At 71.7% G+C, this 55,442-nt stretch carries 55 protein-coding genes (2 of these 55 running past the window's edge); 21 read left to right on the forward strand and 34 right to left on the reverse strand.

Annotation, left to right across the window (positions count from 1 at the left end):
- Nucleotides 1-823 carry the final stretch of a Calx-beta domain-containing protein gene (locus HZF07_RS03930; protein ID WP_157347088.1) on the forward strand. 7,916 nt of this gene lie to the left of the window's left edge, so the window shows 823 of its 8,739 coding nt (coding positions 7,917-8,739); its start codon lies beyond the left edge, outside the window; it ends in the stop codon at nucleotides 821-823.
- 98 nt (nucleotides 824-921) lie between these two features.
- On the opposite strand, the gene HZF07_RS03935 is transcribed toward HZF07_RS03930, so the two are convergent.
- The 8 genes from HZF07_RS03935 to HZF07_RS03970 are packed head-to-tail and all read right to left on the reverse strand — an operon-like array spanning nucleotide 922 to nucleotide 7,345.
- Nucleotides 922-1,290, reverse strand: a complete 369-nt coding sequence (locus tag HZF07_RS03935; protein ID WP_157347090.1) for a metal-sulfur cluster assembly factor — start codon at nucleotides 1,288-1,290, stop codon at nucleotides 922-924.
- Complete coding sequence (gene sufU / locus HZF07_RS03940; protein WP_157347092.1) at nucleotides 1,283-1,735, reverse strand: Fe-S cluster assembly sulfur transfer protein SufU; 453 nt, start codon at nucleotides 1,733-1,735, stop codon at nucleotides 1,283-1,285. Before sufU ends, HZF07_RS03935 begins: the two co-directional genes overlap by 8 nt.
- A gap of 3 nt (nucleotides 1,736-1,738) precedes the next feature.
- Entirely contained in the window at nucleotides 1,739-2,989 is a 1,251-nt protein-coding gene (locus HZF07_RS03945) for a cysteine desulfurase (RefSeq protein WP_181644737.1), read from the reverse strand.
- A 1-nt stretch (nucleotide 2,990) separates the two neighbouring features.
- Nucleotides 2,991-3,752 carry a Fe-S cluster assembly ATPase SufC gene (gene sufC, locus HZF07_RS03950; protein WP_157347094.1) on the reverse strand — a complete coding sequence of 254 codons (762 nt, stop codon included), beginning with the start codon at nucleotides 3,750-3,752 and terminating at the stop codon, nucleotides 2,991-2,993.
- Nucleotides 3,749-4,084: a non-heme iron oxygenase ferredoxin subunit gene (locus HZF07_RS03955; RefSeq protein ID WP_157347096.1), complete on the reverse strand. Its 336-nt coding sequence runs from the start codon at nucleotides 4,082-4,084 to the stop codon at nucleotides 3,749-3,751. Before HZF07_RS03955 ends, sufC begins: the two co-directional genes overlap by 4 nt.
- Entirely contained in the window at nucleotides 4,084-5,226 is a 1,143-nt protein-coding gene (sufD, locus tag HZF07_RS03960; RefSeq protein WP_157347098.1) for a Fe-S cluster assembly protein SufD, read from the reverse strand. The genes HZF07_RS03955 and sufD overlap by 1 nt, the downstream gene beginning before the upstream one ends.
- Entirely contained in the window at nucleotides 5,226-6,644 is a 1,419-nt protein-coding gene (gene sufB, locus HZF07_RS03965) for a Fe-S cluster assembly protein SufB (protein WP_157347100.1), read from the reverse strand. The genes sufD and sufB overlap by 1 nt, the downstream gene beginning before the upstream one ends.
- Complete coding sequence (locus tag HZF07_RS03970) at nucleotides 6,641-7,345, reverse strand: helix-turn-helix transcriptional regulator (protein ID WP_181644738.1); 705 nt, start codon at nucleotides 7,343-7,345, stop codon at nucleotides 6,641-6,643. Before HZF07_RS03970 ends, sufB begins: the two co-directional genes overlap by 4 nt.
- Before the next feature lie 105 nt (nucleotides 7,346-7,450).
- On the opposite strand from HZF07_RS03970, the gene HZF07_RS03975 reads away from it, so the two are divergent.
- From HZF07_RS03975 to HZF07_RS03985, 3 genes are read left to right on the forward strand one after another with little or no spacing between them, the layout of a single operon-like run.
- Nucleotides 7,451-8,341 (forward strand): ABC transporter ATP-binding protein, encoded by an 891-nt coding sequence (locus HZF07_RS03975; RefSeq protein ID WP_434063458.1) that lies wholly within the window; start codon nucleotides 7,451-7,453, stop codon nucleotides 8,339-8,341.
- Entirely contained in the window at nucleotides 8,334-9,101 is a 768-nt protein-coding gene (locus HZF07_RS03980) for an ABC transporter permease (RefSeq protein ID WP_157347102.1), read from the forward strand. Before HZF07_RS03975 ends, HZF07_RS03980 begins: the two co-directional genes overlap by 8 nt.
- Entirely contained in the window at nucleotides 9,101-10,042 is a 942-nt protein-coding gene (locus tag HZF07_RS03985; protein ID WP_157347105.1) for a COX15/CtaA family protein, read from the forward strand. The genes HZF07_RS03980 and HZF07_RS03985 overlap by 1 nt, the downstream gene beginning before the upstream one ends.
- On the opposite strand, the gene HZF07_RS03990 is transcribed toward HZF07_RS03985, so the two are convergent.
- Together HZF07_RS03990 and HZF07_RS03995 are read right to left on the reverse strand one after the other, a co-directional pair.
- Nucleotides 10,017-11,750 (reverse strand): S8 family serine peptidase, encoded by a 1,734-nt coding sequence (locus HZF07_RS03990; protein ID WP_157347107.1) that lies wholly within the window; start codon nucleotides 11,748-11,750, stop codon nucleotides 10,017-10,019. The two genes, HZF07_RS03985 and HZF07_RS03990, sit on opposite strands and share 26 nt — an antisense overlap.
- 121 nt (nucleotides 11,751-11,871) lie before the next feature.
- Nucleotides 11,872-12,816, reverse strand: coding sequence for a heme o synthase (locus HZF07_RS03995; RefSeq protein ID WP_181644739.1), 945 nt, complete (start codon nucleotides 12,814-12,816; stop codon nucleotides 11,872-11,874).
- 181 nt (nucleotides 12,817-12,997) lie between these two features.
- Here HZF07_RS03995 and tkt point away from each other — a divergent pair, with 181 nt between their 5' ends.
- The 7 genes from tkt (at nucleotide 12,998) to HZF07_RS04030 (ending at nucleotide 22,098) form a co-directional block, all read left to right on the forward strand.
- On the forward strand, nucleotides 12,998-15,028 hold the full coding sequence (tkt, locus tag HZF07_RS04000) for a transketolase (protein WP_232523829.1): 2,031 nt from the start codon (nucleotides 12,998-13,000) through the stop codon (nucleotides 15,026-15,028).
- Nucleotides 15,029-15,060: 32 nt separating this feature from the next.
- A complete protein-coding gene (gene tal, locus HZF07_RS04005; protein WP_157347111.1) occupies nucleotides 15,061-16,170 on the forward strand; it encodes a transaldolase in 1,110 nt (369 codons plus the stop codon).
- A complete protein-coding gene (gene pgi, locus HZF07_RS04010; protein ID WP_157347113.1) occupies nucleotides 16,167-17,825 on the forward strand; it encodes a glucose-6-phosphate isomerase in 1,659 nt (552 codons plus the stop codon). The genes tal and pgi overlap by 4 nt, the downstream gene beginning before the upstream one ends.
- Nucleotides 17,826-17,832: 7 nt before the next feature.
- Nucleotides 17,833-19,371 (forward strand): glucose-6-phosphate dehydrogenase, encoded by a 1,539-nt coding sequence (zwf, locus tag HZF07_RS04015; RefSeq protein WP_157347115.1) that lies wholly within the window; start codon nucleotides 17,833-17,835, stop codon nucleotides 19,369-19,371.
- Nucleotides 19,371-20,285, forward strand: a complete 915-nt coding sequence (locus tag HZF07_RS04020) for a glucose-6-phosphate dehydrogenase assembly protein OpcA (RefSeq protein ID WP_157347117.1) — start codon at nucleotides 19,371-19,373, stop codon at nucleotides 20,283-20,285. Before zwf ends, HZF07_RS04020 begins: the two co-directional genes overlap by 1 nt.
- Nucleotides 20,282-21,001, forward strand: a complete 720-nt coding sequence (pgl, locus tag HZF07_RS04025; RefSeq protein WP_181644740.1) for a 6-phosphogluconolactonase — start codon at nucleotides 20,282-20,284, stop codon at nucleotides 20,999-21,001. The genes HZF07_RS04020 and pgl overlap by 4 nt, the downstream gene beginning before the upstream one ends.
- A 134-nt stretch (nucleotides 21,002-21,135) precedes the next feature.
- Nucleotides 21,136-22,098: a type IV toxin-antitoxin system AbiEi family antitoxin domain-containing protein gene (locus HZF07_RS04030; protein WP_157347119.1), complete on the forward strand. Its 963-nt coding sequence runs from the start codon at nucleotides 21,136-21,138 to the stop codon at nucleotides 22,096-22,098.
- A gap of 69 nt (nucleotides 22,099-22,167) precedes the next feature.
- Here HZF07_RS04030 and HZF07_RS04035 read toward each other — a convergent pair whose 3' ends face one another.
- The 9 genes from HZF07_RS04035 to uvrC all read right to left on the reverse strand — a co-directional run bounded on the left by HZF07_RS04035 (nucleotide 22,168) and on the right by uvrC (nucleotide 30,872).
- Nucleotides 22,168-22,527, reverse strand: coding sequence for an RNA polymerase-binding protein RbpA (locus HZF07_RS04035; RefSeq protein WP_181644741.1), 360 nt, complete (start codon nucleotides 22,525-22,527; stop codon nucleotides 22,168-22,170).
- Between the two features lie 46 nt (nucleotides 22,528-22,573).
- Complete coding sequence (gene secG, locus HZF07_RS04040; protein ID WP_181644742.1) at nucleotides 22,574-22,804, reverse strand: preprotein translocase subunit SecG; 231 nt, start codon at nucleotides 22,802-22,804, stop codon at nucleotides 22,574-22,576.
- A gap of 30 nt (nucleotides 22,805-22,834) precedes the next feature.
- Nucleotides 22,835-23,629 carry a triose-phosphate isomerase gene (tpiA, locus tag HZF07_RS04045; protein WP_157347123.1) on the reverse strand — a complete coding sequence of 265 codons (795 nt, stop codon included), beginning with the start codon at nucleotides 23,627-23,629 and terminating at the stop codon, nucleotides 22,835-22,837.
- Between the two features lie 4 nt (nucleotides 23,630-23,633).
- Nucleotides 23,634-24,833 carry a phosphoglycerate kinase gene (locus HZF07_RS04050; protein WP_181644743.1) on the reverse strand — a complete coding sequence of 400 codons (1,200 nt, stop codon included), beginning with the start codon at nucleotides 24,831-24,833 and terminating at the stop codon, nucleotides 23,634-23,636.
- A gap of 2 nt (nucleotides 24,834-24,835) precedes the next feature.
- Nucleotides 24,836-25,834 (reverse strand): type I glyceraldehyde-3-phosphate dehydrogenase, encoded by a 999-nt coding sequence (gene gap, locus HZF07_RS04055; protein ID WP_181644744.1) that lies wholly within the window; start codon nucleotides 25,832-25,834, stop codon nucleotides 24,836-24,838.
- Between the two features lie 133 nt (nucleotides 25,835-25,967).
- Nucleotides 25,968-26,954: a DNA-binding protein WhiA gene (whiA, locus tag HZF07_RS04060; protein WP_157347127.1), complete on the reverse strand. Its 987-nt coding sequence runs from the start codon at nucleotides 26,952-26,954 to the stop codon at nucleotides 25,968-25,970.
- A 62-nt stretch (nucleotides 26,955-27,016) separates the two neighbouring features.
- Nucleotides 27,017-28,000 carry a gluconeogenesis factor YvcK family protein gene (locus HZF07_RS04065; protein ID WP_157347129.1) on the reverse strand — a complete coding sequence of 328 codons (984 nt, stop codon included), beginning with the start codon at nucleotides 27,998-28,000 and terminating at the stop codon, nucleotides 27,017-27,019.
- A complete protein-coding gene (gene rapZ / locus HZF07_RS04070) occupies nucleotides 28,000-28,875 on the reverse strand; it encodes an RNase adapter RapZ (RefSeq protein ID WP_157347132.1) in 876 nt (291 codons plus the stop codon). Before rapZ ends, HZF07_RS04065 begins: the two co-directional genes overlap by 1 nt.
- Before the next feature lie 2 nt (nucleotides 28,876-28,877).
- A complete protein-coding gene (gene uvrC / locus HZF07_RS04075) occupies nucleotides 28,878-30,872 on the reverse strand; it encodes an excinuclease ABC subunit UvrC (RefSeq protein WP_181644745.1) in 1,995 nt (664 codons plus the stop codon).
- Between the two features lie 85 nt (nucleotides 30,873-30,957).
- On the opposite strand from uvrC, the gene HZF07_RS04080 reads away from it, so the two are divergent.
- Nucleotides 30,958-32,247, forward strand: a complete 1,290-nt coding sequence (locus HZF07_RS04080; protein WP_157347134.1) for a pyridine nucleotide-disulfide oxidoreductase — start codon at nucleotides 30,958-30,960, stop codon at nucleotides 32,245-32,247.
- A gap of 3 nt (nucleotides 32,248-32,250) precedes the next feature.
- On the opposite strand, the gene HZF07_RS04085 is transcribed toward HZF07_RS04080, so the two are convergent.
- From HZF07_RS04085 to uvrA, 3 genes are all read right to left on the reverse strand, one after another.
- Complete coding sequence (locus HZF07_RS04085; protein WP_309504424.1) at nucleotides 32,251-32,736, reverse strand: Rieske (2Fe-2S) protein; 486 nt, start codon at nucleotides 32,734-32,736, stop codon at nucleotides 32,251-32,253.
- 4 nt (nucleotides 32,737-32,740) lie between these two features.
- The gene (locus tag HZF07_RS04090; protein WP_181644746.1) at nucleotides 32,741-33,151 is read right to left on the reverse strand and encodes a Rieske (2Fe-2S) protein; all 411 of its coding nucleotides are present in this window, start codon (nucleotides 33,149-33,151) and stop codon (nucleotides 32,741-32,743) included.
- A 100-nt stretch (nucleotides 33,152-33,251) separates the two neighbouring features.
- Nucleotides 33,252-36,272: an excinuclease ABC subunit UvrA gene (gene uvrA, locus HZF07_RS04095; protein WP_181644747.1), complete on the reverse strand. Its 3,021-nt coding sequence runs from the start codon at nucleotides 36,270-36,272 to the stop codon at nucleotides 33,252-33,254.
- Nucleotides 36,273-36,417: 145 nt separating this feature from the next.
- On the opposite strand from uvrA, the gene HZF07_RS04100 reads away from it, so the two are divergent.
- Together HZF07_RS04100 and HZF07_RS04105 are read left to right on the forward strand one after the other, a co-directional pair.
- The gene (locus tag HZF07_RS04100; RefSeq protein WP_157347136.1) at nucleotides 36,418-37,122 is read left to right on the forward strand and encodes a maleylpyruvate isomerase family mycothiol-dependent enzyme; all 705 of its coding nucleotides are present in this window, start codon (nucleotides 36,418-36,420) and stop codon (nucleotides 37,120-37,122) included.
- 1 nt (nucleotide 37,123) lies between these two features.
- Complete coding sequence (locus tag HZF07_RS04105) at nucleotides 37,124-37,801, forward strand: MBL fold metallo-hydrolase (RefSeq protein WP_309504426.1); 678 nt, start codon at nucleotides 37,124-37,126, stop codon at nucleotides 37,799-37,801.
- A gap of 3 nt (nucleotides 37,802-37,804) precedes the next feature.
- Here the strand turns inward: HZF07_RS04105 and HZF07_RS04110 are convergent, their stop codons facing one another.
- From HZF07_RS04110 to HZF07_RS04135, 6 genes are read right to left on the reverse strand one after another with little or no spacing between them, the layout of a single operon-like run.
- A complete protein-coding gene (locus HZF07_RS04110; protein WP_157347139.1) occupies nucleotides 37,805-38,542 on the reverse strand; it encodes a peptidoglycan-binding domain-containing protein in 738 nt (245 codons plus the stop codon).
- Nucleotides 38,539-39,051, reverse strand: coding sequence for a hypothetical protein (locus HZF07_RS04115; RefSeq protein ID WP_157347141.1), 513 nt, complete (start codon nucleotides 39,049-39,051; stop codon nucleotides 38,539-38,541). Before HZF07_RS04115 ends, HZF07_RS04110 begins: the two co-directional genes overlap by 4 nt.
- The gene (locus HZF07_RS04120) at nucleotides 39,048-39,602 is read right to left on the reverse strand and encodes a DUF2589 domain-containing protein (RefSeq protein WP_157347143.1); all 555 of its coding nucleotides are present in this window, start codon (nucleotides 39,600-39,602) and stop codon (nucleotides 39,048-39,050) included. The genes HZF07_RS04115 and HZF07_RS04120 overlap by 4 nt, the downstream gene beginning before the upstream one ends.
- 5 nt (nucleotides 39,603-39,607) lie before the next feature.
- Nucleotides 39,608-40,267, reverse strand: coding sequence for a hypothetical protein (locus tag HZF07_RS04125; RefSeq protein ID WP_157347145.1), 660 nt, complete (start codon nucleotides 40,265-40,267; stop codon nucleotides 39,608-39,610).
- Nucleotides 40,268-40,300: 33 nt separating this feature from the next.
- Entirely contained in the window at nucleotides 40,301-40,927 is a 627-nt protein-coding gene (locus tag HZF07_RS04130) for a DUF2589 domain-containing protein (RefSeq protein ID WP_157347147.1), read from the reverse strand.
- 9 nt (nucleotides 40,928-40,936) lie between these two features.
- Nucleotides 40,937-41,176, reverse strand: coding sequence for a hypothetical protein (locus HZF07_RS04135; RefSeq protein WP_157347149.1), 240 nt, complete (start codon nucleotides 41,174-41,176; stop codon nucleotides 40,937-40,939).
- A 277-nt stretch (nucleotides 41,177-41,453) separates the two neighbouring features.
- Between HZF07_RS04135 and HZF07_RS04140 the strand changes: the two genes are divergently transcribed.
- The 3 genes from HZF07_RS04140 to HZF07_RS04150 are packed head-to-tail and all read left to right on the forward strand — an operon-like array spanning nucleotide 41,454 to nucleotide 45,052.
- A complete protein-coding gene (locus tag HZF07_RS04140) occupies nucleotides 41,454-43,547 on the forward strand; it encodes a GH25 family lysozyme (RefSeq protein ID WP_157347151.1) in 2,094 nt (697 codons plus the stop codon).
- A 6-nt stretch (nucleotides 43,548-43,553) separates the two neighbouring features.
- Complete coding sequence (locus HZF07_RS04145) at nucleotides 43,554-43,961, forward strand: hypothetical protein (RefSeq protein WP_157347153.1); 408 nt, start codon at nucleotides 43,554-43,556, stop codon at nucleotides 43,959-43,961.
- Entirely contained in the window at nucleotides 43,946-45,052 is a 1,107-nt protein-coding gene (locus tag HZF07_RS04150) for a hypothetical protein (protein ID WP_157347155.1), read from the forward strand. Before HZF07_RS04145 ends, HZF07_RS04150 begins: the two co-directional genes overlap by 16 nt.
- A gap of 6 nt (nucleotides 45,053-45,058) precedes the next feature.
- Here HZF07_RS04150 and HZF07_RS04155 read toward each other — a convergent pair whose 3' ends face one another.
- From HZF07_RS04155 to HZF07_RS04170, 4 genes are all read right to left on the reverse strand, one after another.
- A complete protein-coding gene (locus HZF07_RS04155; RefSeq protein WP_157347157.1) occupies nucleotides 45,059-45,742 on the reverse strand; it encodes a hypothetical protein in 684 nt (227 codons plus the stop codon).
- A 152-nt stretch (nucleotides 45,743-45,894) separates the two neighbouring features.
- Nucleotides 45,895-46,989, reverse strand: a complete 1,095-nt coding sequence (locus tag HZF07_RS04160) for a ferredoxin--NADP reductase (RefSeq protein WP_157347159.1) — start codon at nucleotides 46,987-46,989, stop codon at nucleotides 45,895-45,897.
- Between the two features lie 4 nt (nucleotides 46,990-46,993).
- Entirely contained in the window at nucleotides 46,994-47,287 is a 294-nt protein-coding gene (locus tag HZF07_RS04165) for a hypothetical protein (protein WP_157347161.1), read from the reverse strand.
- Nucleotides 47,287-48,465, reverse strand: coding sequence for a Rieske 2Fe-2S domain-containing protein (locus tag HZF07_RS04170; protein WP_157347163.1), 1,179 nt, complete (start codon nucleotides 48,463-48,465; stop codon nucleotides 47,287-47,289). The genes HZF07_RS04165 and HZF07_RS04170 overlap by 1 nt, the downstream gene beginning before the upstream one ends.
- 100 nt (nucleotides 48,466-48,565) lie before the next feature.
- Here HZF07_RS04170 and HZF07_RS04175 point away from each other — a divergent pair, with 100 nt between their 5' ends.
- The 4 genes from HZF07_RS04175 to HZF07_RS04190 all read left to right on the forward strand — a co-directional run bounded on the left by HZF07_RS04175 (nucleotide 48,566) and on the right by HZF07_RS04190 (nucleotide 54,330).
- A complete protein-coding gene (locus HZF07_RS04175) occupies nucleotides 48,566-49,756 on the forward strand; it encodes an acyl-CoA dehydrogenase family protein (protein WP_157347165.1) in 1,191 nt (396 codons plus the stop codon).
- Between the two features lie 5 nt (nucleotides 49,757-49,761).
- A complete protein-coding gene (locus HZF07_RS04180) occupies nucleotides 49,762-50,874 on the forward strand; it encodes an acyl-CoA dehydrogenase family protein (RefSeq protein WP_157347167.1) in 1,113 nt (370 codons plus the stop codon).
- Nucleotides 50,875-51,009: 135 nt separating this feature from the next.
- Nucleotides 51,010-52,572: an AMP-binding protein gene (locus tag HZF07_RS04185; protein WP_157347169.1), complete on the forward strand. Its 1,563-nt coding sequence runs from the start codon at nucleotides 51,010-51,012 to the stop codon at nucleotides 52,570-52,572.
- Nucleotides 52,573-52,746: 174 nt separating this feature from the next.
- Nucleotides 52,747-54,330 carry an MFS transporter gene (locus tag HZF07_RS04190; RefSeq protein WP_157347170.1) on the forward strand — a complete coding sequence of 528 codons (1,584 nt, stop codon included), beginning with the start codon at nucleotides 52,747-52,749 and terminating at the stop codon, nucleotides 54,328-54,330.
- A gap of 8 nt (nucleotides 54,331-54,338) precedes the next feature.
- Here HZF07_RS04190 and HZF07_RS04195 read toward each other — a convergent pair whose 3' ends face one another.
- Together HZF07_RS04195 and HZF07_RS04200 are read right to left on the reverse strand one after the other, a co-directional pair.
- A complete protein-coding gene (locus tag HZF07_RS04195; RefSeq protein ID WP_157347172.1) occupies nucleotides 54,339-55,289 on the reverse strand; it encodes a DUF389 domain-containing protein in 951 nt (316 codons plus the stop codon).
- A gap of 58 nt (nucleotides 55,290-55,347) precedes the next feature.
- Nucleotides 55,348-55,442, reverse strand: partial view of a DUF6069 family protein gene (locus HZF07_RS04200; RefSeq protein ID WP_198346529.1) — the end only. The gene runs 283 nt beyond the window's last position; only the last 95 of its 378 coding nucleotides appear in the window; its start codon lies off the right edge, out of view; it ends in the stop codon at nucleotides 55,348-55,350.

Consider the following 55,442-nt stretch of genomic DNA (forward strand, 5'->3'; position numbering starts at 1 on the left):
CGCGGTCGGCGAGGGCGACAACGTCCGGGCCGACGTCGAGCTCGGCGCGCCGGGCGGCGGGCCCGTCCTGCCCACGGTCAGCATCACCCCGGTGCAGGTCGCCGAGGGCGCTGCGGGCACCTCCACGCCCGCGACGTTCACGGTGCAGCTGAGCGGCCCGGCGGCCACGCCGGTCGTGGTTCCGTGGCACGTCGCGGGCGGCACGGCCACCCAGGACGCCGACTACACCGGCGCCACGGGGACCGTGACGATCCCGGCCGGCTCGACCAGCGGCAGCTTCACCGTGACCGTCCTGGGCGACGCCACCGACGAGGTCGACGAGACCACCGAGGTCACCGTCGACGGTCCCACCAACACGGCGTCGGCCACGCTGACGATCGTCGACGACGACGACGTCGTGGTCACGCCGCCGCCCGGCCCTGGCCCGGGTCCGGCGCCGGGTCCTGCGCCGGGTCCGGCTCCTGGCCCGACGCCGACGCCCGTCGTCAAGCCGACCGTGAGCATCAGCTCGGCGGCGGTCACGGAGGGCCACAGCGGCCAGCGCGCCATGGTCTTCAAGGTGACGCTGTCGCGGGCGACCACGGTGCCGGTGTCGGTGACGGTGGCCACGGCCGACGGCACCGCGAAGGCGGGCAAGGACTACGTCAGGACGGTCAGGACGCTCACCTTCGCGCCCGGGACCACCTCGCTGACCTTCCAGGTGAAGGTCAACGGCGACCGGGCCAAGGAGAAGAACGAGACGTTCCGGGTCACCCTGGGCAACCTCGCGAACGCCTCGGCCGGGAAGGGAGGCACCGGGACGATCCGCAACGACGACCGCTGACCGTCGAATCGAGACTTCTCACGCTCGGATCGGGAGTTCTGACCATGCGACCTGGTCAGAACTCCCGATCCAACGAGCAGAGGTCTCGATTCGACGGCTCAGACGTTGAAGCCGAGCGCCCGCAGCTGCTCGCGGCCGTCCTCGGTGATCTTGTCCGGGCCCCACGGGGGCATCCAGACCCAGTTGATGAGGACGTCGTTGACCATGCCCTCGAGGGCACCGTTGGTCTGGTCCTGGATCACGTCGGTCAACGGGCAGGCCGCGGAGGTGAGCGTCATGTCGAGGACGACGTTGGTGTCCTCGTCGATGTGCACCCCGTAGACCAGGCCGAGGTCGACGACGTTGATGCCGAGCTCGGGGTCGACGACGTCCTTCATCGCCTCGGTGACGTCGTCGACGGTCACCGTCGAGGTGCCGACACCGCCGCTGGCCTCGGGGACGTCGGGCAGGTCGCTGTGGTCAGTCATCGGAGTCCTCCTGGGCTCGGACGAGGGCATCCTGGAAAGCCATCCAGGACAGGAGTGCGCACTTGATGCGCGCGGTCAGCTTGGCGGCGCCGGCGAAGGCGATCGCGTCCTCGAGGACGTCCTCGTCGGGCTCGACCTGGCCCTTGCCGCGCATCATCTCGAGGAACGCGTCGCGGACCGGCTCGGTCTCGGCCACGGTCTTGCCGATCAGCAGCTCGGTCATCACCGAGGCCGACGCGGACGAGATCGAGCAGCCCTGGTTGTCGTAGGAGATGTCGCGCACGACGTCGCCGTCGAGGTGCAGCCGCAGCGTGACCTCGTCACCGCACGTCGGGTTCACGTGGTGGACCTCGGCCTCGAACGGCTCGCGCAGCCCGGCGTTCAGCCGGCGCTTCGCGTGGTCGAGGATGATGTCCTGGTAGAGGGAGTCGAGTTCCTGGCTCATCGATCAACCCAACTTGAAGTACGAGCGGGTGTATTCCAGGCCCTCGACGAGCGCGTCGATCTCGGCCGGGGTCGTGTAGAGGTAGGACGACATCCGGGTCGAGCTCTGCACGCCGAAGCGGGCGTGCGCCGGCTTCGCGCAGTGGTGGCCGGCCCGCACGGCGACGCCGCGCGAGTCGAGCACCTGGGCGACGTCGTGCGGGTGCACGCCGTCGATCTCGAAGGAGATGGCTCCCCCGCGCTCCGCGGCGTCCAGCGGGCCGAGCACGGTGAGGCCGGGGACCGTCTGCAGGCCCTCGAGCGCGTACGCCGTGATCGCCTGCTCGTGGCGGTGGATCGCGTCCATGCCGACGTGGGAGAGGTACTCCACCGCGGCGCCGAGCCCGACCGCCTCGACGATCGGCGGGGTGCCGGCCTCGAAGCGGTGCGGCGCGGCGGCGTACGTCGAGCGGGCCATCGTCACCGTCTCGATCATCTCGCCGCCGCCGTGGAACGGCGGGAGCTCGTTGAGCAGCTCCTCCCGACCCCACAGCACGCCGATGCCCGTCGGGCCGACCACCTTGTGGCCCGTGAACACGAGGAAGTCGCAGCCCGTGGCCGCGACGTCGACGGGCAGCTGCGGGGCGGCCTGCGAGGCGTCGATGACCGAGTAGGCGCCGACGGCCGCGGCGCGGGCCGCGAGGTCGGCCACCGGGTTGATCGTGCCGAGCATGTTGGAGACCCAGGTGAAGGCGACCACCTTGGTGTGCTCGTCGACCAGCTGGTCGGCGTTGCTCAGGTCGAGCCGGCCGTCGTCGGTCAGCCCGAACCACCGCAGCTCGGCACCCGACCGCTCGCACGCGAGCTGCCAGGACACGATGTTGGAGTGGTGCTCCATCTCGGTGATCACGACGTTGTCGCCGGGGCCGAGGTCGATCGTGCGCGCCAGCAGGTTCAGCGCCTCGGTGGCGTTCTTGGTGAAGACCACCTCGTTGCGCGACGGAGCGTTGAGGAAGGCCGCGACCTTGTCGCGGGCCGCCTCGAACGCCTCGGTCGACTCCGCGCCCAGCGTGTGCATGGCCCGGGCGACGTTCGCGTTGTGCCGCTCGAGGTGGTCGACCATCGTGTCGATCACGACCTGCGGCTTCTGCGAGGTGTTGGCGCTGTCGAGGTAGACCAGCGGCCGGCCGCCCGCGACGGAGCGCCCGAGGATCGGGAAGTCGGCGCGGATCACCTCCAGCTCGGGGAGGAGGCCGGCCAGCTGGGTGGTGGTCACGTCAGACCGCCGCCTCGGTGAGGAAGCGCTCGTAGCCGTTGGCCTCCAGCTCCTCGGCGAGCTCGGGCCCGCCGGACTCGGCGACCCGGCCGTCGACGAACACGTGCACGCGGTCGGGCTGGATGTATCGCAGGATCCGGGTGTAGTGCGTGATCAGCAGGACGCCCTTGCCCTCCTGGGCACGGAACCGGTTGACACCCTCGGAGACGACCTTCAGCGCGTCGATGTCGAGGCCGGAGTCGGTCTCGTCGAGGACGGCGACCTTCGGGTTCAGCAGCTCGAGCTGGGCGATCTCGTGGCGCTTCTTCTCACCACCCGAGAAGCCCTCGTTGACCGAGCGGGTGCCGAACGACGGGTCCAGGTTGAGCTGCTTCAGGGCGGTGTTGACGTCCTTGACCCAGGTGCGCAGCTTGGGCGCCTCGCCGTCGATGGCGGTCTTGGCGGTCCGCAGGAAGTTCGACACCGACACGCCGGGCACCTCGACGGGGTACTGCATCGCGAGGAAGAGGCCGGCGCGGGCGCGCTCGTCGACCGACATCGCGAGGACGTCCTCGCCGTCGAGGGTCACCGAGCCGCCGGTGACGGTGTACTTCGGGTGGCCGGCGATGGAGTACGCGAGGGTGGACTTGCCCGACCCGTTCGGACCCATGATCGCGTGCGTCTCGCCGTCCTGGATGGTCAGCGTGACGCCCTTGAGGATCTCCTTGGGACCGTCCTCGGTCTCGACCGAGACCTGCAGGTCCTTGATCTCCAGCTTGCTCATGAGGGGGTGACTCCGTTCAGGGTGGTGGTGGTGTCCACGTAGATCTCGTCGCCGCGGACCTCCAGCGGGAAGGTCGCGACAGGTTCGGTGGCCGGCAGCCCGGTGGGCTTGCCGGTGCGCAGGTCGAAGCGGGAGCCGTGCAGCCAGCACTCGACCGTGCAGTCCTCGACCTCGCCCTCGCTCAGCGCGACGGCTGCATGGGAGCAGAGGTCCTGGACGGCGAAGTACTCGCCGTCGTGGCCGGCGACCGCGACGTCGTACGCGCCGATCGTGACGCCGAGCGCCTCGTCGGCGGGCACGTCCGCGATCGCGCAGGCACGCTCGAAAGCCATCAGTCGAGCTCCCTCAGCACGTTCTTGGCGAGCTCGGCCTCGACGGTGAGCGTGAGCTGCTCCTCGAGCTGCGGGACGCCGATCTTGCGGATCAGGTCGTTGAAGAAGCCGTGCACGACCAAGCGGCGCGCCTCCTTCTCCGAGACGCCGCGCGAGCGCAGGTAGAACAGCTGCTCGTCGTCGAACCGGGCGGTCGCGGACGCGTGTCCCGCGCCCTCGATCTCGCCGGTCTCGATCTCGAGGTTCGGCACCGAGTCGGCCTGGCAGCCGTCGGAGAGCACGAGGTTGCGGTTCTCCTCGTAGGTCTCGATGCCCTCGGCCTCCTTGCGGATCAGCACGTTGCCGATCCAGACCGTGTGCGCACCCTGGCCCTGCAGTGCGCCCTTGTAGACCACGTGGCTCTTGGTCTTCGGCTCGTTGTGGTCGGCGAAGAGCCGGTGCTCGATGTGCTGGCCCTCGTCGGCGAAGTAGAGGCCGAGCATCTCGATCTCGCCGCCGGTGCCGGAGTACGTCGCGGTCGCGTCGTGCCGGACCACGTCGCCACCGAAGGTGACGGCCACGTGCTTGAGGTTGGCGTCGCGCCCGACGACCGCCCGCTGGGTGCTGTGGTGGACGGCGTCGTCGGCCCAGTCCTGCACGGTGACGTAGGTCAGCTGCGCTCCGTCGCCGAGCACGATCTCGACGTTCTCGGCGAAGGTCGCGGAGCCGTGGAAGCGCAGCACGACGGTCGCGACTGCGTGCGCGCCGACCTTGACCAGGAGCTGGCCGGCGATGGCCTCGTCGAGCGAGTGGCCGGTGAAGGTCACGACGACCGGCTCGGTCAGCTCGGCCTCGGCCGGGACGTCGATCGTGAAGACCTTCGAGGTGGCCTCCCAGGCGCGGGCGCTCACCCGGTCGGTCGGCACGAAGCCGGACAGGCCGCGCTCGGAGGCAGCGACAACAACCGACTCGGCGCGGACGCCCTCGGGGGCCTCGACCTTGACGTCGAAGTCCTCGCCGGTGAGCGGCGCCGTGTCGTGCAGGCCGCGCAGCCGCTTGAGCGGGGTGAACCGCCACACCTCCTCGCGCCCGGTGGGCACGGGGTGGTCGGACAGGTCGAAGGATCCCACCGGGTGGAGGTGGGAGGAGATCTCGAGACCCATCAGCCGACGGCCCCTTCCATCTGAAGCTCGATGAGCCGGTTGAGCTCGAGTGCGTACTCCATGGGCAGCTCCTTGGCGATCGGCTCCACGAACCCGCGGACGATCATCGCCATCGCCTCGTCCTGCTCCATGCCTCGCGACATGAGGTAGAACAGCTGGTCGTCGGAGACCTTGGAGACGCTCGCCTCGTGGCCCATCGACACGTCGTCCTCGCGGATGTCGACGTAGGGATAGGTGTCCGAGCGCGAGATCTGGTCGACCAGCAGCGCGTCGCAGAGCACGTTGGACTTCGAGCCGTGGGCACCCTCGTTGATCTGGATCAGGCCGCGGTACGACGTGCGCCCGCCACCCCGCGCCACGGACTTGGACAGGATCGACGACGAGGTGTGCGGAGCCGCGTGCACCATCTTGGCGCCGGCGTCCTGGTGCTGGCCCTCGCCGGCGAACGCGATCGAGAGCGTCTCGCCCTTGGCGTGCTCGCCCATGAGGTAGACGGCGGGGTACTTCATCGTCACCTTGGAGCCGATGTTGCCGTCGACCCACTCCATCGTCGCGCCGGCCTCGCAGGTCGCGCGCTTGGTGACGAGGTTGTAGACGTTGTTGGACCAGTTCTGGATGGTCGTGTAGCGGCAGCGGCCGCCCTTCTTCACGATGATCTCGACGACCGCGGAGTGCAGCGAGTCGGAGCTGTAGATCGGCGCGGTGCAGCCCTCGACGTAGTGCACGTAGGCGTCCTCGTCGACGATGATCAGCGTCCGCTCGAACTGGCCCATGTTCTCGGTGTTGATCCGGAAGTAGGCCTGCAGCGGGATGTCGACGTGCACGCCCTTCGGGACGTAGATGAACGAGCCGCCCGACCACACCGCCGTGTTGAGCGCGGCGAACTTGTTGTCGCCGACCGGGATCACGGTGCCGAAGTACTCCTGGAAGAGCTCCGGCTGCTCCTTGAGCGCGGTGTCGGTGTCGAGGAAGAGGACGCCCTTCTCCTCGAGGTCCTCACGGATCGAGTGGTAGACGACCTCGGACTCGTACTGCGCGGCGACGCCCGCCACGAGGCGCTGCTTCTCCGCCTCCGGGATGCCGAGCTTGTCGTAGGTGTTCTTGATGTCCTCAGGGAGCTCCTCCCACGAGGTCGCCTGCTTCTCGCTGGAGCGCACGAAGTACTTGATGTTGTCGAAGTCGATCCCCGACAGGTCCGAGCCCCAGTTCGGCATCGGCTTGCGGCCGAAGAGCTTGAGGCCCTTCAGGCGCAGGTCGAGCATCCACTGCGGCTCGCTCTTCTTCGAGGAGATGTCGCGGACCACGTCCTCGTTCAGGCCGCGCTGCGCCGTCGCGCCCGCGACGTCGGTGTCGGCCCAGCCGAAGTCGTAGCGACCGATGCCCTTCAGCTCCGGGTTGAGTTCCTCGATGGAGGTCATGAGCGGACCCGCTCCTTCTTCTCGATGGGTGTGCTCGGGATGCATGTGGTGCAGACCCCGTCGCCGTGGGCGATGGTGGCCAGCCGCTGGACGTGGCGGCCGAGGACCCGGCTGATCGCCTCGGTCTCGGCCTCGCACAGCTGCGGGAACTCGTGGGCGACGTGGGAGACCGGGCAGTGCTGCTGGCACAGCTGCTCCCCCACGCTCTGCCCGTTGATCGGGAGCAGCTCCCGCACGGACGCGGCGTACCCCTCGTCGGTGAAGATCTTGGCGAGGATCTCGGCCGCGCCCAGCTCCGGGTGCTCCTGTCGGACGCCGTCGAACCGCTGCTCGATGAACGCCGCCCGCCGGTTGGCGAATTCCCGGACCGCCTCGTCGCCGCCGGTCTCCGCCAGGAAGCGGAGGGCCTGCGCCGCGAGATCGTCGTACTGCTGGACGAAGCGGTCGCGGCCGGCCTCGGTCAGGGCGAAGAGCTTCGCGGGACGACCCCGGCCACGGTGGGCCTGGCTGCGCGGCTCGCGGAGCTCGACGGCCCCCTCCTCGAGCAGCTGGTCGAGGTGGCGGCGCACGGCCGCCGGGGTGAGGTCGAGGCGCTCGGCGAGCGCCGCCGCGGTCGACGGGCCGTTGACGAGGATCGACCGGGCGACGCGCTCGCGCGTCGGCTGGTCGTGCCCCGGGACGGGTCCCTCGTCGAATTCCACAACACCAGTGTGCCTTTATTGCTCGAGGCCCTTCAAGGAAGGCGACCCTTACCTGACGCGGGGCGTGAGCCGGGCCACACGAGGCGCGTCCCTAGACTGACGGGCGTGCCCGACGCCTCCCCCGCCGTTGCCGTCGACGGCCTGGTGATGAGGTACGGCGAGAAGGTCGCCGTCGACCGCATGTCGCTGACCGTCGAGCGCGCGACGATCACCGCCGTGCTCGGCCCCAACGGCGCCGGCAAGACCACCACCCTGGAGACCTGCGAAGGCTACCGGCGCCCGCAGCAGGGGTCGGTCCGGGTCCTGGGGCTCGACCCGGTCCGGGACCGGCGCGCGCTGCTCCCCCGCATCGGGGTGATGCTGCAGGGCGGCGGCGCGTGGAGCGGGGTGCACGCGATGGAGATGCTCGACCACATCGCCCGGCTGCACGCGCACCCGCTCGACACCGGGCTGCTCGCCGAGCGGCTCGGCCTGGGCGAGTGCGGGCGGACGCCCTACCGCCGCCTCAGCGGTGGTCAGCAGCAGCGCCTTGGCCTGGCGATGGCGATCGTGGGGCGGCCCGAGATCGTCTTCGTCGACGAGCCGACGGCCGGCATGGACCCGCAGGCGCGGCGCACGACGTGGGAGCTGCTGCGCGAGCTGCGGGAGTCCGGCGTCACCGTCGTGCTCACGACCCACTACCTGGAGGAGGCCGAGCAGCTGGCCGACCAGGTCCACATCATCGACCACGGACAGCTGATCGCCTCGGGCACGCCCGAGGAGCTGACCCGCGGCTCCTCGGCGACCGTCCGGCTCGTCGTCGACAAGGAGCTGCCGGTGGCCGCGGAGGCCGCGCTGCGCGCGTCGATCGACCGGTGGAGCGGGGAGAACGGCGTGGGGGTGCGCTCGATCAGCTTCGGCTCCCGCACCCTCGAGGACGTCTTCCTCGAGCTCACCGGCCGGGACTTGGGCACGGCCATCGGCAGCGACATCGGCAGGGACGTCGACGATGACTGACCTCGACCTCTCACCCCGCCCGGGCGCCGCCCCCGCGCGCCAGCAGGTGCTCGCCCAGGCGCGCATGGAGGCGCGCCTGATGCTGCGCAACGGCGAGCAGCTGCTGCTCGCCGTGGTGATCCCGGTGATCGTGCTGATCGGCGGTGTCACCGGCGCCGACCGGATCGGCATCTCGCTCGAGCACGCCGCGATCGACGTCTTCACGCCGGGCGTGCTCGCGCTGGCCGTGATGTCGACGGCGTTCACCTCGCTGGCCATCGCGACCGGCTTCGAGCGGCGCTACGGGGTGATCAAGCGGCTCGGCTCCTCGCCGCTGCCGCGCTCCGGGCTGCTGGCCGGCAAGGTCCTCGCGCTGCTCCTGGTCGAGTGCCTGCAGGTCGTCGTGATCTCGGCCGTCGCCTTCGCGCTCGGCTGGGACCCCGACCCGCACGTGTTCGGCGCGGTGCTCGCGATCGTCGCCGGCACGGCGGCGTTCGCCTCGCTCGGCCTCTTCGTGGCCGGGGTGCTGCGCGCCGAGGCGACGCTGGCCGCCGCGAACCTCATCTACCTCCTGCTGCTCGCCGGCGGAGCGGTCGTGCTGCCGATCTCGGCGTACGGCGCGTTCGGCGACGTCGTCCGCTGGCTCCCGTCCGGCGCGCTCGGCAGCGCGATGCGGGCGTCCCTCATCGACGGCGCGGTCGCCTGGCGCGACCTCGGCGTCCTGCTCATCTGGACCGTGCTCGGCACGGCGCTCACGGCGAGGACCTTCAAGTGGGAGTGATGGCACGGCTGCGACGGCTCGACGAGTGGCTCGTCGGCTGGGCCTGGGCGTCGATCGTCGCCAACATCGGGATCGTCGTCACGGGCGGCGTCGTCCGGCTGACCGGGTCCGGTCTGGGCTGCCCCACCTGGCCGCGGTGCACCGAGGAGTCCTTCACCCCGCACGGCGCCTACTCGCTGCACTCGGCGATCGAGTTCGGCAACCGGATGCTCACCTACGTGCTCGTCGCGGTCGCGGTCGGCACGTTCGTCGCGGCGTGGCAGTCGGGCCGACGTGACCTCCGCACGCTGTCGGTCGTCATCGCGCTCGGCATCCCGGCACAGGCGGTCATCGGCGGCATCACCGTGCTCACCGACCTCAACCCGTGGATCGTCTCGCTGCACCTGATGGCGTCGATGGCGATCATCGGCGTCGCCGTGCTCTTCCTGCAGCGGGTACGCCGGCCCGCGCCCGCCGTACCGGCTCGGGGACCGCTCGTCGTGCTCGCCTGGGTCACCTTCGCCGCCGCGTGGGCGGTCCTCTACGTCGGCACGGTCGTCACCGGCGCCGGACCGCACGCGGGGGACGCGGACGCGCCCCGCAACGGCCTCGACCCGCTCCAGTGGAGCCAGGTGCACGCCGACCTGGTGTTCCTGCTCATCGGCCTCACCGTCGGCCTGCTCCTCGCCACGGTCGCGACCCGGCAGCCGACCCCGACCGTCCGCGCCGTGGTTGTGCTGCTGGTCGTCGAGCTCGCGCAGGGGCTGATCGGCTTCGTGCAGTACTTCACCGACCTGCCGATCGTGCTCGTCGGCTTCCACATGCTCGGCGCCGCGATCATCTCGGCCACCGTCACCTGGGCGCTCGTCCAGGTGCGCGAGCCGGTCGAGGCCCGAGCCTCGACCAGCCCCGCTGGGCGCCGCTTGCCCGGCGCCCCTACCGCACCACGCCGTACGCGTTGACGATGCCGCTGCCGTAGAACCCGTTGAACGACGGCGGGCCGACGCAGGTCGCGGTGAACTCGGCGGACCGGCCGACCGAGGTGTAGTCAACGGTGCCGCCGGGCGGGCAGGCGTGGTCGGTCGCGGTGCGGGCGAGGATCCCCGCCACGGCGTCCGGGTCGAGCCCGAACCCGTGCCGCGTGCCGTGACCGAACCGGCTCACCGCGAGGGCGGCGACACCGGCCACGTGCGGCGACGCCATCGACGTCCCCTGGAGGAACGCGTAGTAGCCACACGGGTCGGCACCGGGCACCGGGGTGCTCGTGCACTGCTTCTGGGTGCCGAGCGCGACACCGTCCGGCGTGATGTTGCCGGCGGCGTCGACCTGGCCCTCCTCCTGCAGCACGTGCAAGGGGTAGGTCGACAGGATCAGATTCCCGTTGGTCCGGTAGGTCGGCGTGCCGAGCCCGTCGCGGAAGTAGCCGCCCGGCGCCGAGATCTCGAGCTCGCCCGAGGTCAGGTCGGTCGTGTAGTTGGAGTAGTCGGCCTTCCCGCCGCTCGGACCGAGGGCGGAGACCCCGATGACGTGGCTGCCCTCGACGGGGAGGTCGAAGCAGGTGTCGTTGTCGATCGTCCGGTCGTGGACCGGCGCGCCGTAGTCAGGGCTGCTGATGTCGACGCGCGGGTTGGCGACGTCCTCGTGGTTGTTGCCGAGCGAGGCCACCAGGGTGACGCCGTGGCGGTGCGCGTAGTCGAGCGCCCGCGACATGGCCGCGATGATCGCGTCCTGCTCGGCCGCCTCGGCGGCGGAGTCCTCCGGGGCGCCGCCCCGGCAGTTGTAGAGCCACGGGTCCACGTAGAACGACATGTTGACCACGTCGATGCCGGCGTCGGCGGCGTAGGTCAGCGCGTCGATGGTCGGCTGGAGGAAGAAGTAGCCGCTGTCCTGGCCGGCGCGGATCTCGACGAGGTCGACCTTCGGCGCGACGCCGCTCACCCCGAGACCATTGAGCGACGCGGCGACGGTGCCGGCCACGTGGGTGCCGTGACCCCCGTCGTCGACACCCACCGGGTCCACGCACCCGGCGTACTCGCACGGGCCGTCGATGTCCGGCATGTCGGTGGTGAAGTTGCGGGACCGGTCCCAGTCGAAGTTCGGTGCGAGGTCGGGGCTGCTCGCGTCGACGCCCGTGTCGATGATGCCGACCCGCACGTTCTTGGCGCCGAGGTCGACACCGTGCGCCTTGTCCGCGCCGATCATCCGCATGCCCCACAGCTGGCTGTCGAGGGGGTCGGCCTTCGTCCTCTCCGGCTTGCCGGGCTTGCCGGGGTGAGCGCGCCGCTGCGCTGCCGACGACGTGGAGGCGTAGAGGTTCTCGCGCTCCACCCGGTCGGGCCGGGCCGCCGGCACCGAGCCGATCGACCGGTTGCGGGCCACGCCCTGGACCCCGGCGACGGCCGCGCCGTGCGTGCGGAAGTCGGGGTCCTTCGACGAGACGGTGACCATCCCGATCGCCCGGTTGACGCTCGTCACCCTGGCGCCCTGCGCCCGCAGCGCGGCCACCGCGGGAGCCACCCGCGCACCGTGGTCGAGCAGGACGACGTACGACTGGGCCTTGCCCGGCTTCGCCGCCGGACCCTGCGCCGCGCTCGGCCCGGTCAGGGCCGCCGTCCCGGCGGTCAGGAGGAGCGCAGCCGTGGCCGCCGCCCATACGCGCTTGTGGTGCATGGAGGATCCCTTCGATCGGGCGGCGTCCAAGAGCACGCGCCGCATCAATCCGGAACCTAGGACCAACGGTCCGGCCAGGGGATCCCCCAATTGGGGGTTGCGCGAGGCCGCGTTCGCACTCTCAGCGCGCGAGCAGCGGGTCGATCGCGACCGCGACGAAGAGCAGTGAGAGGTAGAGGTTCGAGGTGTGGAAGAGCCGCATCGGCTGGATGACCGACAGGTCCTCGGTGCCGCGGGTGCGCCGCCACATCCGGTGCGCCTCGACCAGGAACACCGCACCGAGCACGGACGCGGCGACCGGGTAGAAGAGGCTGGTGTCGGCGACCGGCCACAGCAGCAGCGAGGTCGCGACCATCACCCAGCTGTAGACGACGATCTGCTTGCCGACCTCGTGGGCCGGCTTCACGACCGGGAGCATGGGGACGTCGACGTTGGCGTAGTCCTCGCGGTAGCGCAGCGCCAGCGCCCAGGTGTGCGGTGGCGTCCAGAAGAACACCACCAGGAAGAGCACCACCGGCGTCCACGACAGCGAGCCGGTGACCGCGGTCCAGCCGATGAGGGCCGGGAAGCAGCCGGCGATGCCGCCCCAGACGATGTTCTGCGTCGTGCGCCGCTTGAGCAGCATCGTGTAGCCGAACACGTAGAACGCGTTGGCGAGCACCGACAGCAGCGCCGAGAGCGGGTTGACCCAGACGTAGAGGATCACGGTCGAGGCGATCGCCAGCACGAAGCCGAAGACCAGCGCCGCCCGCGCCGAGACGATGTGGCGCGGCAGCGCCCGGCGGCGGGTACGCCGCATCTGCTCGTCGATGTCGCGGTCGTAGACGCAGTTGAACACCGACGCCGACCCGGCCGAGAACGTGCCTCCCAGCACGGTCGCCACCACGAGCCCGAGGTCCGGGACCCCGCGAGCGGCGTAGAACATCACCGGCACGGTGGTCAGGAGCAGCAGCTCGATGACCCGCGGCTTCGTGAGCCCGACGTACGCCGCGGCGACGTCCTTGACCGTCGCCCGCTCCCCGGTGCCCTGCTGGGCAGCAGAGGCCGACTGGCCGACGTACGTCACGGGGAGTCCTCGAGCGAATGATGGGCACCGGAGGGGTGCTGGACGGCTGCGAGTCTATCGCCAGAGGTGAGTAGGCTCGGCATTGGCCGAACCCCCCGAAAGGAACCTTGTGAGCAACACCTCTGCACTCGACTGGACCGAACTCGACGACAAGGCGGTGGACACCGCCCGGGTCCTCGCCATGGACGCGGTGCAGAAGGTCGGCAACGGGCACCCCGGCACCGCCATGAGCCTCGCGCCCGCGGCGTACCTGCTCTTCCAGAAGGTGATGCGCCACGACCCGGCCGACCCGGAGTGGATCGCCCGCGACCGCTTCGTGCTCTCCTGCGGTCACTCGAGCATCACGCTCTACACGCAGCTCTACCTCGGCGGCTTCGGCCTGGAGATCGAGGACATCAAGGCGCTGCGCACCTGGGGCTCGAAGACCCCGGGCCACCCCGAGCTCGGGCACACCGCCGGCGTCGAGGTGACGACCGGCCCGCTCGGCCAGGGCGTCGCGAACGCCGTCGGCATGGCGATGTCCGCTCGCCGGATCCACGGCCTTCTCGACCCCGACGCCGCGCCCGGCAAGAGCCTCTTCGACCACCACGTCTACGTGCTCTGCTCCGACGGCGACCTCGAGGAGGGCGTGAGCGGCGAGGCCAGCTCGATCGCCGGCACCCAGGAGCTGGGCAACCTCACGATGATCTACGACCGCAACAAGATCTCGATCGAGGGCGACACCGACATCGCCTTCACCGAGGACGTCGCGGCCCGCTACGAGGCCTACGGCTGGCACGTCCAGACCGTCGACTGGACCAACAGCGGCAAGAAGTACGTCGAGGACGTGCCGGCCCTGCACGCCGCGATCGTCGCCGCCGGCAAGGTCACCGACAAGCCCTCCCTCATCGTGCTCGACACGATCATCGCCTGGCCCGCGCCCAACGCGCAGGGCACCGAGGCGGCCCACGGCAGCGCCCTCGGCGACGAGGAGGTCGCGGCCACCAAGAAGGTGCTCGGCTGGGACCCGGAGAAGAAGTTCGAGGTGCCCGAGGAGGTCCTCACCCACACCCGTGAGCTCCGCGAGCGCGGCGCTGCCTGGGGCAAGGCGTGGGACGAGCAGTACGCCGCCTGGGCGGCCGCGAACCCGAAGGCCGACGCGCTGCTGCACCGCCTCAAGGCGCGCGAGCTGCCCGAGGGGCTGGCCGGCGTCGTCCCGACGTTCGAGGCCAGCGAGAAGGGCGTCGCCACCCGGTCCGCGTCCGGCAAGGTCATCAACGCGCTGGCGCCGGTCATGCCGGAGCTCTGGGGCGGCTCGGCCGACCTCGCGGGCTCCAACAACACCACGATCACCTCGGCGCCGTCGTTCCTGCCGCTGAGCCGCGACACCGAGGAGTGGAAGGCCGACCCCTACCAGGGCCGCGTCCTGCACTTCGGCATCCGCGAGCACGGCATGGGCGCGATCATGAACGGCATCACCGCCGACCGCCTGACCCGCGTCTTCGGCGGCACGTTCCTCACGTTCTCCGACTACATGCGCGGCTCGGTCCGTGTCGCTGCCCTGAGCAAGCTGCCGGTCACCTACGTCTGGACCCACGACTCCATCGGTCTCGGCGAGGACGGCCCGACCCACCAGCCCATCGAGCACCTGGCGGCGCTCCGCGCGATGCCGGGCCTCGACGTCGTCCGCCCGGCCGACGCCAACGAGACCGTCGCGGCCTGGCTGGCGATCCTCAACCACACCGACCGCCCGGCGGCCCTGGCGCTGACCCGTCAGAACGTGCCGGTCTTCCCCCGCGGCGAGGACGGCTTCGCCGGCACCGACGAGGTGTCCAAGGGCGCCTACATCCTGCTCGAGGCCGAGGACGGCAGCCCCGACGTGATCCTGATGGCCACCGGCTCGGAGGTCCAGGTCGCGGTCAAGGCGCGCGAGCTGCTCGCCGCCGACGGCATCAAGGCCCGCGTGGTCTCGATGCCGTGCCTGGAGTGGTTCGAGGCGCAGGACCAGGCCTACCGCGACAAGGTCGTGCCGCCGATCGTGAAGGCTCGGGTCTCCGTCGAGGCCGGGGTCAAGCAGGGGTGGCGCGAGTACGTCGGCGACCACGGCCGGATCGTCTCGATCGACCAGTACGGCGCCTCGGCCGACTTCGCCCGGATCTACCAGGAGTACGGCATCACCGCGGAGGCCGTCGCCGCCGCTGCCCACGACAGCATCACCGCCGTCCGCGGCTGACCCCCCGAACGTTCGACGAGAGGAGCAGTCCCATGACTGACCGACTGAAGGCACTGTCCGACGCAGGCGTGTCGATCTGGCTCGACGACCTGTCCCGGGAGCGGATCGAGACCGGCGACCTGGCCGGCCTCGTCCAGGACAAGTCCGTGGTCGGCGTGACCACCAACCCGACGATCTTCGCCGCCGCGATCGCCAACGGCGAGCGCTACGACGAGCAGGTCGCCCAGCTCGTCGACAAGGGCGAGCCGGTCGACCGGGTGATCTTCGAGGTCACCACCGAGGACGTCCGCAACGCCTGCGACATCCTCGCGCCGGTGGCCGCGGCCACGGCGTACGACGGCCGCGTCTCGATCGAGGTCGAGCCGACCCTCGCCAACGACACCGAGGGCACGATCGCGTCCGCCCGGGCGCTCTGGCAGGCCGTCGACCGGCCCAACGTGCTCATCAAGATCCCGGCGACCAAGGAGGGCCTGCCGGCCATCACCGCCGCCATCGCCGAGGGCATCAGCGTCAACGTCACGCTGATCTTCGGCGAGCAGCGCTACCGCGAGGTCATGGACGCCTACCTCACCGGCCTCGAGCAGGCGCGCGACGCGGGGCTCGACCTCGGCCGGATCAACTCGGTCGCATCGTTCTTCGTCTCCCGGGTCGACACCGAGGTCGACGCGCGGCTCGAGGCGCTCGGCTCCGAGACCGCACTGGCGCTGCGCGGCAAGGCCGCGGTCGCCAACGCGCTCGTCGCGTACGCCGCGTTCGAGGAGGTCTTCGGCAGCGACCGCTGGCGGGTCCTCGAGGAGGCCGGCGCCAACCGCCAGCGTCCCCTGTGGGCGTCGACCGGCGTGAAGAACCCCGACTACGACGACACCATGTACGTGCGCGACCTCGTGGTGCCGGAGACGGTCAACACGATGCCGGAGAAGACGCTCGACGCCTTCGCCGACCACGGCGAGGTGCTGGGCGACGTCGTCACCGGCAAGGGCGGCGAGGGCCGGGCGATCCTGACCCGGCTCACCGAGCTCGGCGTCGACTGGGACGACGTCCTCGTGGTCCTCGAGACCGAGGGCGTGGACAAGTTCAAGAAGTCGTGGGACGAGCTGGTCGAGACCGTGCGGGGCCAGATGGACAAGGCCGCCTCGGCATGAGCCGGGCCGCCGGACCCGTCGATCCGACGACGACGTCGGCGTGGTCGGGGCTGGAGGCGATCACCGCCGAGTTCATCCCCGACCTGAGCCGCTGGTTCGCCGAGGACCCCGGCCGGGTCGACCGGTTCACCTTCGAGGCGGGCGACCTGCACGTCGACCTGTCCAAGGGTCTGGTCGACGACGAGGTGCTCGCGGCGCTCGTGGCTCTCGCCGACGAGGTCGGGCTCACCGAGCGACGCGACCAGATGCTCCGGGGCGACCGGATCAACGTCACCGAGGACCGCGCCGTGCTGCACACGGCGCTCCGGCTGCCGGCCGACGCCACGCTCGAGCTCGACGGCACCGACGTCGTGCCCGAGGTGCACGACGTGCTGAGACGGGTCTACGACTTCGCCGACCGGGTGCGCTCGGGCGCGTGGACCGGGGTGACCGGCGAGCGGATCCGCACGGTGGTCAACATCGGCATCGGCGGCTCCGACCTCGGCCCGGTGATGGCCTACGAGGCGCTCGCCGCCTACCGCCACGACCAGATCGAGTGCCGGTTCATCAGCAACATCGACCCGACCGACGCCGCCACCACGCTCTCCGGGCTCGACCCGGCCACAACGCTCTTCATCGTGTCCAGCAAGACCTTCGGGACGCTGGAGACGCTCACCAACGCCCGGCTGTGCAAGGCCTGGCTGCTCGACGGCCTGGCCGGGCACGACCAGGCCGAGGCGGTGGCCAAGCACTTCGTCGCCGTCTCGACGGCGCTCGACAAGGTCGCGGACTTCGGCATCGACCCGGACAACGCGTTCGGCTTCTGGGACTGGGTCGGCGGCCGCTACTCGATGGACTCTGCGATCGGCACGTCGTTGGTCGTCGCGATCGGCCCGGAGAGGTTCGCCGAGCTGCTGGCGGGCTTCCACACCATGGACGAGCACTTCCGCACGGCGCCGCTCACGGAGAACGTGCCGGTGCTGATGGGCCTGCTCAACGTCTGGTACACCAACTTCCTGGGCGCCGAGACCCACGCGGTCCTCCCCTACGCCCAGCTGCTGCACCGCTTCCCGGCGTACCTGCAGCAGCTGACGATGGAGTCCAACGGCAAGGGCGTCCGCTGGGACGGCGCGGCGGTCGCGTACGACACCGGGGAGGTGTTCTGGGGCGAGCCCGGCACCAACGGGCAGCACGCCTTCTACCAGCTCATCCACCAGGGCACCCGGCTCGTCCCGGCTGACTTCATCGCGTTCGCGACCCCGGCGTACCCGCTCAAGGACGGCGCGACCGACGTCCACGAGCTGTTCCTCGCGAACTTCTTCGCCCAGACCCGGGCGCTCGCCTTCGGCAAGACCGCCGACGAGGTGCGCGCCGAGGGGACCCGCGAGGAGATCGTGCCGTCGCGCGTCTTCACCGGCAACCGGCCCACGGCATCGATCATGGCGCCCGAGCTCTCACCCTCCGTGCTCGGCCAGCTGGTCGCGCTCTACGAGCACATCACCTTCACCCAGGGCGTGATCTGGGGCATCGACTCCTTCGACCAGTGGGGTGTCGAGCTCGGCAAGCAGCTCGCCCAGCAGATCAGCCCGGCCGTCGCGGGTGACGAGGCCGTCGCTGCCCAGCAGGACGCATCCACCCAGTCCCTCATCGCCTACTACCGGAGGCATCGCCAGTGATCAGCCGATGAACCAGGCCAACCCGCTGCGGGACCCCCGCGACCGCCGGCTCCCCCGCATCGCGGGACCGAGCGGGATGGTGCTCTTCGGGGTCACCGGAGACCTGTCCCGCAAGAAGATCATGCCGGCGATCTACGACCTCGCGAACCGGGGCCTGCTGCCCCCTGGCTTCAGCCTCACCGGCTTCGCCCGGCGCGACTGGGCCGACCAGGACTTCGCCCAGATCGTCCACGACTCGGTGAAGGCCCACGCCCGCACCGAGTTCCGCGAGGAGGTGTGGCGCCAGCTCGCCGAGGGCTTCCGGTTCGTGCCCGGCGACTTCGACGACGACGCCGCCTTCGACCAGCTCCGGCGCACCATCGAGGAGCTCGACCAGGCCCGGGGCACGGGCGGCAACCACGCCTTCTACCTCGCGATCCCGCCGGGCTTCTTCGGCAACGTCGTCGGCCAGCTCAAGGAGCACGGGCTGTCCACGCCGCGCGACGGGTCCTGGCGCCGGGTCGTCGTGGAGAAGCCGTTCGGGCACGACCTCGAGTCGGCTCGCGAGCTCAACCAGACCCTCGGCGAGGTCTTCCCCGCCGGCTCGGTCTTCCGGATCGACCACTACCTCGGCAAGGAGACCGTCCAGAACATCCTGGCGCTGCGCTTCGCCAACGAGATGTTCGAGCCGATCTGGAACAACACCTACGTCGACCACGTGCAGATCACGATGGCCGAGGACGTCGGCATCGGCGGCCGCGCCGGCTACTACGACGGCATCGGCGCCGCGCGCGACGTCATCCAGAACCACCTGCTGCAGCTGATGTGCCTGGTCGCCATGGAGGAGCCGGTCTCCTTCGACGCCGACAACGTGCGCATCGAGAAGGAGAAGGTCCTCCAGAGCGTGCAGCTGCCGAACCGGCTCGACCTGACCACGGCGCGCGGGCAGTACGCCGAGGGCTGGGCCGGCGGCGAGAAGGTCGGTGGCTTCCTCGACGAGGAGGGCATCAAGAAGTCCTCGACGACGGAGACCTACGCCGCGGTGACGCTCAACGTCGCGACCCGTCGCTGGGCCGGCGTCCCGTTCTACCTGCGCACCGGCAAGCGGCTCGGCCGCCGGGTCACCGAGGTCGCGCTGGTCTTCAAGCGCGCGCCGCACCTGCCCTTCGCCGCGGCCGCGGTCGAGGAGCTCACCCAGAACGCGCTCGTGATCCGGGTCCAGCCGGACGAGGGCGTGACCCTCCGCTTCGGCTCGAAGGTGCCGGGCACCCAGATGGAGATCCGCGACGTCAACATGGACTTCGTCTACGGCGGCTCGTTCACCGAGTCCTCGCCGGAGGCCTACGAGCGGCTGATCCTCGACGTGCTGCTCGGCGACCCGCCGCTCTTCCCCCGCCACGAGGAGGTCGAGCTGTCCTGGAAGATCCTCGACCCGATCCTCGCGCACTGGGCGAAGCAGGACGCCAACGGCAAGGGCAAGCCCGAGCCCTACCCCTCGGGGACGTGGGGGCCCGCCTCGGCGGACGCCATGCTCGCCCGCGACGGCCGGACCTGGAGGAGGCCCTGATGATCGAGCTCATCGACACCAACGCGTCGCAGATCGCGGCCGAGTTCACCCGGGCCCGCTCACGCGCCGGCTCCCCTGCCATGGGCATGGTGATGACCCTGATCATCGTCGTCGACGAGAGCGACGCCGAGGACGCCATGCGGGCGGCCCGGGCCGCCTCCCACGAGCACCCCGCGCGGGTGCTCGGCGTGATCCTCGGCGACGGCCGCGGCGCGGCCCAGATCAACGCCCAGGTCGGCACCGGCTCCGGATGGAGTGGCGAGACCGCACTCATCCGGCTGCGCGGCGAGGTCGTCAAGCACGCCGAGTCCGTGGTGCTGCCGCTGCTGCTGCCGGACTCCCCGGTCGCGATCTGGTGGCCCAACCACCCGCCCGAGGACCCGGCCGCCGACCCGCTGGGCAGGCTCGCCCAGCGACGGATCACCGACGCCGCCAGCGCGGTGCGTGGCAAGACCCAGGCGATCAGGCTCCAGTGCGAGGTCTACACGCCGGGCAACACCGACCTGGCCTGGACCCGGATCACCCCGTGGCGCGCCCTGCTCGCCGCGGTCCTCGACCAGCGCCCGGTGAAGGTGACCGGTGCGTCGGTGACCGCCGAGCGGATCAGCCCCAGCGCCGACCTCCTCGCCGCCTGGCTCGCGGACCGGTTGCGGATCAAGGTCGAGCGCAAGAGCTCGCGCGGCCCCGGCATCACCGAGGTCGTGCTGCACACCAACGAGGGTGACGCGCGCATCTCGCGCCCCGACGGCAAGCTCGCGATGTTCTCGGTGCCCGACAAGCCGGACCGACCGGTCGCGCTCAAGCGGCGCGCGCTGCCCGAGCTGCTCGCCGAGGAGCTGCGCCGGCTCGACGAGGACGAGGTCTACGCCGAGACCGCGAAGCGGCTCAGGAAGATGGAGGCTGGGAAGCAGTGAGCACCCCCCGCATCGAGGTCCACGACGACAGCGCCGCGCTCGCGACCACCGTCGCAGGGGAGCTGCTGCACCGGCTCGCCGACGCCCAGGCCGCCGGACACGTCCCCCAGATCGCCGTCACCGGCGGCACCATCGCCGAGGACATCCACGAGGAGATCGCCCGCCTCTCCCCGGAGTCCGGCGTCGACTGGACCAAGGTCGTGGTCTGGTTCGGCGACGAGCGGTTCGTCGCCCCCGACTCCCCCGACCGCAACTCCCGACACACCCGCGCCGCCTTCCTCGACGCCGTCGGTGCCACGCAGGTCCACGAGATGCCGTCGACGGCCGACGCCGAGGACGTCGACGCCGGCGCCACGGCGTACGCCGCGACGCTGCGGGAGCACGGCGGCGGCGAGTTCGACATCGTGATGCTGGGGGTCGGCCCCGACGGGCACATCGCCTCACTCTTCCCCGGGTTCCCGCAGCTCGACGTCGACGACGCGATCGCCGTCGGGGTCACCGGCTCCCCGAAGCCGCCGCCGGAGCGGATCACCCTGACCTTCTCCGCGCTCAACCGCGCCCGGTCGGTGTGGTTCCTGGTGAGCGGCTCGGGCAAGGCCGCCGCGGTCGCGGCCGCCCTCGGCGGGGCCGACGTCCACGAGATCCCGGCCGCCGGGGTCGCCGGGCGCGAGGAGACGACCTGGTTCCTCGACCGCGAGGCAGCCTCGGCGCTCTGACGGCCCCACCCGGAGGCGCGACTCGGCGCGTCTTGCCCGCTCAGGGGGCGCGAGTCGGCGCGTCTTGCTCGCGTTCTCCACAGCTCGCCGACGGGCTCTGGCGGGCGTCGGCCTCCGCGCCGAGGCTCGGACGCATGGATCTCGCCAACATGCTGTACGACGGCCGGCTGGACGCCTCGTTCCCGCTCGACCGTGACCTGCCCTTCACCCGTCAACAGGCGCTCGACGCCGGGGTGTCCCGACGCGCCCTCGACCGCCTCCTGACCGAGGGCCTGCTGCGGCGACCGGTCAAGGGCGTCTACATCGCGACCGACGTCCCCGACACGGTCGCCGTCCGCGCGGCGTGCCTCCGCTTGGTCGTGCCCGACGACTGCGTCGTCGTCGACAGGCACGCGGGCTGGCTGCACGGCGCGCAGATGATCCTCGCCCCTGGCGAGCACCTGGCGCTGCGGCCACTGTCCCTCTTCCGGCCGTCCGGCCATGGCCGGGTGCGCAACGACCTGAGCTCGAGCGGCGAGCGCAACCTCCGGCCGGACGACATCGTCGAGGTCCACGGCCTCCGCGTGTCGTCACCACTTCGGACCGCGTGGGACCTGGGTCGCGTCCGGTGGACCGACGAGGCGATCGCCGGGCTGGACGCGATGCTGCGCCTGCCCGCGGTGGACCGCGACGAGCTGGTCGCCGGCGTCGAGCGGTTCCGGGGCATGCGGTGGGTGACCGTGCTCCGGGCGATCGCGCCGCTCGCCGACGGCCGCAGCGAGTCACCCGGCGAGTCGGTGCTGCGCCTGCGGTGCATCGAGGCCAACGTCCGCGTCGTCCCCCAGGTGGAGGTCCGCCGGGGCGGACGTCTCGTCGCCCGGCTCGATCTCGCGGACGAGGAGTCGCGACTCGGCCTCGAGTACGACGGCCGCGAGTGGCACAGCAACGACGATCAGGTGGCGCACGACCGTCGACGCCGCGGCCTCCTGATCGAGGAGGGATGGACGATCCGCGCGCTGGTGGCCGAGGACGTCTTCGGGCGGGCGCGCCAGTGCGACCAGATCATCCGGCAGGCCGCGGCCAAGGCGCGCGGCGGCCGCCACCTGCGGCTGATCTGAGCGGGCAAGACGCGCCGACTCGCGGCCCCACGGCGGGCAAGACGCGCCGACTCGCGGCCCCTCGGCGGGCTAGAAGATGATGTCGCCGGACTTGCGGCGGGAGCGCAGCAGCTCGAGCGCCTCGTCGAGGATGTCCTCGGCCTCCTTGTCGGAGCGCCGCTCCTTCACGTAGGCGAGGTGCGTCTTGTACGGCTCGATCTTGGGCGCCGGGGGCGGGTTCTCGGAGTCGAGGCTCGCCGGCAGGCCGCACTTGGGGCAGTCCCAGGAGTCCGGGACCTGCGCCTCGATCGAGAACGTCACGACGGACCGGTGCTCGCGGGCGCAGAAGTAGGTCACCGCCTGGCGCGGCGCGGCCTCACCGCGCTCGGCCTCGCCCATCGGGCCAGCACCGACCCGACTCCCGCGAATCGCGTTTCCTCCACCAGCCACGGGGTCTCCTTCTCGAGTTCTCTCTCAGACGATCTGAACGCGTTGGTCAGTAGGCCAGCAGCAGCCCGAGGGCCACGACGCAGGCGAACCAGATGATGCCGATGCCGACCGTGAGCCGGTCCAGGTTGCGCTCGGCGACCGACGAGCCACCCAGCGAGCTCGACACGCCTCCGCCGAACATGTCCGAGAGGCCGCCACCGCGGCCCTTGTGCAGAAGCACCAGCAGGATCATGAGCCCGCTGGTGATCATGAGGATGATGGTGAAGATCGTTTCCACGCTGCGCAGCCTACGTCAGGTCGCGGACGATCACAGGACCGGCATGTCGTAGAAGCGGCAGATGCCGCCGAACTCGTCGGCCTGGAGGCTCGCTCCACCCACGAGACAGCCGTCCACGTCGGGCTGGGCCATGATGCCGGCGACGTTCGCGGCCTTGACCGACCCGCCGTAGAGGACGCGTACGCCGTCGGCCGCTGCGTCGCCGTGGACCTCGCGGATCCGCTCACGGATCGCGGCGCAGACCTCCTGGGCGTCCTCGGGAGTGGCCACCTCGCCGGTGCCGATCGCCCAGACGGGCTCGTAGGCGATGACCAGGTCGGCGACCTGCTCCGCGGAGAAGCCCGCGAGCGAGCCGTCGACCTGCGCGAGGCAGTGCGGGACGTGCTCGCCGGCCTGGCGGACCGAGAGGCCCTCGCCGACGCAGACGATCGGCGTCATGTCGGCCTTGTGCGCCTGGTGCGCCTTGCCGTTGACGACCTCATCGGTCTCGGCGTGGTACTCGCGGCGCTCGCTGTGCCCGACCACGACGTAGGCGCAGCCGAGCTTCGCGAGCATCGCCGCCGAGATCTCCCCGGTGTAGGCGCCCGAGTCGTGCAGCGACACGTCCTGCGCGCCGTACTTGAGCTGCAGCCGGTCGCCGTCGACGAGCGTCTGCACCGAGCGGAGGTCGGTGAACGGCGGGAGAACGACCACCTCGACCCGCCCGTAGTCGTGACGCTTGTCCGAGAGCGTCACCGCGAGCTTCTGCACCAGGACGATCGCCTCCTGGTGGTTGAGGTTCATCTTCCAGTTCCCCGCCATCAGCGGGGTGCGGGTCTTGCCCATGTGGTCAGTCCTCCAGGACCTTGATGCCGGGGAGCTCCTTGCCCTCGAGGAACTCGAGGCTCGCGCCGCCGCCGGTGGAGATGTGGCCGAACGCGCTCTCGTCGAACCCGAGGGTGCGCACCGCTGCTGCCGAGTCGCCGCCACCGACGACCGAGAGGCCGTCGATCTTCGTGAGCGCCTCGGCGACGGCGCGCGTGCCGCCGGCGAACTCGTCGGTCTCGAACACGCCCATCGGGCCGTTCCAGAAGACGGTGCGGGCATCCCTGAGCGCGTCCGCGAACGCCGCGCCGGACTCCGGGCCGATGTCGAGCCCGAGGGCGTCGGCGGGGATCTCCGTCGCGGCCACGACCCGCGGCTCGGGGGCCCGGTCGCCGGACGGGAACGCGGTGTCGACGACGACGTCGGTGGGCAGCACGATCTCGACGCCGCTCTGCTGGGCCCGCTCGAGGTAGCTGCGGCAGGTGTCGAGCTGGTCCTCCTCGAGCAGGCTCTTGCCGACCTCGTGGCCCTGGGCCCTGAGGAACGTGAAGACCATGCCACCGCCGATCAGCAGCTTGTCGGCCTTGCCGAGCAGGTTGTCGATCACGCCGAGCTTGTCGGAGACCTTCGAGCCGCCGAGGACGACGACGTAGGGACGCTCCGGCTCCTCGGTCAGCCGGCGCAGCACGCCGACCTCGGTCGAGACCAGCTGCCCCATCGCGTGCGGGAGCCGCTGCGCGACGTCGTAGACCGACGCCTGCTTGCGGTGCACGACGCCGAAGCCGTCGGAGACGAAGGCGTCGGCGAGGGCAGCCAGCTGGTCGGCGAACGCACCGCGCTCGGCCTCGTCCTTGCTGGTCTCGCCCGGGTTGAACCGGACGTTCTCCAGCAGGGCGACCTCGCCATCCTCGAGGTCCGCCACGGTCGCCTGGGCGCTGGTGCCGACGGTGTCGGACGCGAAGGCCACCGGCCGCCCCAGCAGCTCGCCGAGGCGAGCCGCCACCGGACGCAGGGAGAACCGCTCCTCCGGCGCGCCCTTCGGCCGGCCCAGGTGGGCCACCACGACGACCCGGGCGCCGGCCTCGGCCAGCTCCCGGATCGTCGGGACGCTCGCCCGCACCCGGCCGTCGTCGGTGATGCGGGTGCCGTCCAGCGGCACGTTCAGGTCCGACCGGACGAGGACGCGCTTGCCCGCGACCTCACCCAGCGTGGAGTAGGAGCCCACGGTCAGAGCGTCTCGCCGACGTACGCGATCAGGTCGGCCAGGCGGTTGGAGTAGCCCCACTCGTTGTCGTACCAGCCGAGCACCTTGACCTGGTTGCCGATGACCTTGGTCAGCGGCGCGTCGAAGATGCAGGACGCCGGGTCGGTGACGATGTCGGTCGAGACCAGCGGGTCGGTGGAGTACTTGAGGTACTTGCCGTCGGCCGCGGCCTTGACGATCTCGTTGATCTCCTCGACCGAGGTCTCGCGGCCCGCCTCGAAGGAGAGGTCGGTCGCCGAGCCGGTCGGGACCGGGACGCGCATCGCGTAGCCGTCGAGCTTGCCCTTGAGCTCGGGCAGCACCAGGCCGATCGCCTTCGCGGCACCGGTCGAGGTCGGGACCATGTTGAGCGCGGCGGCGCGGGCACGGCGCGGGTCCTTGTGGATGTTGTCCTGCAGGTTCTGGTCCGCGGTGTAGGCGTGGATCGTGGTCATCAGGCCCTTGTTGATGCCGATGCCCTCGTGCAGCGCCTTCGCCATCGGCGCCAGGCAGTTGGTGGTGCACGACGCGTTGGAGATCACCGTGTGCGCCGCCGGGTCGTACGACGTGTGGTTGACGCCCATCACGACCGTGACGTCCTCGTTGGAGGCCGGCGCCGAGATGATGACCTTCTTCGCCCCGCCGTTGTCGACGTGGGCGCGCGCCTTGGTGGCGTCGGTGAAGAAGCCGGTGGACTCGACGACGACGTCGACACCGAGGTCAGCCCACTTGAGGTTCGCCGGGTCGCGCTCCGCGAACGTCTTGACGACCTGGTCGCCCACCCGGATCTCGTCCTCGGTGTGGGTCACGTCCACGTCGAGCCGGCCCAGGATCGAGTCGAACTTGAGCAGCGGCGCGAGGGACTTGTTGTCGGTCAGGTCGTTGACGGCAACGATCTCGATGTCCTGGCCCGAGGCCCGGACGGCGCGGAAGAAGTTGCGGCCGATCCGGCCGAACCCGTTGATACCTACACGAACGGTCACTGCGTGCTCCTGCTCTCGATCACGTACGACTTGCAAGGGGACATACCGACCCTATCGCTTGGGCCGGCTCCTTGATCCTGCCGTCCCGGGCTACGTGCGAGTAACGGGCGAAGGTCCCGAGCGGACCGGGCCGTCAGGCGTCCTCGGCGAGCATCTCCGGAGTCAGCGAGGCCTCGGTGTCGGGGATGCCGAGCTCCTCGGCGCGCTTGTCGGCCATCGCGAGCAGGCGCCTGATCCGACCGGCGATCGCGTCCTTGGTGAGCACCGGGTCGTGCAGCTGGCCGAGCTCCTCCAACGACGCCTGCTTGTGCTCGAGCCGCAGCTCGCCGGCCATCCGGAGGTGGTCGGGGACGTCCTCGCCCAGGATCTCCATCGCCCTGCCGACGCGGGCACCGGCCGCGACCGCGGCGCGCGCGGACCGGCGGAGGTTGGCGTCGTCGAAGTTCGCGAGCCGGTTGGCGGTCGCGCGCACCTCGCGGCGCATCCGACGCTCCTCCCACGCCATCAGCGACTCGTGGGCGCCGAGGCGCGTGAGCAGCTGGCCGATGGCGTCGCCGTCGCGGATCACGACCCGGTCCACGCCACGGACCTCACGCGCCTTCGCGTGGATGCTGAGCCGACGGGCCACACCGACCAGGGCCAGCGCGGCCTCGGGGCCGGGGCAAGTCACCTCGAGCGCGGAGGACCGGCCGGGCTCGGTGAGCGAGCCGTGCGCGAGGAAGGCCCCACGCCAGGCGGCCACCGCGTCGCAGCCGCCACCGGACACCACCGCCGGCGGCAGGCCGCGCACGGGGCGGCCGCGCTGGTCGAGCAGCCCCGTCTGGCGGGCCAGTGCCTCGCCGTCCTTGACCACCCGGACGATGTAGCGGCTGCCCTTGCGAATGCCGTTGCCCTGCACCATGACGACGTCGGAGCGGTGCCCGTAGACCTCGGCGATGTTGGTGCGCAGCCGGCGCGCGGCGGCGCCGGTGTCGAACTCCGCCTCGACCACGATCTTGCCGCTGACGATGTGCAGGCCGCCGGCGAAGCGGAGCATCGACGCGACCTCCGCCTTGCGGCAACAGGTCTTGGTCACCTGGGTGCTCGCGAGCTCCGCCTTGACCTGCGCCGTCATCGCCATGGGGCGATCCTGCCACGCGCGTCAACGACCCTCGGCAACAGGTGGCCGGCAGCCGCAAGAGCTCAGCTCCCAGTGGTGATCCCGGCGATGATGTCGGTGTACGCCGCGGCCAGCCGGGCCGCGTCGTGGCGCGGTGTCCCGTCGTCCCGGGCGATGTCGGCGACGTGCAGGCGAGCCCCGAACGAGGCCACGGCCGACTCGAGGTCGGGCTGGTCGTCGCCGAGCGTGGCCCGGTCCGCGAGGACGGTGTCGATGCGCAGGTCGGGGGCGTGCTCGACCAGCGCCGCCAGGTGGTCGGCCGGTCCGTATCCGGAGGTCTCCCCCGCCTCGTCCACGAGGTTGAGCACCACGATCACCCGCGCATCGGTGCTGACCAGCGCCTCCCGCAGCGCGGGGACCATCAGGTGCGGGATGACGGAGGTGAACCAGGAGCCCGGACCCAGGACGATCCAGTCGGCCTCGCGCACGGCGAGGAGCGCCTCGGGGCACGGCTCGGGGTGCTCGGGCTCGAGGGCGATCGAGACGATCTCGCCCGGCGTGGAGGCGACCTGCACCTGGCCGCGCACCCGCGTCGTACCGGTCGGGTTCAGGCCCCGCACCTCCGCGGTGATGTCGAGCGGGGTCAGCGCCATCGGCAGCACGCGGCCGGTGGTGCCGAGCAGGCGGCCGACCCAGTCGAGCGCCGCCACCGGATCGCCGAGCTGCTCCCACAGGCCGACGATCAGGAGGTTGCCGATGACGTGGCCGTTCATCTCGCCGTGGCCCGCGAACCGGTGCTGGAGCACCCGCGCCCACGTGTCGCCCCACTGGTGGTCGCCGCAGAGCGCCGCCAGCGCCATCCGCAGGTCACCCGGCGGCAGCACGCCGAACTCGCCACGGAGCCGGCCCGAGGACCCGCCGTTGTCGGCGACGGTCACGACGGCGGTCAGGTCGTCGATGACCAGGTCGTCGACGAGCAGCCGGAGCGCCTGGAGCGAGCACGCGAGCCCGTGGCCGCCCCCGAAGGCGACCACCGACTGGGCGCGGTCGCCCGCGCCGGGCGCCATCACTCCCGGCCCAGGTCGCGGTGGGTCGCGCGGACCTCGTAGCCGGCCTTGGTGAGGCGCGCGGCGATCTCCTCGGTCATCGCGACGCTGCGGTGCTTGCCGCCGGTGCAGCCGATCGCGACCGTCATGAACCGCTTGCCCTCGCGCAGGTAGCCAGCCGCGACGCCCTCGAGCACCGGCACGTAGCCGTCGAGGAACTCGGCGGCGCCGAACTGCTCCATCACGTACGACGACACGGAGCCGTCCTTCCCGGTCAACCCGCGCAGCTCGGGGATCCAGTGCGGGTTGGGCAGGAACCGCATGTCGGCGACGTAGTCGGCGTCGACCGGGATGCCGTACTTGAAGCCGAAACTCGTGACGGTGACGCGCAGGCTCAAGGTGTCGGGGGTGCCGAACGACTCCGCGATCCGGTCGGTCAGCTGGTGCACGTTGAGGCCGCTGGTGTCGATGACCAGGTCGGCCTCGCTGCGCAGGTCCGCGAGCACGACCCGCTCCCGCTGGAGCCCGTCGAGCAGCCGACCGGCGCCCTGCAGCGGGTGCGGGCGCCGAGCCGCCTCCTGCCTGCGGACGAGCACGTCGTCGGTCGCCTCGAGGAAGACGAGCGTCGTACGCCGCCCGGTGGCGCCCTGGGCCAGGTTGGCCTGGAGGGACTGGAAGAACGAGCCGGACCGCACGTCGACCACGACCGCGATCGGCTGGCCCAGGCCACGGCTCTCGTCGACGAGCCGCACGACGTCGCGCAGCAGGCTGGGCGGGAGGTTGTCGACGACGTAGTAGCCGAGGTCCTCGAGCTCCTTGGCGGCCGTGCTCCGGCCGGCGCCCGTCATCCCGGTGACGACGACGAGCTCGCCGCGGTCGTGCGCGTCGGCAGTCATGCCTAGCCTTCCTCGATCTCGCCGGTGGCGGTGTTGATGCTGACGGTCCCAGTCTTGCGGTTCGATCCGGCGACCGCATCCTGGATCGCCGCGGCGGTGCGCGGCCCGATCCCGGGCACCTGCGCGATCTGCTCCACGTCGGCCTCGCGCAGCTTCTTGAGGGACCCGAAGTGCTTGAGCAGCGTCTTGCGACGCACCTCGCCGAGGCCGGGGACCTCGTCGAGGACGCTCTCGACCATCGACTTCGACCTGCGGCCCCGGTGGTGGGTGATCGCGAAGCGGTGCGCCTCGTCGCGGATCCGCTGGAGCAGGTAGAGCCCCTCGCTGGAGCGCGGCAGGATCACCGGGTCCTCCTGCTCGGGGAGCCACACCTCCTCCAGCCGCTTCGCCAGGCCGCACACCGGGATGTCGACGATGCCGAGCTCGGCGAGCGCGCGCTGCGCGGCGGCGACCTGGGGTGCGCCTCCGTCGACGACCACCAGGCCCGGCGCGTAGGCGAACTTCCGGGGCCGGCCGGTCTCGGGGTCGACGAGCATCGGGCCGCCCTCGGTGACCACGGACTCGCTCGACCCCTGCTCGTCGAGCAGCCGCTTGAACCGGCGGGTGATGACCTCGTGCATGGCCCGCACGTCGTCGGAGCCGTCCTGACCCCGGATCACGAAGCGGCGGTACTCGCTCTTGCGCGCCAGCCCGTCCTCGAACACGACCATGGAGGCGACGATCTCGGACCCCTGCAGGTGGGAGACGTCGTAGCACTCGATGCGCAGCGGCACCTCGTCGAGGCCGAGCGCGTCCTGGATCTCCTCCAGCGCCCGGTTGCGCGTGGTCAGGTCGCTGGCCCGCTTGGTCTTGTGCAGGACGAGCGCCTGGCCGGCGTTCTTGGCGACGGTCTCCTGGAGCGCCCTCTTGTCGCCGCGCTGCGGCACCCGGATCGCCACCTTGGCCCCGCGCAGGTCGCCGAGCAGCGCCTCGTAGGTCGCGACGTCCGGCGGCAGCGCGGGGACGAGGATCTCCCGGGGGATCTCGTCGGCGCCGGCGCCGGCGTAGAGCTGGAGCAGGAAGTCGTCGACGAGCTCGGCGGTGCCGCCCTCGTCGACGCGGTCGGCGACCCAGCCGCGCTGACCGCGGATCCGACCGCCGCGCACGTAGAAGATCTGCACGGCGACCTCGAGCGGGTCCTCGGCCAGGGCGATGACGTCGGCGTCGGTGCCGTCGCCGAGCACGACCGCCTGCTTCTCGAGCGCCTTGTTGAGCGCGCCGAGGTCGTCGCGCAGCCGCGCCGCCTTCTCGAAGTCGAGCGCGTCGGACGCGGCGTACATCTCCTTCTCGATGCGCCTCACGAAGGCCGTCGTCTGCCCGCCCATGAAGTCGCAGAAGTCGTCGACGATCGCGCGGTGCTCCTCGGCGGTCACGTTGCCGACGCACGGAGCCGCGCACTTGTCGATGTAGCCGAGCAGGCACGGGCGGCCGATCTGCCCGGACCGCTTGAAGACGCCGTTGCTGCACGACCGCATCGGGAAGACCCGGAGCAGCAGGTCGACGGTCTCGCGGATCGCCCAGGCGTGGCTGTAGGGGCCGAAGTAGCGGGTGCCCTTGCGCTTCGCGCCGCGGCCGACCATCACCCGCGGGAACTCCTCGCCGACGGTCACCGCCAGCCACGGGTAGGACTTGTCGTCGCGGTACTTCACGTTGAAGCGCGGGTCGTACTCCTTGATCCAGGAGTACTCCAGCTGCAGCGCCTCGACCTCGGTCGCCACGACCGTCCACTCGACGCTCGCGGCGGTCGTGACCATGGTCGCGGTGCGCGGGTGCAGGTTGGCGATGTCCTGGAAGTACGACGAGAGCCGGGCGCGCAGGTTCTTGGCCTTGCCGACGTAGACCACGCGGCCCTTGGCGTCGCGGAACCGGTAGACGCCCGGCTGGGTCGGGATCGAGCCCGGCTCGGGGCGGTAGGACTGCGCGCCTCGGACGGATCGCGGGGGTCGAGCGGGAGGCACGCCTCAACCCTACGGGCCGCCGGGGACACTCCGGCGCGCGGCGGTCCTGCTGCAGGACCTATGTCTAGTGGGTTACTGTTCTTTCATGGCTTGTCGTGACACCTATGGGCACCGGCTCACCTGCTCCGACGAGGCGGCGACCGCCTACAACCGGGGCGTCGACCGGCTGCTCCGCCTGGGCACGGGAGCCGAGCAGTCGGTGGCCACCGCGATCGCGCTCGACCCGACCTTCGCACTCGGCCACGCCACCCTGGCCCTGCTCGGCCACGAGATGTGCGCGGCCGTCGACGTGCAGTCGCGCATCGCGGACGCGGTGGCGCTCGCGCCGCGGGCCACCGAGCGGGAGCGCAGCCACGTGCACGCCGTCGCCGCCCACCTGCGCGGCGACTCGCGCGGGATCGTCGCGCACCTCGACACCTACCCGCGCGACGCGGTGCTGCTCTCGACCGCGGTCCCCACGATCGCCTTCGCCGGCGTCACCGAGGTCCCGCAGGAGGCGTGGGACATCGTCGAGCGCGCCGCCCCGGCGTACGGCGACGACTGGTGGTTCACCGGCCTGCTCGCGTTCGTCCGGCAGGAGCAGCTCCGATTCGACGAGGCGATGGATCTCTCGTGCCGCTCGCTCGCCGAGGTCTCGGACGCCGGGCACTCGGCACACGCCCGCGCCCACGCGCACTACGAGACCGGCGACCACGTCGCCGGTCTCGCCTGGATGGACGACTGGGTCCGCGGGGCCGGCGCGGGGACCGACAGCCTCAGCCACTTCTCCTGGCACGCCGCGCTGCACGAGCTGTCGCTGGGCGACGTCGACGCCGTCCGGCGGCGGTACGACGAGCAGCTCCTGCCCGAGCGCGGGCTGGGGTGCCGCGCGCTCGTCGACTCGGGCTCGCTGCTGTTCCGCTGGGCGCTCACGCCGGGCGCCGAGGACCTGCCCGACATCGCGGCCGTCGCCGCGGCCACCCCCGAGTCCACGCTGCGCCGCCCGGCGACCCCGTTCCTCGCGATGCACTCCGCCGTGCTGCTCCTCGCGCTGGACGACCTGACGGGGCTGGGCTCGCTCGAGCGCTGGGCGGCCGCCCACGACCACCCCACCCACCGGCAGGTCGTCGCGCCTCTCGCGGGCGCGCTGCGGGCGCTGGGCCACGGCGACAGCGCCGGCGCCGCCGACCGCCTGGCGGCCCTGCAGGGCCAGACCTGGCGCCTGGGCGGCTCGGACGCGCAGCGGGAGATCATCGAGGAGACCCGGATCGCCGCACTGCTCCGCGCCGGACGCCTCGACGAGGCCCGCCAGCTCCTCGACGACCGCCTGGACCGCCGGCACTCGCCGCGCGACGCCCAGTGGCGGCGGGTCACCGAGCCGGTCGCCGCGGGCTGACGCTCACGCCAGCCGCACCACGCCGTCCCGGACGGTGATCTCCACGGTCGGCAGCGCGGTGCTCGCCGGACCGCTGACGACCGTGCCGTCGGCCACCGAGAAGCGGCTGCCGTGGCAGCCGCAGTTGATCGTGCCGTCCTCGACGTCCGAGACGACGCAGCCGCGATGGGTGCAGACCGCGGAGAAGCACATGATCCGCCCGCGCTCGGGTTGGGTGACCACGACCTCCTCGGCGGCGACCACCCGGCCGCCGCCCACCGGCAGGTCGGCGAGGTCGACCAGCCCCGGCGGCTCGGAGGGCTCGGAGGGCGCGGCGGTCGCGCTCGGCTCGGCGGTGGGCTCCGGCGTGCTCGGCGGCTCCACCGACGGCGTGCGGCTCGGCTCGGCACCGGGGTCGCTGTCGCCGGAGCAGGCCGCCAGCCCGGACGCACCGACGCCCGCGACCGCTGCCCCCGCCAGCGTCCGTCTGCTCAGGCCCGAGCCCGGCACCGCCTCAGCCCGTCGTGATCTGGTCCCCGTCGACAGTGACGGGGACCGGGGTGAGACCGGTGGTCGCGGGCCCGTTGAGCACCGACCCGTCCTGCACGGAGAACTTGCTGCCGTGGCAGGTGCAGTCGATCGACTCCGCCGTCACCTTGGCGACCAGGCAGGACTGGTGGGTGCAGACCGCCGTGAAGCCCTTGAAGTCGCCCTCGGTCGGCTGGGTGACCACGATCTTCTGGTCGGGGTAGATCGTGCCTCCGCCCACCGGCACGTCGGCCACGGGTCCGAGGGTCTCCCCGGCCGCCGGCGGGTCGGTCGCCGCGGTCGACCCCCCATCGCCGCCGCAGGCAGCGAGAAGCGGCACGGTCCCGAGTGCGGCTGCTCCGGTCAGGGTCTGGCGGCGGCTGATGCCGAAGGTCACGATCCTCGTCCTCTCACAGGGTGTCGTTGAAACTTCACCCTACAAACGGCGCCGAGCACTCGAGGGTTCACGTCACCGGGGATCCGCTGTGAATCCGGGATCAGCCCGCCTTCTTGGCCGCGACCTTCCTCGCCGAGGTCTTCTTGGTCGCAGCCTTCTTGGCCGGTGTCTTGGCCGCAGACTTCTTCGCCGCAGACGTCTTCGCCGGGGCCGTCGCGGGCGCCGGTGCCGCGCGCTTCCCGGCCGGCTGCTTCGCCTCGCGACCCTCGAGCAGCGGCGCGAGGAACGTGCCTGTGTGGCTGGCCGGGTTGGCGGCCACCGTCTCCGGCGTGCCCTCGGCGACCACGGTGCCTCCGCGCGAGCCGCCCTCGGGACCCATGTCGACCAGCCAGTCGGCGGTCTTGATGACGTCGAGGTTGTGCTCGATCACCAGCACGGTGTTGCCCTGGTCGACCAGGCGGCCCAGCACCAGCAGCAGCTTGCGGATGTCCTCGAAGTGCAGACCGGTCGTGGGCTCGTCGAGCACGTAGACCGTGCGGCCGGTGGACCGCTTCTGCAGCTCGGCGGAGAGCTTGACGCGCTGCGCCTCGCCGCCGGACAGGGTGGTCGCCGGCTGGCCGAGCCGGACGTAGCCGAGGCCGACCTCCACCAGCGTCTTGAGGTGCCGGGCGATCGCGGGCACCGCCGCGAAGAACTCCACGGCCTCCTCGATCGGCATGTCGAGGACCTCGGCGATCGTCTTGCCCTTGTAGTGCACCTCGAGGGTCTCGCGGTTGTAGCGGGCGCCGTGGCAGACCTCGCACGGGACGTAGACGTCCGGCAGGAAGTTCATCTCGATCTTGATCGTGCCGTCACCGGCGCACGCCTCGCAGCGGCCGCCCTTGACGTTGAACGAGAAGCGCCCCTGGAGGTAGCCCCGCATCTTCGCCTCGGGGGTCGCGGCGAAGAGCTTGCGGATGTGGTCGAACACGCCGGTGTAGGTCGCCGGGTTGGACCGCGGGGTGCGGCCGATCGGCGACTGGTCGACGTGGATGACCTTGTCGACGTGCTCGAGGCCGGTGATCTTCTGGTGCCGCCCGGGCACCGTGCGGGCGCGGTAGATCTCCTTGGCGAGCGAGGTGTAGAGGATGTCGTTGACCAGGGTCGACTTGCCGGAGCCGGACACGCCGGTGACCGCCACGAACAGGCCGAGCGGGAACGAGACGTCGACGTTCTTGAGGTTGTGCTCACGCGCACCGTGGACCGTCAGGTCACGGCCCTTGGTCCGCGGGCGGCGTACGGCGGGGACCGGGATCTCGCGGCGACCGGAGAGGTACTGCCCGGTCAGCGAGTCGGCGTGCGTGAGCAGGTCGGCGACGTGGCCGCTGTGGACGACCTGGCCGCCGTGCTCGCCGGCACCCGGCCCGATGTCGACGACCCAGTCGGCGACCCGGATCGTGTCCTCGTCGTGCTCGACGACGATCAGCGTGTTGCCGAGGTCCTTGAGCCGGATCAGGGTCTCGATGAGCCGGTGGTTGTCGCGCTGGTGGAGCCCGATGGACGGCTCGTCGAGGACGTAGAGGACGCCCACCAGGCCCGCGCCGATCTGGGTGGCGAGCCGGATCCGCTGCGCCTCGCCGCCCGACAGCGACCCGGAGGGCCGGTCGAGCGAGAGGTAGTCGAGGCCGACGTCGAGCAGGAAGTTGAGCCGCTCCTGGATCTCCTTGAGCACCCGCTCGCCGATCTGCCGCTCCCGCGCGGAGAGGTCGAGGTCGCGGAGGTAGTCGGCGGTCTCGTTGATCGGCAGCGCGCAGACCTCGGCGATGTTCTTGCCGCCGTCCTGGATCGACGCACCGAGCGTGACGGCCATCGACACCGGCTTGAGGCGGCTGCCCCCGCAGGTCGGACAGGGCACCTCGCGCATGAAGCCTTCGTAGCGCTCGCGGCTGACGTCGGACTCCGCCTCGCGGTGGCGGCGCTCGATGTAGGTGCGCACGCCCTCGAACTCGGCGTAGTAGGCGCGCTGCCGGCCGTAGCGGTTGCGGGTGACGACGTGGACCTTGGTCGCGTGCCCGTCGAGCAGCGACTTCTGCGCCTTCGTCGAGAGCCGCTCCCACGGCGTGTTGAGGTCGAAGCCGAGCTCCTCGCCGAGCGCGCCCATCAGGCGCAGGAAGTAGTCGGCGACGTGCGCCTGGCTCCACGGCTGGATCGCGCCCTCGCCGAGCGTGGCCTGCGGGTCCGGCACGACCAGCTCGGGGTCGACCTCCATCCGGGTGCCCAGGCCGTGGCAGGCAGGGCAGGCACCGAACGGCGAGTTGAACGAGAACGAGCGCGGCTCGAGGTCGTCGGTGTCGATGGGGTGCTCGTTGGGGCACGCCATCTTCTCGCTGAAGCGCAGCTCGCGAGCGGGGTCCTTGGCGTCGAGGTCGACGAAGTCGAAGAGCACCAGGCCGCCGGCGAGCTGCAGCGCGGTCTCGACCGAGTCGGTGAGCCGTCGCTTCGAGGACTCCTTGACCGCGAGCCGGTCGACCACGACCTCGATCGTGTGCTTCTTCTGCTTGTCGAGGGTCGGCGGGTCGTCGAGCGTGTGCGTCTCGCCGTTGACCCGGGCGCGGGAGAAGCCCTGGGCCTGGAGCTGCTTGAACAGCTCGACGTACTCCCCCTTGCGGCCGCGGATCACCGGCGCCAGCACCTGGAACCGCCGGCCCTCCTCCAGGGAGAGCACCTTGTCGACGATCTGCTGCGGGGTCTGCCGCTCGATCGGCGCGTGGCAGGTCGGGCAGTGCGGGCGCCCGGCGCGCGCGTAGAGCAGGCGGAGGTAGTCGTAGACCTCGGTGATGGTGCCGACGGTCGAGCGCGGGTTCTTGGAGGTCGACTTCTGGTCGATCGAGACCGCGGGCGAGAGCCCCTCGATGAAGTCGACGTCGGGCTTGTCCATCTGGCCGAGGAACTGCCGGGCGTAGGCCGAGAGCGACTCGACGTAGCGGCGCTGGCCCTCGGCGAAGATGGTGTCGAACGCGAGCGAGGACTTGCCGGAGCCCGAGAGGCCGGTGAACACGATCAGCGAGTCGCGAGGGAGGTCGAGCGAGACGTCCTTCAGGTTGTGCTCCCGGGCCCCCCGGATGATGAGCTGGTCCGCCACTGCGTCGTTCCCCTCGTTGCCCGCGTCTTCGAACAGGTGTTCGCCATCGTAACCGGCGCCGGCCAGGCACAACGACTTCCCGGACGCCCGTGTTCCCCACCTTCTCACGCAGCACCGACAGTCCCCCGTCGGGCAGGATGGGGCCATGACGGACCTCACCACGGTGGATGTCATCGACGACCTGCTCCCGGAGGCGACCCGGCGCCTGGTGCGCACCACCGACGCCCTCCCGGACTCGGCCTACGCGGAGGCCAGCAGCCTCCCGGGCTGGACCCGCGGCCACGTGCTCGCCCACCTCGCGCTGAACGCGGAGGCCCTCGCCGGCGCGCTCCGCGGTGTCGTCGAGGGCAGGAAGGTGCCGATGTACGCCTCCGACGAGGCGCGCGACGGCGACATCGAGGACCTCGCGGCGGAGCCTCCCGAGGTCGTCCGCGCCCGCCTGCTCGCCGCGTGCACGGAGCTGAAGGACGCCATCGACGCGGTCCCGGACGACCAGCAGGACACCACGATGGAGCGCAACCCGGGCGGCCGGACGTTCCCGGTCGGCGCCGTCCCGTGGATGCGGCTCGGCGAGGTCGAGATCCACCACGCCGACCTCGACGCCGGCTACGACCACCGGCGCTGGTCGGTGCCGTTCGCGAGCGACATCCTCGAGGCGCGGCGCGCCCGCCTCGACGCCTCGAGCGGGTTCACGGCGTACGCGTCGGACATCGACCGCTCGTGGACGTACGGCGAGGGCGGGCCGACCGTCACCGGATCCGTCGTCGACCTCGCCTGGTGGCTCACCGGTCGCGGCGACGGCGAAGGACTGACCAGCGACGGCGAGCTGCCGCGGATCGAGGGGTACTGACGTGACCGACACCTACACCGGCGCCGTCCGGCCGGGCGGCGCGCCCGACGTCCGTGAGCTCGCGGACCTCGTGATCACCAAGGTCGCGGTCGACCCGAAGATGTCCAACAACTGCTACCTGCTGCAGTGCCGCTCGACCGGAGAGCAGCTGCTCGTCGACGCCGCCGACGAGGCCTCGACGCTGCTGCCGCTCATCGGCCCCGACGGGCTCACCGCGGTCGTCACGACCCACCAGCACTGGGACCACCACCGCGCGCTCGGGGAGGTGGTCGCGAAGACCGGTGCCGAGGTCCTGGTCGGAGCGCCGGACGCCGACGCCGTGACCGAGCAGACCGGCGTACCCGTGACGCGGACGCTCTCCGACGGCGACACCGTCTCCGTCGGCGCCTGCTCGCTGTCGGTCATCGCGATCGCGGGGCACACGCCCGGGTCGGTCGCGCTCGTCTACGACGACCCGGCCGGCCACCCGCACCTGTTCACCGGGGACTCGCTCTTCCCGGGCGGCGTCGGGAACACGTTCGGCTCGAGCGAGGCCTTCGAGCAGCTGATCGAGGACGTGGCGACCAAGGTCTTCGGCCGGCTTGCGGACGACACGTGGTTCTACCCCGGCCACGGTGACGACTCCACGCTCGGGGCCGAGCGGCCGCACCTCGACGAGTGGCGGGCCCGCGGCTGGTAGGGCTCACCGCACCTGGATGTGGAGGTGGTTGTCGTGCGCCGGCCACGTCCGGACACCGGCGATGTCGGTGTCGTTGAACAGGATCTGGGTGACCGCCGGCTGGGCCTGGAGGGCCTCGACCAGCAGCCGGGTCGAGTCGCGGCTGTACGACGGGTCGCCGATCGACGTCGGGTCGTGGCTGCCGTCGGAGCGGATCGGGCGCAGGTCGGCGTGCCTGCCGGAGGTGTGGGTCTTGTGCGGGGAGATGGCCCCGCCCTGCTCGAAGCTGAGGTCGCCGACGCCGTACTCCAGCCCGGCCCTGGCGAGGCGGGTGCCGACGGCGCGGAGCACGTCGAGCAGCGGGTCGCTGCCGAACTGCCGCTCGGGCTTGGCGTAGGAGTAGAACCCGGAGCCGCGCCCCAGGGCCTGGAGGCGGGTCCCGCTGGACGGCCCTCCACCGGGGGCCGCGGGCGCACCCTCCGCGGGAGCGCGCTCCGGGGCACCCTGCGGGGTGCGGCCGCCGGCGACCGCCTCGTTCAGCTTCCGCAAGGTCAGGCCGCCGGGGTCGACCCGGCCGTCCGGACGGCGCGTGAACCCCTTCTGGTAGTCCGCGATCGCCTGCTCGGTGAGCGGGCCGCAGTCCCCGTCGACGTCCAGGCGGGCGCCGGCGGCGCGGTTGAGCAGGTCCTGCACGACCCGGACGTCGCCCGCCTCGTTGGTGCCGCCGGTGCCGACCGACGAGCCGATCCGCGCGTCGCTCACGACCGCTCCCGGGTGGTGAGCGTGGAAGCGAGGCGATAGGACTCGACCTCCCCGGTCCCCCGGCGTACGACGGAGCCGTCGGCCACGAGCGACGCCAGCACCTGGTCGGTGGTGTCGCGCGGCACGTGGGCGGCCCGCGCGAGCACGGACGCGGTGGCGCCGCGCCGGCCGCGCCGCTCGAGCTGGTCGCGGATCGCGGCCAGCGCGCGCTCGTCCGGTCGTTCCGGCGCCATCGTGGCGAGGCGGCGCATGGCGCTCGTGTAGGGCTCGAGCAGCTCGAAGACCTCCTGGGCGAGCCGGCCGAGGTGCTCGAACCGGGCGCCGGTCGGGTCCGCCTCGTCCTCGGGCTCGTGGAAGAGCCGTTGCGCGACCAGCACCTCGGCCATCCGCTGGTAGGCGCCCGCCCCCTCGGCGAACCCGCCCTGGCGCAGGGAGCCGGCCAGCTGCTCGAGCGCGCCGATGGCCGCCTCGAGGCTGCTCGCGACGTGGTTGTCGCCGACGACGGTCATTGGTCCTCCTCCACGGGTCGGGACTGGGCGAGCTCGGTGAGCTCGAGGATCCGCTCCAGGCCGAGCGGCAGGGCCTGGCTCTCGACGGTGACCTCCACGTCGATGCCGGTCCGGGCGTTGCTGTCGGTCGTCCGGCTGGTCGTCGTACGCCGGGGCACGTAGCCGACGAGCGACACCGGACGCAGAGGCTTCAGCTGCCCGATCGTCGGCTGCGACGCCTCCTCCTCCGCGGTCGTGGTCTCCCGGGTGGTCGTGACGACGTCGTAGGTGAACGCGATCCTGGCCTGCTTCACCGTCAGGGTCGGGATGTTGACCAGGGCCAGCAGCGGCAGCTCCAGCTCGTACTGCGCGGGCTCCTGGTTCTCGTCCAGCTTGGTGTAGCGGATCGGGACGGTCGTGAACGACGGGTGGTCCGGGTCGCCGGTCAGGCCGACCTGCTGGACGAAGTCCAGCGAGCTGCCTGTCGCGGCCGTCTGCCCCTCGACGACCGCCGAGAGCAGGGACCCGAGCAGCTCCCCCAGGCCGAGCGCGCGCACATCGGTGACAGGCATCGCGCTCACCTCCACTGGTCGGGCACGGTGAGGACCTCCTCGAGGTCGTCGACCGAGAACGTCACCTCCAGCGACTGGAGCGACTCGGTCGGCGCCTGGGCGACGCGGTCGGCCACCACGTCGACGTCGAGGGTCGAACGATTGGCGACCTCGGCGAACTGCTGCTGCTTGATCGAGTCGACGAAGGCGAGCGCCTGGTCGCGGACCTGCGCCGAGAGCTCGTCACGGACCGCCCTCGACACCCGGCCGCGACCCTCCATCAGGTGCGACATCGTGGCGTCGACCAGCGGCTCGACGTCCCCCGAGAGGCCCCGGTCCAGCAGCGAGCTGCTGACCGGGACCTCTCGGATCGGCGGTGTCTCCCCCGCGGGCACCCCCTTGAGGACGGGCAGGCTCTCCACCACCCGGCTCTCCATCCGCTGGGTCCACTCCGCCTTCGCCTGGGAGAGGTCCGGCGCGGTGGCGGTGCCCGACTCCACGCCCGTCACGGCGAAGTTCAGCTTGACCGTCAGGTTGGACACGGTCACCCGCGGGACGGACATGCCGGCGAGCGCCGGGGTCGCCCGATAGGTCTCGTAGGCCTGGGCCGTCACCAGGTCCGCGGCCATGCGCGCGCGGACCACGTCGGTCAGCATGCCGCCGAGGACCTCACCAAGCTGTGCCATCACTGCTCCTCACGATCGTCGCTGGGACGCCGGTCAGGCCGGCGTCGTCGCCGGGGTCTCCTGGATGGCCTGCTCGAGCATGTCGAGCATGCGCGAGAGCCCGGCGGGCATCTCGTCCTGGACGGCCCGGACGTGGATCTGCATCGAGTACTCGCGCTGCGAGTTCTCGGTCGCCGACGACTTCTGGTTGAACGTCGCGCTCACCCGCGCGTCCACCTTCACCGGGCTCCAGAAGGCGCTGTAGCTGGCCTTCACCTCGGTGCCGAGCTCGAACGACGAGCTCGTGTTGCGGGTGACCGCGTCGGTCAGCTTGGCGTTGAAGTCGATCGTCATCTCGTCGATCCGGATGTACGGGATCGGCGTGATCGCGAGGAACGGAACGGTGAGACTGAACGTCTTGGGCTCGTCGTTCTCGTCCTTCTTCTTGTAGCTGAAGGTCACCGACCTCAGCTCCCCCGCGTCGGCGTCCTGGGTCGGGTTCGCGAACACCAGGTCGGTGGGCTCGGCCTTCTCCTTGAAGCCCACCTTGTGGATGAACTCGATCGTGGACTGGGCGGCGAGCGCCTGGGCCTCCACGGCTGCCTTCAACGGCGAGCCGATGAGGTGGGCGAAGGGGATCTGCTGCAGCTCGGAGACTGCACGGGTGTCAGGTGCGGGCATCGGGGTCTCCTAGGACTTCTTCTCGTTGGTGAAGAGGGGCTTCTCGGTCGGCGTGTTGAGCACCGCCGGTCTCCGCTCGTAGTGGGACTTGACCTCGACGACGGCAACGGTGCCGAGGACCGAGGGGTCGAGCTCGTCGAGCTTCGCGACGGCTTCCGCCTCGCCGCTGGCGACCGCGAGCACGCGGACGTTGCCGCCCACCCGCGCTGTGTCGCCGAGCCCGACGAGGAGGAACTGGCTGCTGGCCATCACTGCCTCCTTCGAACTGGTGGTGCTTCGGACGGAACGGTCACGAGGCCGGCGCCACCGGACGCCGAGCCGTCCCTGGGAGAGCCCGAGTACAGGTCAGCGAGCCGGCGGGCGGCCATAGCACCGGCGGGCCAGATCGGGCGGCAGGTGCGCCTCAGCAGCCGTCCCGACCGCCCTGGTGGGCTATTGGTCCCCGTCGGCTGACCGGCTCACCCTCATTCGAACCGGTAGTCGGGGGCTGGCCCTCCCGACCGAAGGAGAAAAGGGGAGGTCCCAGATGTCGACGCCAGCGCTGTTGCGGGTGGTCACGGCGAACGTGCAGTCGTTCCCGGTCGACGCGCTCTCGAGCGCGCAGGCGCTGGAGGACCTGCGGCGCAACGCGGAGATCGGCGACCTCGTCCTCCTGCAGGAGATCGCGTCGCGCTACCGTCCGCTGGTCGCAGAGGCCTTCCCCGCGCCGGAGTGGCAGGTCTACTACGGGCGGCCGGACAACCAGACCCCGATCGCCTTCCGGCGCTCGCTGTTCGCCAAGGACGCCGGCGAGGTCACGCTCCTGCACCCCGCGGTCCCGGGCCGGCATGCGCGGCGCTACACGACGTACCTGCGGCTTCGCCATCGCGGGACCGGGTGCGAGATGCACGTCGTGAACCTCCACCTGGTGGCGGGCGCCTGGAACGACACGCCGCTCCCCGACAAGGACGACCGGGCGCGCGAGTGGAACGAGGGCATCGCCGGGCACCGGGCCCTGGTGGCCCGGCTCGTCGGCACCGGGCTCCCGGTCGTCGGAGGCGGCGACTACAACCGGCAGCTGCGGCGGTACCGGCCGCTCGGCACCGAGGTCGACGGCCAGAGGGTGCGGTACGCCGTGGCCCCCGGCTCGATCGACCTGATCTGGCTGCTCGACGGGCAGGGGGCGCACTGGCGGGTGCGCGCCACCCTGACCTACCCCGGCCGCGACGACGAGAACCCGCAGCGGCACAGCGACCACGGCGCCCGCGTCGCCGAGGTCGCGCTCACCGTCTCTCCACGACCGCCGGTCGCGGAGCCGACCCCGGAGGAGGAGACCCCCATGAAGCAGCCCTTCGGCCGCACCACGTACGGCGACGTACGCCCCAAGACCGTCGACTGGAAGACCCGGGCGGCCCTCGAGGAGGCCGAGCGCCGCCTCGGCTACCGCCTCACGGTCGTCCAGGGCTCCTACAACGCCGGCGGGGTGCGGCAGTCGGCCGGCACCCACGACGGCGGCGGCGTGGTGGACCTGCTCGCCTGGGACTGGAAGCGCAAGGTGCGGGTGCTGCGGACGATCGGGTTCGCCGCGTGGTACCGGCCGGCCGTCCCCGGGCTCTGGGGCGCCCACATCCACGCCGTGCTCGTCGACCACGGCCGGCTGTCGCCGTCCGCCGCCGCCCAGGTGGCGGCGTACCGCGCCGGCCGCGACGGCCTCAAGGGCAACCGGGCCGACACCTTCTGGCGCCCCGACCCGATCCCGGTCTTCGACTACGCAGCCTCCCAGCGCACGGCCTCCGACCCCGCGCAGCCACCCGTCCCGGTCCCGCAGTCGAACGGGACAGGTCCGGCGTTCCCGCCCCGGCGCGACCTCGACGGCATCGACACCAGCCACTTCCAGCAGGGTCGGCTCGACCTCCGGGCCGCCCAGGCGGCCGGGCTGCAGTGGTGGTACGCGAAGGCGACCGAGGGCACGACGTTCGTGGACCCGACGTACACGAAGCGCGTGCGACAGGCGCGCCGCGCGGGCATCCCGGTCGGCGCCTACCACTTCGCCCGCCCGGATCGCGGGGATGCACCCGAGGAGGCGCGGTTCTTCCTCGCCACCGCGGACATCCGGGCCGGGGACATGCTGCCCATGCTCGACCTCGAGTCGACGGAGGGCCTCTCGTCGCGCGAGCTGACCCGCTGGACGGGGGCGTGGGTCCGCACGGTGACCCGCCACCTCGCCGGCCGCGGGCTGGTCGGCAAGCCCATCATCTACACGCCGTTCGACCTCGAGGACGGGTTCGGCTGCTACTGCTGGGTGGCGCGCTACAGCGACGACTTCCGGGCGCCGCGGGTCCCGCGGCCGTGGCAGCGCGCAGCGGTCTGGCAGCACTCGAACGGCCGCTACGGACCGGTCAAGCAGGTGCCGGGGGTGGGGGCGGTCGACGTGAACGCCGTCCACCCCGACGTGCCGCTGGCCGCCCTCCAGGTGCGCCCGGCCGGCGCGACGGCCCAGCAGCAGAACGGCGGGCCTCCCCCCACCAACGGGCAGCACCCCGCAGACCCCGGCGCGAGCGACCCGCTCGCCGTCCGGGCCGCTCTCGTCACCGCGGCGAGAAGCATCGAGGCAGCCCTTGCCGGGCTGCCGGAGAGGTGAGTCGAGATGAGTCCTGCGAACGCGGCCGCGCCCACGGCCCAGTCACTCCTGCGTGACCTCCCGGCACCGGTGCGCAAGGCGCTCTACGTGGCGGTCACCCTGCTCGGCCTGGCCCTCGGCGTGCTGCAGGCCGTCGACGTGTCCGAGATCGGACCGCTGAGCATGACCCAGGCGCTCCAGGTCTACGCCTTCCTGTCCCCGCTGGCCGGCGTGGTCGCCGTGGCCAACGTCGGCAGGCCGGCCGGCGATGCCGCCGGGTCGGCCATGGGGTCGGCCGCCCTGGGCGACCTGGTCGCCGACCACGGCATCGACATGTCCGCGTTCGAGCCGGTCGGCGCCATCGACGACGTGTACGGCGGGGCGGCTGCCAACGGGAGCGAACCGGCGTGGGAGGAGCCATGGACGACCTCGTGAGCCGGGTGAGCCGCGAGCCGCGGCCGGTGAAGCGGATCTGGGCGCAGGCGGTCCAGACGGAGGCGGCAGCCCTGCAGGCACGGCTGGACGCGACCGTCGCCGGCGGCCTGACGCCCGCCGAGCAGACGGTGGCACGCGGCGCGTCCGAACGGCTGGACGCCGCACGCGCAGCCACGATGAAGCGCGACCCGATCCCCGGACGGGCCAGCAACTGGTGGCGCGGGACCCTCGTGGAGGCGGCGTTCCAGAACCTGCACGCGGCCGAGTCGCTGCTCGCCGGCGTCTACCCGGCCCCGGTGGTGTGGGCGGAGATCCCGGAGGCGGCACGCCGGGTGGAGACCATGCTCGACCCCGGCGACCCGCGGCGCGTGTGCGCCGAGACCCTGCTGCGGGAGCGGGAGGCCGTGCTGGACGCCTCGCCCACGGAGCTCGTCCGCTGGCGCGAGTGCCTGCGCAAGACCATGGAGGTCGGGTTCAACGCCGCCGACCTCGAGCACACGCGGCTGCGGAACTTCCGCAACGCGGTGCTCGGCGGGGCGATCATCCTCAGCCTGCTCCTCGCCGCCTTCATCGGCTTCGTGTGGGCGAACCCGACGGACGTGTCCTTCTGCTTCGTCCCGGAGCCGGACGCGGCGCCCGTCTGCCCGACCGGCACGGGCGCACCGCAGCCGGACGACGTCCTGGTGATCGCCCTGCTCGGGATGCTGGGCGGCCTCCTCTCGGGCATCATCTCGATCCGCAACATGCAAGGCACCTCGGTCGCGTACGACGTCCCGCAGGCGCTCGCCTGGCTCAAGCTCCCGCTCGGTGCCCTCTGCGCGATCGGCGGACTGCTGGTCATCCGCGGCCAGTTCGTGCCGGGGCTGAGCAACCTCGACAGCTCCGACCAGGTGCTCGCCTACGCGTTCGTCCTCGGCGTCGCCCAGCAGCTGCTGGTCGGCACGGTCGACCGCCACGCCCAGGACCTGCTCGGCGCAGCGCCCAGCAAGGCCACGAGCCCGTCGAACGCCGGGGTGGCGGTGCCAGCCGCCGTCCAGAGCATCCCGCCCGTCCCGGCGCGCCGGGCGCCGGTGGAGCCGTCGGGCATCTGAGCGGCCTCAGGCCACCTGCGGCCAGTCGTTGTCGCCCCCGGGCGTCGTGGGGTGCTCGGGGTCGAGCTCGTCGGCGAGCAGCGGGCGGCCGCCGGGGGGCGGCGTGCTGGTGCGGGTGACGGGCAGGCCGGGGTCGTAGACGGGCGGTCGGTGGCCGAACTGGCTGAGGTCCACCTCGGGCACCGTGGTGCCGGGCTCGGGGAGCACCTCCCAGTCGGCGGCGTCGAACGAGGACGCGGACGGCTCGGGGGCGGCGCCGGGGTCGAGCACCTCGGCCATCGGCATCAGCGGACCCCGGTTGAGCCCGGCGAAGAGCGTCATCGCGTCCCAGTCGGGGGTCGTGCCGGCGTCGAGGTGCCGCCGCAGCCGCGCCTCGGCGACGTCCGCGTCGACGGCGAGCACGAGCTTGTCGGAGCCGAACCGGTCGGCCCAGCGCCAGGCGACGGGCCAGGAGATCCGGCGGTCGGCGAGCGTGCCGGTCACCCTGTGCACGGTCGCCTCGGGCAGCGGGTGCGTGCGCAGGATCGTCTCGACGTCGAGACGGGTCGCGACCTCGCGCCGCGCCCGGAGGTGCTGGAGCCGGCGCTCGGCGCCGAGCGCCACCGCGCGGGCGCCGCGCGAACGCGCGGCCCTGGCGGCGATCGCCCACGCCAGGGCGACGACCACGACCAGGCCCAGACCGAGATGCATGACGCTTCCTCTTCCCATCGAGAAGTCCACGAAAGGCTGAACTCCTCCCGAGGGACAAGGGTGACGCGCGCAGGCGCCGATCTCGGTCGAGGACTAGACCAGAACTTCTTGAGAAATTCTTGAGAGAGGGCGCCGGGCACGCTCAGCGAGGGTCAGTGGTAGGTCACCTTCACCGTGTCGGTCACCGGCAGCGACTGGCAGCCGAGGCGGATGCCCTCGGCGAGGTCGTCGTCGTCGAGGACGTCGTTGTGCAGCATCTTCACCTCGCCCTCCAGCAGCCGCACGGCGCACGCCGAGCACTCCCCCTCGCGGCAGGAGTACGGCGCCTTCACGCCCTTCGACTCGAGGTGCTCGAGCATCTTGGTGCCCGGCGCCCAGTCGTCGAACTCGTACTGCTGGCCGTCGAGCTCCACCTCGAGCCGCACGGGGCCCTCGGGGCCGGGCTCGACGGGGTCCGGGACGTCCTCGAGGTCGCGCTCGGCGTCCTCGATCTCGTGCTCCGCGACCTCCTTGTCGTGCAGGTCGCCGAACGGGTTGCCGCCGAGCGAGATGAACTTCTCCTGGTGCCGGCGCTCGCGCGGGAAGCCCAGCTCCTTCAGCGCGCCGATCGCCAGCTTCATGAACGGCGCCGGGCCGCACACGAACGCGTCGTACGACGCGTAGCGCGACGCGAACGCCGCGAGCTGCTCCTGGCTCGGCAGCCCCTGCACCGACTCCAGCCAGTGCACGACCGACAGCCGGTCGGGGTGGGCGGCCGCGAGCCGGGTGAGCTCGCCGGCGAAGATCACCGACCGCTCGTCGCGGTTGGCGTAGAACACCACGATCCGGCCGCTGCCCTGCTCGAGCGCCGTGCGGGTGATCGACATGATCGGCGTGACGCCGCTGCCGGCGGCGAGGAGCAGCAGGTCGGCGTCCAGCGACGCCGGGGTGAAGATCCCGCTGGGCGGCAGCACCCGGATGCTGTCGCCGGTGCGCAGGTTGTCGCACACCCAGTTGGACGCGTAGCCGTCGACGGTGCGCTTGACGGTGATCGTCAGCGGCCCGTCGCCGACCGGGCTGCTGGACAGGGAGTAGCAGCGCGCCGCCACGCCGGTCCGGTCGCTCGGCACCGCCAGGGTGAGGAACTGCCCCGGCTTGTAGGCGAACTGCTCCTCCGCGCCGGCGGGGACCTCGAAGGAGATGGAGTGCGCGTCGGCGGTCTCCTCGACCACGTCCACGACCTTCACCTCGAAGGAGTCTTCAGGCATGGGGTCAGTAACCGTCCTCGGCTCCGATGGGGATCTGTCCGTCGCGTACGGCGGCCTCGATGCTCGCGATCATCCGCGGGCAGGCGGGGTGCGCCTCACGACCTCCCGACCGGCGGGACAGCTCCGGGCAGTGCGCCCGGGCCTCCCCTGTCCACTGGATCGAGGTGTGGTGCTCGCTGTTCTTCTTGACGCCGACCTTCGCGAGGCAGTCGAGGCACGCGACCTCGACCAGCCGCGCGCTGGTGTAGAGACGCTGGTCCTCCAACGTCTCGGGGCTGGTCGGGACGAACGAGGGCATCAGGTCCCCGACATCATCTGCGGGGTGTCGGTGGCGGGCTTCTCGCCCTCCTCACCCTCCTCGGCGGCCTTCTTGCGGAGGTTGTCGGCGACCTCCTCCTGCCAGAACTCGTTGGCCTTCGTGGTGTCGACCTCGAACTCGAAGCGGTCGACCATCTCGGGCGCGACGTCGGCCTGGTCGACGTAGAACTGCTCGTACCAGCGGCGCAGCTGGTAGACCGGCCCGTCCTCCTCGCACAGCAGCGGGTTCTGCACCGGCACCTTGTTCTTCCAGATGTGGACGTCCTGCAGGAAGCCGCTGCCGAACATGTCGGCGTACTTCTTCGCGATGAAGTTGGCCGTCTTGTCGTCGAGGCCCTCGGGCTTCTTCACGACGATGCCGTACTGCAGGCGGAAGGAGTCCGGCCCGGTCGGCACGTGGCAGTTGAACAGCACGACCTCGGTGTTGAAGCCCTTGTAGTCGGTGTCGAGCCAGTTGATCATGTACGACGGTCCGTAGTAGGTCGCCTCCGACTTGAGGAAGAGCTCGGCGTCGCCGTACCCCTCGGTCTTGTCGGGTCGCCCCTTGGACTCCATGAACTGGGTGGCCTGGGTGCCCTCGAAGACGTTGCGGAAGCTGGTCGGGAACGCGAAGTGCACGTAGTAGAAGTGCGCCATGTCGACGACGTTGTCGATGAGCTCGCGGCAGTGGGAGCCCTCGATCTCCTCGGCCACCCACACCCAGTCGGTGTACTCGCCCTCCGCGAGGCCGGGCAGCTGCGGCGGCAGGATGTCGTGGTCGGGCTCGGAGCCCTCCACGTCGTGCCAGATCAGCAGCTGGTCGTTGACGATCGCGGTCGGGTAGCGCTGAGTGCGCGCGCGCAGCGGGACGCGGCGGGCGTAGGGGATCTGCTTGCACTTGCCGTCGCCACCCCACCGCCAGTCGTGGAAGGGGCAGGCGACCTCGTCGCCCTTGACCGAGCCCTGTGTCAGGTCGCCGCCCATGTGCCGGCAGTAGCCGTCGAGCACGTTGAGCTCGCCCTGCGAGTCGGCCCAGACGACGAGCTTGCCGCCGAACGCCGAGACGCCGTGCGGCTTGCCGTCGCGGAAGGACTCCGCGAGCCCCAGGCAGTGCCACCCCCGTGCGTACCGCTCCGGTGCGGTGCCCCGGTCGAGCGCTCTCACCCGGGTGTCGCTCATGGCAGCCTCCAACGTCGGTGGACCAAAACGAGAACAGGTTATAGTTTTCGTGGCCGGAGTTCCAGCACACGAGAGCAACCCGACGAAAGCAGCGTGCCCCATGCACATCGCCCTGACACCGGACCAGGAGCGGCTCCGGGAGGAGCTGCGGGAGTACTTCGCGACCTTGGTCACACGCGAGGTGAAGGCCGGCCTCGCGGCCGCCACGGGCGAGTTCGGCGACACCCAGGTCTACAAGGACGTGATCCGGCAGCTCGGCGCCGACGGCTGGCTGGGCATCGGCTGGCCGACGGAGTACGGCGGGCAGGCCCGGTCGATGGTCGAGCAGCTGATCTTCACCGACGCGGCCGCGGTGGCCGGCGTGCCGATCCCCTACCTGACGCTCAACACCGTCGGGCCGACGATCATGCGCTACGGCACCGACGAGCAGAAGGAGTACTTCCTCCCGCGCATCCTGAAGGGCGAGCTGCACTTCTCGATCGGCTACTCCGAGCCCGGCTCCGGCACCGACCTCGCCTCGCTGAAGACCCGCGCGGTCCGCGAGGGCGACGAGTGGGTGATCAACGGCCAGAAGATGTGGACCTCGCTGATCCAGTACGCCGACTGGCTGTGGCTCGCCTGCCGCACCGACCCGGACCTGCCGCGCCACAAGGGCCTCTCGATGATCCTGGTGCCGGCCGACTCCCCCGGCTTCTCCTACACCCCCGTGCACACGGTGGCCGGGGTCAGCACGAGCGCGACGTACTACGAGGACGTGCGGGTGCCCGCGGCGAACCTGGTCGGCGAGCTCAACGGCGGCTGGGCGCTGATGACCAACCAGCTCAACCACGAGCGGGTCGCGCTGACCTCCGCCGCGCCGCTGACGCACTCGATCGAGATGGTCCGCACCTGGGCGCAGGAGACGAAGGCCCCGAACGGGGAGCGGGTGATCGACACCGAGTGGGTGCAGATCGCACTCGGCCGGGCGCACGCCCGGGCCGAGGCGCTCCGGCTGATCAACTGGAAGCTGGCCGCCGATGCCGACGCCGGCGTCGACCTCTCACCTGCCGAGGCCTCGGCGACCAAGATCTACGGCTCCGAGCTCGCGACCGAGGTCTACCGCTCGCTCATGGAGATCGTCGGGCCCAACGCCGGCGTCACCGGCGACTCCGAGGGCGCCACCCTCCAGGGGCGGCTCGAGCGCTTCTACCGCTCCGCGCTCGTCATGACGTTCGGCGGCGGCACCAACGAGATCCAGCGCGACATCATCGGGTACGTCGGCCTCGGCCTCCCCGCGGCGAAGAGGAGCTGAACGAGATGGACTTCCGGTTCACCCAGGAGCAGGACGAGGCCGCGGAGCTCGCTGCGAGCATCCTCAGGGACCGCGCGACCAACGAGCGGATGAAGGCGGTCGAGGCGGACGGCGACCGGTTCGACCGCGACCTGTGGGCCGCGCTCGGCGAGGCCGGGCTGCTCGGCCTGGCCCTCCCCGAGGAGCACGACGGCGCCGGGCTCGGCCTGGTCGAGCTGTGCCGGGTGCTGGTCGAGGTCGGCCGCACCGTCGCGCCGGTGCCGCTGGCCGCCCACGGCCCGGCCTCGCGCATCATCGCCGAGCACGGCGCCGCCGAGCTGCAGGCCGCCTGGCTGCCCCGCGCCGCCTCCGGCGCGGCCGTGCTGACGGCCGCGATCGCCGAGGGGCGTGCCTGGGCGCCCGAGCGTCCCACGACGCTCGCCACCGCCGACGGCGCGGGCTACCGGCTCACCGGCAGCAAGGCGGTCGTCCCCGCCGGACCGTACGCCGATGCCTTCCTGGTGCCCGCCGAGACGCCGTCCGGCGTCGGGGTCTTCCTCGTCGAGCCCGGCGACGCCGGCGTCACCGTCGTGGCGCAGCGCTTCTCCGACCGCGACGCGGTCGCGCGCCTCGACCTCGACGGCGTCGTGCTGCCCGCCGACCGGCTCGTCGGCGCGGCCGACGGCGTCGCCGCCCACCGGCTGCGGCAGCTGATGGTGCTGGCCGGGGCGGCCGAGCAGGTCGGCGTCACCGAGGGCGCGCTGCGCCTGACCGCGTCGTACGCGAAGACCCGCGAGCAGTTCGGCCGCCCGATCGGCACCTTCCAGGCCGTCTCCCAGCGGCTTGCCGACGGCTACATCGACGTGCTCGGGCAGCGGCTCACCCTGTGGTCGGCCGCCTGGCGGCTCGACGAGGGGCTGCCCGCCGACACCGAGGTCGCGATCGCGAAGCTCTGGGCGGCCGACGCCGGGCACCGGCTCGCCCACACCGCGGTGCACGTGCACGGCGGCGTCGGCATCGACCTCGACGGCGAGACGCACCGCTACTTCACGACCGCGAAGCGCTTCGAGTTCCTGCACGGCGGCGCCACGGAGCAGGCGCTGACGATCGGACGGGCGCTGGCCGCCGAGCCCGCATGATGCCGACTCGGCGCGTCTTGCCCGCCGTACGCCGCCGACTCGGCGCGTCTTGCCCGCCGGGCTGGGCATGACGCGCCGACTCGCGCCCCTCCGGCGGGCACTTCGCGCCGACTCGGGCGGGCTGCGGTGACCGCCATGCCCACCGTCCGCGCGCAGCTGCTCGCGCGCGCCGACGACGACTCCCCCGGGCTGCTCGTCGACGCCGCCGCGTGGACCTGGGCCGAGGTGGTGCGGGAGTCCGGCGTGCGGTCGGCGGTGATCGGCACCCTGCTCGACGACACGCAGCCGCCCCACGTCGGCGTGCTGCTCGAGAACGTGCCCGAGTTCGCGTTCCTGCTCGGCGGCGCGGCGCTCGGCGGCCAGGTCGTCGTGGGCCTGAACCCGACCCGGAGGGGAGAGGCGCTCGCCGCCGACGTACGACGAGCCGACGTCCAGGTCGTCGTCACCGACGCTGCGCACGTCGACCTGCTCGCCGAGGTCGACGTGCCGGTGCTCCCCATCGACTCCCCCGACTGGGCGGAGCTGGTGGCCGAGCACGGCGGTGCCGGCGTCCCCGACGTCGAGGTCGGTCCCGACGACCTGGTCATGCTGATCTTCACCTCGGGCACGTCGGGCGAGCCGAAGGCCGTCAACGTGACCCAGGCGAAGATCGCCTACCCGGGGCAGTTCCTCTCGGAGCGGTTCGGGCTGTCCGGCGCCGACGTGGCCTACCTGTCGATGCCGATGTTCCACTCCAACGCGATCATGGCCGGCTGGGGCCCGGCACTCGCGGCCGGCGCGACGATCGCGCTGGCGCCGCGCTTCTCGGCGTCCGGCTTCCTGCCCGACGTGCGCCGCTACGGCGCGACGTACGCCAACTACGTCGGCAAGCCGCTCACCTACGTGATGGCCACACCCGAGCAGCCCGACGACGCCGACAACCCGCTGCGGCTGGTCTTCGGCAACGAGGCCAACGAGCGGGACATCGCGGCGTTCGGCCGACGCTTCGGCTGCGTGGTCGTCGACTCCTACTCCTCGACCGAGAACGCCGTGATCGTGCAGCGGGTGCCGGAGATGCCGCCCGGCAGCCTCGGCCGGCCGCTCGACGGGGTGAAGGTCCTCGACCCGGAGACGATGGCCGAGGTGCCGGACGCCGTGTTCGGCCCCGACGGCGCGCTGCTCAACGCCGAGGCCGCGACCGGCGAGCTGGTCAACACGCAGGGCGCCGGCGCGTTCGCGGGCTACTACAAGGACCCCGGCGCCGAGGCCGAGCGGATGCGCGGCGGGATGTACTGGTCCGGCGACCTCGCCTACCGCGACGCCGACGGGTTCGTGTACTTCGCCGGCCGCACGGCCGACTGGCTGCGGGTCGACGGCGAGAACCTCGGCGCCGCGCCCGTCGAGCGCATCCTGCTCCGCCACCCCGATATCTCGGAGGCGGCGGTGTACGCCGTGCCGGACGAGTCGGTCGGCGACCAGGTGATGGCGGCCCTCGTGGTACGCACCGGCCTGGACCCGGCCGCGTTCGGGGCGTTCCTCGCCGGGCAGCCCGACCTCTCCCCCAAGGCGTGGCCGCGCTACGTGCGCCTGCTCGACACCCTGCCGCGCACCGCGACCAACAAGGTCCTCAAGCGCGAGCTGGCCGCGCAGGGGCCGGTCGCCGGCGACGGCGAGCTCTGGGCGCGGGCGGCGCGCGGGACGGCGTACGCGAGGGCCTAGGGACGCTCGTCCGAGGACTTCCGGCGTCCCTGCGCCGTCGAGTGACGTGAAACCGCCCTCAGGAGCTGCCCCGGAGGGCCGTTTCGCGTCACTCGACGGTCAACGCGCCGGACCACCCCGGAATCCACCCGCCGACGGCAGCGCCCCCACCCGGCGCGGCCGTACATTCGGCGGATGGCACCGGATGCGGAGGCGACCCCTCCCTTCAACCAGCGGCTGGCGATCCTGCTCGCGATGGCGATGTTCGTGCTCGTGGTGGACACCTCGCTCATGAACGTCTCGATCTCCGCGGTGGTGCACGACATCGACGCGACGGTCAGCGGCGTGCAATCGGCCATCGCGCTGGAGGCCCTGGTGTCCGCGGCGTTCATCCTGATCGGCGGCAAGGTCGCCGACCTGATCGGCCGCAAGCTCGCCTACACGCTGGGGCTGTGCGCGTACGGCGTCGGCGCGGTCTCCATGACGCTCGCCCAGAGCATCCTGCCGATCATCATCTTCTGGGCCGTCGTCGGCGGCATCGGCGCCGCGCTGCTGCTGCCCGGCATGCAGGCGCTCATCCACGGCAACTTCGAGGGTGCCGCGCAGAAGCGGGTCTACGCGCTCGTCGGCGCGTCCGCGGCGATCGCCGCGGCCGTCGGCCCCCTCATCGGCGGCTTCCTGACGACGGCCCTGTCCTGGCGGGTGGGGTTCGCGATGGAGGCCGTGATCATCGCGGTCGTGCTGAGCGGGCTGGGCCTGGTCAAGGACGTGCCGTACGGCGGCCCCCGGCAGATCGACCTCGTCGGCGCGGCGCTCTCGGTGCTCGGCATGGGTGGCCTGGTGCTCGGGATCCTGGTCTGGCAGGAGGGCGGCGGCGCCGTCGGCGCGCTGCTGGCCGTCGGCCTGGTCGGGCTGGGGTCGCTGGTCTGGTGGCTCCGGCACCGCAAGCGCGCCGGGAAGCCGGCCCTCGTCGACCCTGCGCTCTTCTCGTCGGTCCACTTCCGGCTCGGCATCTCCAGCCAGATGCTCCAGCAGATCGCGCTCGGCGGCGCAATGATCACGCTGCCGATCTACCTCCAGATGGTGCTGGAGTACAACGCGCTGGAGGCGGGCCTCTCGCTCGCTCCCCTGTCGCTGAGCATGTTCGCCGCGTCGATGTACGTCGGCCGCAAGCTGACCGCCGTACGCGCCGGGACCCTGATCCGCTGGGGCTTCACGCTCCTGCTCGTCGGGATCGTCGTGGTCGGCCTGATCGTCCCGCGGGCCGACTCGGGGCTCGCGCTGGCGCCCGCGCTGGTCGTCGCCGGCACCGGCCTCGGCGTGCTCGTCTCCCAGCTCAACAACTTCACCCTCGCCCCGATCACCGAGGAGCGGGTCAGCGAGGCCGCCGCGGTCAACTCGGCCGCGGGCTCCTTCGGGCTCTCCTTCGGCCTGGCCTTCGCCGGGGCGATCATGCTCGCGGCCCTGTCGATCGTGTTCACGACGATGTCCGACAACTCAGACGTGCTTCCCGCAGACGATAAGGAGCAGGTCGCCCAGGCGCTGGAGGAGGACGCCCAGGTGATGAGCAACTCCCTGCTCGAGGAGCAGCTCGCCGGGGAGCCCGAGGACGTCCAGGCCGAGATCATCCGGATCAACACCGACGCCCGGCCGATCGCGCTGCAGATCGGCCTGCTGGTGCCGGTGGTCGCCGCTCTGATCGGCGTGGTCCTGTCGATCCGGATCGGCCGGCTCCCCGACATCGCGGCGCAGTCGTCCCACCAGGGCCTGGAGCTCTAGGGCGGGCTCTAGGCGGGGTCGCGGCGTCGTCGGCGGCTCAACGCCATCCGGTGCCACACGCGCTGCTGCAGGGCGAGCGTGGCCCAGCCGGCGAGGGCCATCCCGGCGACGTTCACGACCAGCTGGAGCGAGCTGCCGAGGACCTCGTGCCACACGCCGAAGGCGAGGCCGAGGGCGACGTTGCCGGCGGCGGGCACGGTCGTGACCGAGATGAACACGCCGGACAGCCCGCCGACCTTCGCCGAGGTCAGCGAGAGCACCCCGGCGGCGCCGGCCACGAGAGCCACGATGAACGACCACTTGTCGGGGGTGTAGATGAACGCCGTGCCGATGCGCTCGGTGGTCAGGTCGTCGACCACGACCCAGCCCAGGGCCCGGGCCGCGAGGGACAGCCCGGTCGTGAGCGCGATCGCCGCCCCGAAGCCGACGACCAGGGTCCGCGCCGCGAGCGTGAACAGCGTGCGCCGGTGCCGGACCAGGGCCAGCCCGAGCGCGGCCACGGCGACGAACTCCGGCCCGAGCACCATGGCCCCGATCACGAGGATCTGGGAGTCCAGGACGATCGCGATCGAGGCGAGGACCGTCGCCATCGTCATGAACGACAGGTAGGTCCAGTTCAGCTCGGTCTCCTCGTACGCCCGCTGGGTCACCTCCGCCCACACGACCGCGTCGGCGCTCGCGCCCGGTGTGACCTTCTCCGCCTCCAGCCCGCGACGCGAGATCCAGGTCGTGACCGGGTCGACGTGCAGGGTGCCCTGCTCGGGGACCCCGATCGCGATGAGCCGGTCGACGATGTCGTTGACCGCCTCGCGGGCGACGTCGGCGAGCACGATGTCGCCCGCCGGCGTCAGCGAGGTGCCGGCGAGGACGGCGAGGGAGCTGACCGCCGGGTCGTCGCGCAGGACGTCGAGGACCCCGTCGGTCAGGTCGGCGGGCACAGCGACGCGCACGTGCAGCATGGTCAGGCCTCCAGGACGCGGGCCGGGCTCGGGCTGCCGACAGCCAACAGCGCCGTCCTCACCCCTCTGCCAGGCGGGTACTCCGCGCACAGCCTGCCACCCCGCGGCCCCTGAGGCTGCGCGCCAGCGCCGGGACCACCACGGCCGCGGCGA

The sequence above is a fragment of the Nocardioides agri genome, assembly GCF_013778305.1.
Lineage (GTDB): Bacteria > Actinomycetota > Actinomycetes > Propionibacteriales > Nocardioidaceae > Nocardioides > Nocardioides agri.

What these genes read in the sequence shown, in the direction of transcription:
- HZF07_RS03935 (WP_157347090.1), bottom strand. Translation starts at nt 1,290, where the DNA reads ATGACTGACCACAGCGACCTGCCCGACGTCCCCGAGGCCAGCGGCGGT.
- sufU (WP_157347092.1), bottom strand. Translation starts at nt 1,735, where the DNA reads ATGAGCCAGGAACTCGACTCCCTCTACCAGGACATCATCCTCGACCAC.
- sufC (WP_157347094.1), bottom strand. Translation starts at nt 3,752, where the DNA reads ATGAGCAAGCTGGAGATCAAGGACCTGCAGGTCTCGGTCGAGACCGAG.
- HZF07_RS03955 (WP_157347096.1), bottom strand. Translation starts at nt 4,084, where the DNA reads ATGGCTTTCGAGCGTGCCTGCGCGATCGCGGACGTGCCCGCCGACGAG.
- sufD (WP_157347098.1), bottom strand. Translation starts at nt 5,226, where the DNA reads ATGGGTCTCGAGATCTCCTCCCACCTCCACCCGGTGGGATCCTTCGAC.
- sufB (WP_157347100.1), bottom strand. Translation starts at nt 6,644, where the DNA reads ATGACCTCCATCGAGGAACTCAACCCGGAGCTGAAGGGCATCGGTCGC.
- HZF07_RS03980 (WP_157347102.1), top strand. Translation starts at nt 8,334, where the DNA reads ATGACTGACCTCGACCTCTCACCCCGCCCGGGCGCCGCCCCCGCGCGC.
- HZF07_RS03985 (WP_157347105.1), top strand. Translation starts at nt 9,101, where the DNA reads ATGGCACGGCTGCGACGGCTCGACGAGTGGCTCGTCGGCTGGGCCTGG.
- HZF07_RS03990 (WP_157347107.1), bottom strand. Translation starts at nt 11,750, where the DNA reads ATGCACCACAAGCGCGTATGGGCGGCGGCCACGGCTGCGCTCCTCCTG.
- tkt (WP_232523829.1), top strand. Translation starts at nt 12,998, where the DNA reads ATGGACGCGGTGCAGAAGGTCGGCAACGGGCACCCCGGCACCGCCATG.
- tal (WP_157347111.1), top strand. Translation starts at nt 15,061, where the DNA reads ATGACTGACCGACTGAAGGCACTGTCCGACGCAGGCGTGTCGATCTGG.
- pgi (WP_157347113.1), top strand. Translation starts at nt 16,167, where the DNA reads ATGAGCCGGGCCGCCGGACCCGTCGATCCGACGACGACGTCGGCGTGG.
- zwf (WP_157347115.1), top strand. Translation starts at nt 17,833, where the DNA reads ATGAACCAGGCCAACCCGCTGCGGGACCCCCGCGACCGCCGGCTCCCC.
- HZF07_RS04020 (WP_157347117.1), top strand. Translation starts at nt 19,371, where the DNA reads ATGATCGAGCTCATCGACACCAACGCGTCGCAGATCGCGGCCGAGTTC.
- HZF07_RS04030 (WP_157347119.1), top strand. Translation starts at nt 21,136, where the DNA reads ATGGATCTCGCCAACATGCTGTACGACGGCCGGCTGGACGCCTCGTTC.
- tpiA (WP_157347123.1), bottom strand. Translation starts at nt 23,629, where the DNA reads ATGGGCAAGACCCGCACCCCGCTGATGGCGGGGAACTGGAAGATGAAC.
- whiA (WP_157347127.1), bottom strand. Translation starts at nt 26,954, where the DNA reads ATGGCGATGACGGCGCAGGTCAAGGCGGAGCTCGCGAGCACCCAGGTG.
- HZF07_RS04065 (WP_157347129.1), bottom strand. Translation starts at nt 28,000, where the DNA reads ATGGCGCCCGGCGCGGGCGACCGCGCCCAGTCGGTGGTCGCCTTCGGG.
- rapZ (WP_157347132.1), bottom strand. Translation starts at nt 28,875, where the DNA reads ATGACTGCCGACGCGCACGACCGCGGCGAGCTCGTCGTCGTCACCGGG.
- HZF07_RS04080 (WP_157347134.1), top strand. Translation starts at nt 30,958, where the DNA reads ATGGCTTGTCGTGACACCTATGGGCACCGGCTCACCTGCTCCGACGAG.
- HZF07_RS04100 (WP_157347136.1), top strand. Translation starts at nt 36,418, where the DNA reads ATGACGGACCTCACCACGGTGGATGTCATCGACGACCTGCTCCCGGAG.
- HZF07_RS04115 (WP_157347141.1), bottom strand. Translation starts at nt 39,051, where the DNA reads ATGACCGTCGTCGGCGACAACCACGTCGCGAGCAGCCTCGAGGCGGCC.
- HZF07_RS04120 (WP_157347143.1), bottom strand. Translation starts at nt 39,602, where the DNA reads ATGCCTGTCACCGATGTGCGCGCGCTCGGCCTGGGGGAGCTGCTCGGG.
- HZF07_RS04125 (WP_157347145.1), bottom strand. Translation starts at nt 40,267, where the DNA reads ATGGCACAGCTTGGTGAGGTCCTCGGCGGCATGCTGACCGACGTGGTC.
- HZF07_RS04130 (WP_157347147.1), bottom strand. Translation starts at nt 40,927, where the DNA reads ATGCCCGCACCTGACACCCGTGCAGTCTCCGAGCTGCAGCAGATCCCC.
- HZF07_RS04135 (WP_157347149.1), bottom strand. Translation starts at nt 41,176, where the DNA reads ATGGCCAGCAGCCAGTTCCTCCTCGTCGGGCTCGGCGACACAGCGCGG.
- HZF07_RS04140 (WP_157347151.1), top strand. Translation starts at nt 41,454, where the DNA reads ATGTCGACGCCAGCGCTGTTGCGGGTGGTCACGGCGAACGTGCAGTCG.
- HZF07_RS04145 (WP_157347153.1), top strand. Translation starts at nt 43,554, where the DNA reads ATGAGTCCTGCGAACGCGGCCGCGCCCACGGCCCAGTCACTCCTGCGT.
- HZF07_RS04150 (WP_157347155.1), top strand. Translation starts at nt 43,946, where the DNA reads ATGGACGACCTCGTGAGCCGGGTGAGCCGCGAGCCGCGGCCGGTGAAG.
- HZF07_RS04155 (WP_157347157.1), bottom strand. Translation starts at nt 45,742, where the DNA reads ATGCATCTCGGTCTGGGCCTGGTCGTGGTCGTCGCCCTGGCGTGGGCG.
- HZF07_RS04160 (WP_157347159.1), bottom strand. Translation starts at nt 46,989, where the DNA reads ATGCCTGAAGACTCCTTCGAGGTGAAGGTCGTGGACGTGGTCGAGGAG.
- HZF07_RS04165 (WP_157347161.1), bottom strand. Translation starts at nt 47,287, where the DNA reads ATGCCCTCGTTCGTCCCGACCAGCCCCGAGACGTTGGAGGACCAGCGT.
- HZF07_RS04170 (WP_157347163.1), bottom strand. Translation starts at nt 48,465, where the DNA reads ATGAGCGACACCCGGGTGAGAGCGCTCGACCGGGGCACCGCACCGGAG.
- HZF07_RS04175 (WP_157347165.1), top strand. Translation starts at nt 48,566, where the DNA reads ATGCACATCGCCCTGACACCGGACCAGGAGCGGCTCCGGGAGGAGCTG.
- HZF07_RS04180 (WP_157347167.1), top strand. Translation starts at nt 49,762, where the DNA reads ATGGACTTCCGGTTCACCCAGGAGCAGGACGAGGCCGCGGAGCTCGCT.
- HZF07_RS04185 (WP_157347169.1), top strand. Translation starts at nt 51,010, where the DNA reads ATGCCCACCGTCCGCGCGCAGCTGCTCGCGCGCGCCGACGACGACTCC.
- HZF07_RS04190 (WP_157347170.1), top strand. Translation starts at nt 52,747, where the DNA reads ATGGCACCGGATGCGGAGGCGACCCCTCCCTTCAACCAGCGGCTGGCG.
- HZF07_RS04195 (WP_157347172.1), bottom strand. Translation starts at nt 55,289, where the DNA reads ATGCTGCACGTGCGCGTCGCTGTGCCCGCCGACCTGACCGACGGGGTC.